Origin of the sequence: Streptomyces sp. RPT161, assembly GCF_027533845.1 — a bacterium.
Classification (GTDB): Bacteria; Actinomycetota; Actinomycetes; order Streptomycetales; family Streptomycetaceae; genus Streptantibioticus_A; species Streptantibioticus_A silvisoli_A.
This window is the reverse complement of sequence record NZ_JAPZVN010000031.1, coordinates 1-57671: the sequence shown is the minus strand read 5'-3', so window position 1 is coordinate 57671 and position 57671 is coordinate 1. Positions and strand designations below refer to the sequence as shown.

The 57671-nt window shown below is 72.3% G+C and carries 49 protein-coding genes; 17 read left to right on the top strand and 32 right to left on the bottom strand.

What is annotated here, in order from left to right; all coding sequences use genetic code 11:
- Positions 1–204: 204 nt before the first annotated feature.
- Positions 205–1323 (top strand): PP2C family protein-serine/threonine phosphatase, encoded by a 1119-nt coding sequence (locus tag O5O46_RS33065; protein WP_269859352.1) that lies wholly within the window; start codon positions 205–207, stop codon positions 1321–1323.
- Here the strand turns inward: O5O46_RS33065 and O5O46_RS33060 are convergent.
- The 3 genes from O5O46_RS33060 to O5O46_RS33050 are packed head-to-tail and all read right to left on the bottom strand — an operon-like array spanning position 1312 to position 3887.
- Positions 1312–1515: a hypothetical protein gene (locus tag O5O46_RS33060; RefSeq protein ID WP_269859351.1), complete on the bottom strand. Its 204-nt coding sequence runs from the start codon at positions 1513–1515 to the stop codon at positions 1312–1314. The two genes, O5O46_RS33065 and O5O46_RS33060, sit on opposite strands and share 12 nt — an antisense overlap.
- 59 nt (positions 1516–1574) lie before the next feature.
- Positions 1575–3200, bottom strand: a complete 1626-nt coding sequence (locus O5O46_RS33055) for an FAD-dependent monooxygenase (protein WP_269859350.1) — start codon at positions 3198–3200, stop codon at positions 1575–1577.
- A 30-nt stretch (positions 3201–3230) separates the two neighbouring features.
- Complete coding sequence (locus tag O5O46_RS33050) at positions 3231–3887, bottom strand: TetR/AcrR family transcriptional regulator (protein WP_269859349.1); 657 nt, start codon at positions 3885–3887, stop codon at positions 3231–3233.
- A 90-nt stretch (positions 3888–3977) separates the two neighbouring features.
- On the opposite strand from O5O46_RS33050, the gene O5O46_RS33045 reads away from it, so the two are divergent.
- The 3 genes from O5O46_RS33045 to O5O46_RS33035 are packed head-to-tail and all read left to right on the top strand — an operon-like array spanning position 3978 to position 7076.
- Positions 3978–5204, top strand: coding sequence for an MFS transporter (locus O5O46_RS33045; RefSeq protein WP_269859348.1), 1227 nt, complete (start codon positions 3978–3980; stop codon positions 5202–5204).
- Positions 5201–6001: a thioesterase family protein gene (locus tag O5O46_RS33040; RefSeq protein ID WP_269859347.1), complete on the top strand. Its 801-nt coding sequence runs from the start codon at positions 5201–5203 to the stop codon at positions 5999–6001. Before O5O46_RS33045 ends, O5O46_RS33040 begins: the two co-directional genes overlap by 4 nt.
- Before the next feature lies 1 nt (position 6002).
- Complete coding sequence (locus tag O5O46_RS33035; protein WP_269859346.1) at positions 6003–7076, top strand: sugar ABC transporter permease; 1074 nt, start codon at positions 6003–6005, stop codon at positions 7074–7076.
- Positions 7077–7091: 15 nt separating this feature from the next.
- Here the strand turns inward: O5O46_RS33035 and O5O46_RS33030 are convergent, their stop codons facing one another.
- From O5O46_RS33030 to O5O46_RS33015, 4 genes are all read right to left on the bottom strand, one after another.
- Positions 7092–8309 (bottom strand): acyl-CoA dehydrogenase family protein, encoded by a 1218-nt coding sequence (locus tag O5O46_RS33030; RefSeq protein WP_269859345.1) that lies wholly within the window; start codon positions 8307–8309, stop codon positions 7092–7094.
- On the bottom strand, positions 8296–9960 hold the full coding sequence (locus O5O46_RS33025) for a class I adenylate-forming enzyme family protein (protein ID WP_269859344.1): 1665 nt from the start codon (positions 9958–9960) through the stop codon (positions 8296–8298). The genes O5O46_RS33030 and O5O46_RS33025 overlap by 14 nt, the downstream gene beginning before the upstream one ends.
- On the bottom strand, positions 9957–11879 hold the full coding sequence (locus O5O46_RS33020) for a CaiB/BaiF CoA-transferase family protein (protein WP_269859343.1): 1923 nt from the start codon (positions 11877–11879) through the stop codon (positions 9957–9959). The genes O5O46_RS33025 and O5O46_RS33020 overlap by 4 nt, the downstream gene beginning before the upstream one ends.
- Before the next feature lie 449 nt (positions 11880–12328).
- Positions 12329–13972 (bottom strand): AMP-binding protein, encoded by a 1644-nt coding sequence (locus O5O46_RS33015; protein ID WP_269859342.1) that lies wholly within the window; start codon positions 13970–13972, stop codon positions 12329–12331.
- Positions 13973–14234: 262 nt separating this feature from the next.
- Between O5O46_RS33015 and O5O46_RS33010 the strand changes: the two genes are divergently transcribed.
- The gene (locus tag O5O46_RS33010; RefSeq protein ID WP_269859341.1) at positions 14235–16178 is read left to right on the top strand and encodes an FAD/NAD(P)-binding protein; all 1944 of its coding nucleotides are present in this window, start codon (positions 14235–14237) and stop codon (positions 16176–16178) included.
- Positions 16179–16183: 5 nt separating this feature from the next.
- On the opposite strand, the gene O5O46_RS33005 is transcribed toward O5O46_RS33010, so the two are convergent.
- Both O5O46_RS33005 and O5O46_RS33000 read right to left on the bottom strand, forming a co-directional pair.
- On the bottom strand, positions 16184–17020 hold the full coding sequence (locus O5O46_RS33005; protein WP_269859357.1) for a metal ABC transporter permease: 837 nt from the start codon (positions 17018–17020) through the stop codon (positions 16184–16186).
- A gap of 14 nt (positions 17021–17034) precedes the next feature.
- Entirely contained in the window at positions 17035–17640 is a 606-nt protein-coding gene (locus tag O5O46_RS33000; protein WP_269859356.1) for an ATP-binding cassette domain-containing protein, read from the bottom strand.
- 186 nt (positions 17641–17826) lie between these two features.
- Between O5O46_RS33000 and O5O46_RS32995 the strand changes: the two genes are divergently transcribed.
- From O5O46_RS32995 to O5O46_RS32980, 4 genes are read left to right on the top strand one after another with little or no spacing between them, the layout of a single operon-like run.
- Positions 17827–18033: a hypothetical protein gene (locus tag O5O46_RS32995; RefSeq protein ID WP_269859340.1), complete on the top strand. Its 207-nt coding sequence runs from the start codon at positions 17827–17829 to the stop codon at positions 18031–18033.
- Positions 18030–20276 carry a heavy metal translocating P-type ATPase gene (locus tag O5O46_RS32990; RefSeq protein ID WP_333482444.1) on the top strand — a complete coding sequence of 749 codons (2247 nt, stop codon included), beginning with the start codon at positions 18030–18032 and terminating at the stop codon, positions 20274–20276. Before O5O46_RS32995 ends, O5O46_RS32990 begins: the two co-directional genes overlap by 4 nt.
- Positions 20273–20788: a copper chaperone PCu(A)C gene (locus O5O46_RS32985; protein WP_269859339.1), complete on the top strand. Its 516-nt coding sequence runs from the start codon at positions 20273–20275 to the stop codon at positions 20786–20788. The genes O5O46_RS32990 and O5O46_RS32985 overlap by 4 nt, the downstream gene beginning before the upstream one ends.
- A gap of 47 nt (positions 20789–20835) precedes the next feature.
- Complete coding sequence (locus O5O46_RS32980; protein ID WP_269859338.1) at positions 20836–22287, top strand: metallophosphoesterase family protein; 1452 nt, start codon at positions 20836–20838, stop codon at positions 22285–22287.
- On the opposite strand, the gene O5O46_RS32975 is transcribed toward O5O46_RS32980, so the two are convergent.
- Positions 22284–23615, bottom strand: coding sequence for an FAD-dependent oxidoreductase (locus O5O46_RS32975; protein WP_269859337.1), 1332 nt, complete (start codon positions 23613–23615; stop codon positions 22284–22286). The two genes, O5O46_RS32980 and O5O46_RS32975, sit on opposite strands and share 4 nt — an antisense overlap.
- Before the next feature lie 154 nt (positions 23616–23769).
- Between O5O46_RS32975 and O5O46_RS32970 the strand changes: the two genes are divergently transcribed.
- A complete protein-coding gene (locus tag O5O46_RS32970; RefSeq protein ID WP_269859336.1) occupies positions 23770–24681 on the top strand; it encodes a squalene/phytoene synthase family protein in 912 nt (303 codons plus the stop codon).
- 4 nt (positions 24682–24685) lie between these two features.
- Here the strand turns inward: O5O46_RS32970 and O5O46_RS32965 are convergent, their stop codons facing one another.
- Genes O5O46_RS32965 through O5O46_RS32955 form a run of 3 tightly spaced genes read right to left on the bottom strand, consistent with a single transcriptional unit; the run spans position 24686 to position 29131 of the window.
- A complete protein-coding gene (locus O5O46_RS32965; protein ID WP_269859335.1) occupies positions 24686–26599 on the bottom strand; it encodes a primary-amine oxidase in 1914 nt (637 codons plus the stop codon).
- Between the two features lie 21 nt (positions 26600–26620).
- Entirely contained in the window at positions 26621–28141 is a 1521-nt protein-coding gene (locus O5O46_RS32960) for an APC family permease (RefSeq protein WP_269859334.1), read from the bottom strand.
- A 36-nt stretch (positions 28142–28177) separates the two neighbouring features.
- On the bottom strand, positions 28178–29131 hold the full coding sequence (locus tag O5O46_RS32955) for a hypothetical protein (protein WP_269859333.1): 954 nt from the start codon (positions 29129–29131) through the stop codon (positions 28178–28180).
- 332 nt (positions 29132–29463) lie between these two features.
- Here O5O46_RS32955 and O5O46_RS32950 point away from each other — a divergent pair, with 332 nt between their 5' ends.
- On the top strand, positions 29464–30729 hold the full coding sequence (locus O5O46_RS32950) for an LmeA family phospholipid-binding protein (RefSeq protein ID WP_269859332.1): 1266 nt from the start codon (positions 29464–29466) through the stop codon (positions 30727–30729).
- Between the two features lie 13 nt (positions 30730–30742).
- Here the strand turns inward: O5O46_RS32950 and O5O46_RS32945 are convergent, their stop codons facing one another.
- From O5O46_RS32945 to O5O46_RS32875, 15 genes are all read right to left on the bottom strand, one after another.
- Positions 30743–31612 (bottom strand): arylamine N-acetyltransferase family protein, encoded by an 870-nt coding sequence (locus O5O46_RS32945; protein WP_269859331.1) that lies wholly within the window; start codon positions 31610–31612, stop codon positions 30743–30745.
- Positions 31613–31642: 30 nt separating this feature from the next.
- Entirely contained in the window at positions 31643–32476 is an 834-nt protein-coding gene (locus O5O46_RS32940; protein ID WP_269859330.1) for a flavin reductase family protein, read from the bottom strand.
- 21 nt (positions 32477–32497) lie between these two features.
- Positions 32498–32908, bottom strand: coding sequence for a VOC family protein (locus tag O5O46_RS32935; protein WP_269859329.1), 411 nt, complete (start codon positions 32906–32908; stop codon positions 32498–32500).
- Positions 32909–32971: 63 nt separating this feature from the next.
- Positions 32972–34195 (bottom strand): MFS transporter, encoded by a 1224-nt coding sequence (locus O5O46_RS32930; RefSeq protein WP_269859328.1) that lies wholly within the window; start codon positions 34193–34195, stop codon positions 32972–32974.
- Positions 34192–34779 (bottom strand): serine O-acetyltransferase, encoded by a 588-nt coding sequence (locus tag O5O46_RS32925; RefSeq protein ID WP_269859327.1) that lies wholly within the window; start codon positions 34777–34779, stop codon positions 34192–34194. Before O5O46_RS32925 ends, O5O46_RS32930 begins: the two co-directional genes overlap by 4 nt.
- On the bottom strand, positions 34776–36071 hold the full coding sequence (locus O5O46_RS32920) for an ATP-grasp domain-containing protein (RefSeq protein WP_269859326.1): 1296 nt from the start codon (positions 36069–36071) through the stop codon (positions 34776–34778). The genes O5O46_RS32925 and O5O46_RS32920 overlap by 4 nt, the downstream gene beginning before the upstream one ends.
- 2 nt (positions 36072–36073) lie before the next feature.
- A complete protein-coding gene (locus O5O46_RS32915) occupies positions 36074–37003 on the bottom strand; it encodes an isopenicillin N synthase family dioxygenase (protein ID WP_269859325.1) in 930 nt (309 codons plus the stop codon).
- Between the two features lie 28 nt (positions 37004–37031).
- Positions 37032–40316 (bottom strand): ATP-grasp domain-containing protein, encoded by a 3285-nt coding sequence (locus O5O46_RS32910; RefSeq protein WP_269859324.1) that lies wholly within the window; start codon positions 40314–40316, stop codon positions 37032–37034.
- Positions 40317–40318: 2 nt separating this feature from the next.
- Complete coding sequence (locus O5O46_RS32905; RefSeq protein WP_269859323.1) at positions 40319–40966, bottom strand: class I SAM-dependent methyltransferase; 648 nt, start codon at positions 40964–40966, stop codon at positions 40319–40321.
- The gene (locus O5O46_RS32900) at positions 40950–42002 is read right to left on the bottom strand and encodes a PLP-dependent lyase/thiolase (RefSeq protein WP_269859322.1); all 1053 of its coding nucleotides are present in this window, start codon (positions 42000–42002) and stop codon (positions 40950–40952) included. Before O5O46_RS32900 ends, O5O46_RS32905 begins: the two co-directional genes overlap by 17 nt.
- Positions 41999–42952, bottom strand: a complete 954-nt coding sequence (locus O5O46_RS32895; protein WP_269859321.1) for a formylglycine-generating enzyme family protein — start codon at positions 42950–42952, stop codon at positions 41999–42001. The genes O5O46_RS32900 and O5O46_RS32895 overlap by 4 nt, the downstream gene beginning before the upstream one ends.
- A 224-nt stretch (positions 42953–43176) precedes the next feature.
- The gene (locus O5O46_RS32890; RefSeq protein ID WP_269859320.1) at positions 43177–43836 is read right to left on the bottom strand and encodes a GTP cyclohydrolase II; all 660 of its coding nucleotides are present in this window, start codon (positions 43834–43836) and stop codon (positions 43177–43179) included.
- On the bottom strand, positions 43833–45689 hold the full coding sequence (locus O5O46_RS32885) for a WD40 repeat domain-containing protein (RefSeq protein WP_269859319.1): 1857 nt from the start codon (positions 45687–45689) through the stop codon (positions 43833–43835). The genes O5O46_RS32890 and O5O46_RS32885 overlap by 4 nt, the downstream gene beginning before the upstream one ends.
- 247 nt (positions 45690–45936) lie before the next feature.
- On the bottom strand, positions 45937–46848 hold the full coding sequence (locus O5O46_RS32880) for a helix-turn-helix domain-containing protein (protein WP_269859318.1): 912 nt from the start codon (positions 46846–46848) through the stop codon (positions 45937–45939).
- Positions 46849–46958: 110 nt separating this feature from the next.
- Entirely contained in the window at positions 46959–47195 is a 237-nt protein-coding gene (locus tag O5O46_RS32875; protein WP_269859317.1) for a DUF397 domain-containing protein, read from the bottom strand.
- A 225-nt stretch (positions 47196–47420) separates the two neighbouring features.
- On the opposite strand from O5O46_RS32875, the gene O5O46_RS32870 reads away from it, so the two are divergent.
- Positions 47421–47942: an ATP-binding protein gene (locus tag O5O46_RS32870; protein ID WP_269859316.1), complete on the top strand. Its 522-nt coding sequence runs from the start codon at positions 47421–47423 to the stop codon at positions 47940–47942.
- A 4-nt stretch (positions 47943–47946) separates the two neighbouring features.
- Here the strand turns inward: O5O46_RS32870 and O5O46_RS32865 are convergent, their stop codons facing one another.
- The 4 genes from O5O46_RS32865 to O5O46_RS32850 all read right to left on the bottom strand — a co-directional run bounded on the left by O5O46_RS32865 (position 47947) and on the right by O5O46_RS32850 (position 51590).
- Positions 47947–48789, bottom strand: coding sequence for an SAM-dependent methyltransferase (locus O5O46_RS32865; protein ID WP_269859315.1), 843 nt, complete (start codon positions 48787–48789; stop codon positions 47947–47949).
- 81 nt (positions 48790–48870) lie between these two features.
- Positions 48871–49665: a DeoR/GlpR family DNA-binding transcription regulator gene (locus tag O5O46_RS32860; RefSeq protein WP_269859314.1), complete on the bottom strand. Its 795-nt coding sequence runs from the start codon at positions 49663–49665 to the stop codon at positions 48871–48873.
- 122 nt (positions 49666–49787) lie between these two features.
- A complete protein-coding gene (locus tag O5O46_RS32855; protein ID WP_269859313.1) occupies positions 49788–50645 on the bottom strand; it encodes a class II fructose-bisphosphate aldolase in 858 nt (285 codons plus the stop codon).
- Between the two features lie 39 nt (positions 50646–50684).
- The gene (locus O5O46_RS32850) at positions 50685–51590 is read right to left on the bottom strand and encodes an SIS domain-containing protein (protein WP_269859312.1); all 906 of its coding nucleotides are present in this window, start codon (positions 51588–51590) and stop codon (positions 50685–50687) included.
- A gap of 223 nt (positions 51591–51813) precedes the next feature.
- Here O5O46_RS32850 and O5O46_RS32845 point away from each other — a divergent pair, with 223 nt between their 5' ends.
- From O5O46_RS32845 to O5O46_RS32825, 5 genes are all read left to right on the top strand, one after another.
- Positions 51814–53253 carry a sugar porter family MFS transporter gene (locus tag O5O46_RS32845; RefSeq protein WP_269859311.1) on the top strand — a complete coding sequence of 480 codons (1440 nt, stop codon included), beginning with the start codon at positions 51814–51816 and terminating at the stop codon, positions 53251–53253.
- 99 nt (positions 53254–53352) lie between these two features.
- Positions 53353–54585, top strand: coding sequence for a glycoside hydrolase family 27 protein (locus O5O46_RS32840; RefSeq protein ID WP_269859310.1), 1233 nt, complete (start codon positions 53353–53355; stop codon positions 54583–54585).
- Positions 54586–54990: 405 nt separating this feature from the next.
- Complete coding sequence (locus O5O46_RS32835; RefSeq protein ID WP_269859309.1) at positions 54991–55665, top strand: response regulator; 675 nt, start codon at positions 54991–54993, stop codon at positions 55663–55665.
- Positions 55662–56825, top strand: a complete 1164-nt coding sequence (locus tag O5O46_RS32830) for a sensor histidine kinase (protein WP_269859308.1) — start codon at positions 55662–55664, stop codon at positions 56823–56825. The genes O5O46_RS32835 and O5O46_RS32830 overlap by 4 nt, the downstream gene beginning before the upstream one ends.
- A 115-nt stretch (positions 56826–56940) precedes the next feature.
- A partial coding sequence (locus O5O46_RS32825; protein ID WP_269859307.1) for an Hsp70 family protein occupies positions 56941–57671 on the top strand: 731 nt, incomplete at its 3' end.

The following is a 57671-nucleotide window of genomic DNA, read 5'->3' as shown; positions in this document are numbered from 1 at the left end:
GGCCCCGTCTGGTGGGCCTTCCAGGGCCGTGGCCGCCGGGGATGTGGTCCCGGGGACGGGCCCGGGCCCTGGCACGGGAGCTCCCGGGGGCGGATTCGGGGGCGCGGGGGCCTTCTTCTCCGGTGGCGCTTTCGGCCAATCCTGGCGGGCGACCGCGCGGGATAATGGTTCTTGACTGCCGGGCGAGTCGGGCAGGAGGGAGCCATGGCCGGGGTCGCGGTTGCCCAGCCGCAGTTGCCGCCGGTGCGCCTGTCGCTGCAGGTGCGGGTCCTGATCGGCCTGGCGTACCTGCTGATCGCGGCCGCGATCGTGGTGGACCTGCTCACCGGCCCCGGGTCGACGTTCTCCCCGATCCTGGCGGCGCTGCCCGTGCTGGCCGCGATCAGTACCCGCAAGGCGGCGGTACCGCTGGTCGCCGGGCTGGTCGGCACGCTGGCCGTGGGCGTGCTCAGCCTGGCCAACAGCGGGGTGCCCACGGTCGTGCACGCCACGGCCGCGGCCACCGTGCTGGCGGTCACCTTCACCAGTACCGCCTCGGTGGCGCTGGTCGCCGCGCGGGAGCGGGAACTGGCCCAGGTGCGCAGTGTGGCGGCCGCCGCCCAGCAGGCGCTGCTGCGGCCGGTCCCCCGGCGCTTCGGGCCGCTGCGGGTCGCGGTGCGGTACGTGGCCGCCGCGGCGGAGGCCCGGATCGGCGGTGACCTGTACGAGGTGCTGCCCACGCCCTACGGCACGCGGTTGCTGCTCGGCGATGTGCGCGGCAAGGGGCTGTCCGCGGTGGAGGCGGCCGTGGACGTGCTGGGGGTGTTCCGGGACGCCTCGCAGACCGAGCCGGACCTCACCACCGTGGCGCGCCGCCTGGACGGGGCGCTCGCCCGGCGGCCGGGCGGCGAGGAGTTCGTGACCGCCGTACTGGTCGGCGTCCCGGACCACGGCCCGGCCACGATCGTCAACTGCGGCCATCCGCCGCCGCTGCTGCGGGACGCGTCCGGCGCCACGGTGGAGGTCCACCCACCCGCGTACGCCCCGCCGCTGGCGCTGCTGTCCCTGGTGGGCGGCGCCTACACCGCCCGGACCGTCGACTTCCGCCCGGGTGAGCTGCTGCTGCTCTACACCGACGGGGTCTCCGAGGCACGCGACGCGGCGGACCGGTTCTACCCACTGCTGGAGCGGGTCGCCGCGATGCGGGCGGACGACCCCGACGCACTGCTGGACGAACTGCTCGCCGATGTGCGGGCGTACGCGGGCGGCTCGCTCAACGACGACGCGGCGGTGCTGGCGTTCCGCCGTGACACGTCGGCCGGGGCGAGGCGGTCACTGCTGTGACGGCGGCGGCCAGAGGTCGCCGCCCTCCCACACCACCTGGTCGGGATCGTCGAGGTCCAGCCCCCACTCCTTGGCCAGCACCTCGAGTTCCTCCCTGGTGTGCACCTGCCGGTAGCTCTCGTTGGGGAACATGACCAGCCGGTACGGGCTGTGCCCGTCCCACGCGTACACCACATACGGATACCGGCTCATGCCCCCAGCCTGACGCCATCGCGCGGCGCCCGCCACGCGAGGACCCGGCGGTGACGCCACTACCGCACCTCGCCGACAAGGCGGCGCAGGTCCTTCCCCAGGACCCCGGCGAAGTCCGCGGGGACCGACGGATAGCGGGCCGCGACATGCCCGTCCGGGCGGATCAGCACCGCGCCGTCCTTGGCGATGCCGTACAGCTGCGTCCAGTCGGTGCCCGGCTCGGCCGAGGCGACCTGGTGGACCCGTACCGGCGGGCGGTCCGGCACGGCGGACGCGGTGTCGCCGACGAGCAGGGTGAACCAGGGGCCGTACAGGTCGGCGACCGGCACCCGGGCGCCGGAGGCGAGTTCCAGTACGGTGTGCGGCGCCCGGTGCCCCGGCCGCCCGCAGGGGACGTACGAGCCGAACGGGTCGTCGTTGGACGGCGGCGGGCTGCCGTCCGGCAGCACCGCGGTGGAGTCGTAGTGGTAGCCGAAGACGAGCCCCTGGTCGTTGCGGCGCTCCAGCATCCGCCCGTACCAGTGGCCCCAACGGCCCATGCCCGCCTGGTCGTCGGGCGGGGCGCCGGACGGGCGGGCGGCCCGCATCGTCTCCCGGTCCTCGGCGATGGTCCACGCCGCGACCGCCCGCCGCTCGACCTCGTAGGACCGCACGAGCGCGGGGCCGCCCCAGCCCAGTACCGCACCGGCGAGCTTCCAGGCCGCGTTGCAGGCGTCCTGCACCCCGAGGTTCAGTCCGATCCCGCTGAACGGGGTGACGACGTGCGCCGCGTCGCCGACCAGCACCAACCGGCCCTCGCCGAACCGTTCGGCGAGCCGGCTCACCCCGGTCCAGCGCTGCCGGTCGACCACGCTCACCGGCGGGCCGCCGGGGCCGAGGACGCGCCGTACCGCGTCCGCGCACCGGTCGGTGTCGTCGGTCGCGGGGCGGTAGGGGCCGTCGAGTATCTGGTTGAACAACCAGCGGCGTGCGCCGTCGCCGGGCATCAGGTAGCCGTGCACCTCTCCGCTGTCCAGGAAGTAGATGGCACTGCGCCGGTCGGCGAGCAGCGGGTCGAGGTCCGCCTCGAAAAGGATGTTGAGGTTATGTGAGGTCTCTTCCGGCTCGCTCATCCGGATCCCCACCGCCTCGCGCGCCACACTGTGCGCACCGTCGGCGGCCACGCAGTAGGCCGCCCGGCAGACGCGCCCGGGCCGGGCGCCGCGCGCCCGGTAGCCGACCTCCACCCGGTCAGCGCGCGGCTCGACGGAGGTCACCTCGGTGCCGGTGAGCAGGGTGACGGCGGGCGTGCCGCGCACGGCGGTCCGCAGGACGGGCTCCAGCCGGTCCTGGGTGCAGATCGCGGGTGCCACCGCGCTGGCCTCGGTCAGCCGGGAGGACCTGGACCGGGCCAACCGCCGGAAGTCCGGGTCGGTCAGCGAGCGGCCGAAGTAGTAGTGGCGGCCGGTGACTTCGACCGGCAGTGCAGCCGCCCGCACCCGCCGCTCAAGACCGAGCGAGCGCAGCGCCTCCATGGTGGGCGCGGTCAGCGCCCTGGCCCTGGGCAGCGGCGAGGGCTCGGTCCGCCGCTCAAGGACCGTGCTGCGCACCCCCCACCGGGCCAGCAGCAGCGCCGTGACCAGGCCGACCGGCCCGCCACCGACGATCACCACCTGTGTGTCCAGGCCCTCGTCCGACACCGTCATGCCCCCAACTCCTCGCGCTGGTCGATTGCGTTACCGGTCGCCGCCCGCGGATCGCCCCTCGCCGACGAGGTGGCCGCGCAGGCTGTCGAACACCCACTGCTCCCACTCGCGCGGGGTCCAGCCGCGTTCGTGTACCAGCAGGTGGTAGAGCTCGGGACCGAGCAGCCCGTAGCAGATGTCCACGGCCCGGTCCCGTGCCATGCCGTCCGGCAGCGCGCCCTTCTTGGCCAGCGCGTCCACGAAGTGCCCCTGGACGACGATCCGTTGGTGCTGGTTGGTCTGCCACAGCTCCGTCGCGTCACCGCTGACCACCGCGGCGTTGCGCAGCACCTCGAGCAGGCCGCCCACCCGCTCGTAGATCTCCCGGGCGCCCCGCGCCTGCAACCGCAACTGCTCCACCGGATCGGGGGCGTCCAGCGCCTCGGCCACCCAGGGGCGTTCCAGGGTGGGCACCGGGTCGTCGTCACCGGCGACATGCCGGTCGATGAGCTCCTTGAGGATCTTCTGCTTGTTGCCGAACGAGAAGTACATCGTCTGTACGGCCACCCCGGCCTCGCGGGCGATGGACTCGATGGTCGTCGCCCCGTAGCCGTTCTCGACGAACAGGCGCATGGCCGCGTCCAGCATCCGCGCCCTGGTCAGCTCGGCCCGTGCGCGCCGTCCGTCGGTCTTCTTCGCCGTCGCCATCACTACCTACTTACTATAGTGTGTATCTAGAGTTCTACTACATTGAAATTCACTCCATTATTGGCATCCAGGCAATGGGGGACGCAAGCGATGGCCACCGAATCGGTTGAAAAGAACACCACCAACGCGGCGGCACCCGCCGCCGACCGTCCCGGCAGCTCACCCAGGACCCTGCTCCCACTGCTCACCAGCGGCATGGCGCTGTCCATGCTGGTGCTGTACGCGATCGGCTCACTGGGGCCGTTCATCATCGACGATCTGCACATATCCAAGTCCCAGTTGGGACTGCTCACCGCCGTCGCGTTCGGCACCGCCACCGTGCTGTCGCTGTACGCGGGCCATCTCACCGATGTCATCGGGGGCCGCCGGGCACTGGTCGCGCTACTGGCGCTGATCGCCGTGGACTTCGGTCTGCTGGCCGCCACCCGTACGTACTGGTTCCTGCTCGGCACGCTGGTGCTGGCCGGAGTGCCGCAGGCCCTCGCCAACCCCTCGACCAACAAGCTGATAGCCACCCATCTGCCCGCCGAGCGCAGGGCGGCCGCGGTGGGCGTCAAGCAGTCCGGTGTACAGCTCGGCGCCTTCGTGGCCGGGCTGCTGCTTCCCACGCTGGCCAGGGCGCTGTCCTGGCGCGGGGCGCTCGCGCTGGTCGCACCGGTCGCCGTGGTGGCTGCGGTGCTGGCCGCTGTGCTGCCCCGGGACGCCGCCACCGGCCAGGCCAGGCGGCTGACGCTGCCCGGGATGCCGAACACCGCGACCCACTGGCTGATGGCCTACTCGCTGTGCATCGGCAGCGGTCTGGCCGCGCTCAACACCTATCTGCCGCTCTACGCCCACCAGCATCTGGGCATGGGTGACCAGGCCGCGGGCGCGCTGATCGCGGCGCTGGGTGTCTCCGGGATCTTCGCGCGCATACTGTGGGCGCGCTTCAGCGACCGACTGGCCAATCTCTCCGCCTCGTTGATCGTGCTGGCGATCGCCGCGGTGTGCTTCGCGGTGCTGGTGCCCAGCGCGTCGAGCGCCCACTGGCTGATCTGGATCGGCGCCATAGGGCTGGGCGGTTCCGCGGTGGCGGCGAACGCGGTCTCCATGGTGGCCGTCGTCAAGGGCCGCGGCTTCGGCAGCACCGGCCACGCCTCCGCGCTGGTGTCCATGGGCTTCTTCGCCGGATTCGTGGTCGGCCCGCTGTCGTTCGGCTTCCTGGTCGACACCAGGGGCGGCTATCCGGTGGGCTGGACGCTGGTCGCCGCGGTGTTCGCCGTCGCGGCGCTGTGCGCGACGGGCGGTCGGCGCTCGGCCGCCAAGGCGGGCGCATGACGTCCGCGGTGACCGCCGGGTCCACCGTGGAGTCGGCCGACGGCGGCCCGCTGTTCGTGCCGCGCGGCGTCGAGTTCGTACCCGCCCCGCACGCCACCGGACCGTGGGACGCCGGACGGCTGCACGGCGCGGCGGTCGCGCTGCTGGTCACTCAGTACGCCCGGCGCGGGATCGACGCCCGGCGCGCCCTGGCCCGGCTCACCGTCGACTTCCTGCGTCCGGTTCCGGCCGAACCGCTGCGGGTGGCGGTCTCCCCGCTCCGCACCGGCCGCAGCTTCGACGTGGTGGACGCCCTGGTCACCGCCGACGGAACAGCGGTGGCACGCGGCAGCCTTGTGTACCTGCGGGCCACCCGGCGGCCGACGCTGCCGGACGGGCCGCCGGACGATCCCCCGCCACCGCCGCACACCGGGGTACGGCTGCGCGATACGGGTGGGACGGTCTCGTTCAACCGGGACGCCGTTGAGCTGCGCCTGGTTGACGACGCCTCGGACACCGCGTGGGTACGCCTGTGCTGCCCGGTGCTCCCGGACGCAGCCGTGCTGCCCGAGCAACTGGCCGTGGCCGCGGCCGAGTTCTGCTACGGAACCGGGTCGACCCTGCCGCCGGACCTGTACAGCTGCGTCAACGTCGATCTGAGCGTACATCTGCACCGTCCGCCGACCGGGCGGTGGATCGCGCTACGGGCCGTCACCCGGACCGGCCCGACCGGCGGCGGCGCCGCGCACGCCGCGCTGCTGGACGGGGCGGGGCGGATCGGGAGCGCGGTGCAGACCCTGCTGGTGTCGGAGGCCTGAAGTGAAGTCATCCGCCGACGAGTTCGACCCGGACGCGTCACTGTCCGCTATGCTCGACCGGGTGCGTGCCACCGCACAGGAGGTGGGCGACCGCTACCCCTTGTACGCCGACCCCGGCAGCGGGGCGTGGACCACCACCCGGCGCGGTTCCTGGACCGCGGGCTACTGGACGGGCCTGCTCTGGCTGGCCGCCCGGCACAGCGGTGACCCGGAGGACCGTGACCGGGCGGTCGCCTGGACCGCCCGGCTGCGCGAGCGGACCGCCGACGACACCGTCACCCGGGCCATGACCTTCTGGTACGGCGCCGTGTCCGGCCATCTGCTGTGCGGCGACGAGACCGCGCTGGCCGTGGCGTTGGACGGCGCGGCGGCGCTCGCCACCGCCTACGACGACCGGCTGGGCCTCATCCCGTTGGGCACCGCGTTCGGGCAGGGCGACCGCGGCCTGTCGACCACCGCCATCGACTCGGTGGCGGCGGTGACCGCGCTGCTCTGCTGGGCGGGCCGTACCGCGGACCGCCCGCGCTGGCTGGAGATCGCCCACGCCAACGCCGTCCGCCACCTGGAGCTGTGCCTCGCCGCGGACGGCGCCGTACGGGCCACCGTGGCCCTCGGCGGGGAGCCGGAGGGGACGCATCCGCCGGGCGGTTGGTCCCGCGGTCAGGCATGGGGCATGCTCGCCTTCGCCACGGCGGCCCGTGAGCTGCGGACCGCCGGGTTCGCCGATGCCGCGCGGCAGGCGGCCCGGTACTGGGCCAACTGCACGGCGGCGTCCGTCCCTTCGTGGAGCTTCACCGAGCAGCACGGCCCCCGGGACACCTCGGCCGGTGCCATCGCCGCCGTCGCACTGCTGGCACTGGACGACGCGGACTCCGCGCGGCAGCTGGTGTCGGCGCTGGTCAAGGGCCATTTGACCGGCGTCCACGGGAGATCGGCGGACCACCGCCCGGCCGGGATGCTGCTCGACGGCTGCTACGACATGGCGAGCGGCACCGCGACCGGCCATGAGCTGATCTGGGGCGACCACTTCCTGGCGTCGGCCCTCGCGCAGTTGGCGGGAGGCGCCGGGGGCTAGGCCCCCGGCACCCGCTCACACCGCGCTGAAGTCGTAACCCCCGCCCTGCTCATAGCGTTTGAGGATGCGCTTCGCGACCATGTGCGTGTGCAGCTCGTCCGCCCCGTCGTAGATCCGGGTCGCCCGGGCCCAGCGGAACATCTCCGCCAGCGGAGTGCTGTCCGACAGACCCTCGGCGCCGTGGATCTGCACCGCCCGGTCGAGCACCTGGTACAGCGCGTTGGAGGCGAGCACCTTGGCGGTCGCCACCTCGATGTACACGTCCTGGCCCGCGTCCAGCATGGCCGCCGCCCTCAGCACCTGCGAACGGGCCGACCGGATGGCGGTGTACGAGTCGAAGACGTGCTGCTGAAGCAGCTGCTTGGTGGCCAACAGGCCGCCGAACGCCTCCCGTTGGTGCAGGCGGTTGCACATCAGGTCGAAGGCCCGCTGCGCCTGGCCCAGCCAGCGCATCGCGCGCAGCGTGCGCCCCAGTGAGAGCCGCTCACCGGAGACCGGGAAGCCCTCGCCCCGGCCGCCGATCATCTGGCGCGTCGTCGCCCGTACCCCGTCGAACGCCACCTCGCAGTGGCCGTCCTCCGCGCCGAGCACGGTGAGCGGCCGTACGACGCTGAACCCCTCGCTGGGCAGCGGCACCAGGAACATGGTGAACGCCTTGGCGTGCGGCACGCCCAACGGCTCGGTCCGGCACATCACGGTGATGAAGTCGGCGTCCCTGGCCCGGCAGAACCACTTGTGCCCGTCGATCACCCAACCGCCGCCGTCCGGACGGGCCCGGGTGATCATCAGGCTGGGGTCCGAGCCGGAGCGCCCGGGCTCGGTCATGCCGAAGCACGGCGTCAACCGGCCCTGCACCAGCGGTTCCAGGAAGCGCTCGCGGACCTCGGCGCCCCCGTACCGCTGGAGCATCAGCGCGTCCAGCAGGCTGTCCGACCCGAGCGCCACGGGACCGTACGCGGAGCGCCCCTCGATCTCGCTGATGCACAGGTACTCGGCGAGCCGCAACCCGTGGCCGCCCAGCTCGCGCGGGTGCGGCAGCGCCCACAGGCCGTTGGCCTTGGCCTTGTCCTGTAGCGCCGTCAGGGTGGCGCGGGCGCCCGGCCCTCCGGCCGCGAGTTCCGGCTCGGCCGGGATGACCTCCTCGTCCAGGAACTCCCGTACCTGGTCGCGGAGTGTGCGCAACTCGCCGGATCCTTCGAACGGTTCGGCCAAGGTGCGGTCAGGGGCGGACATCGGAGGACTCCTTCCGCGCCTCAAGGGTGGCGCGCAGCGCGTGTTTGTCGACCTTGCCGGCCGGGCTGACCGGGAACTCCGGTAGCTCGTGGAGGACTTCGGGGAGCTTGGCCCGCTCAAGGCCCCTCTCCTCGAACAGATAGCGGCGCAGCTCGGCCAGGTCGGGGGCGGCGCTGCCGGGGGTCGCGACGATCCAGACGCAGACCCGCTCGCCCAGCCGCTCGTCGGGGACGCCCAGGCACACCGCGGACCTGACCGCGGGATGGGTGGTGACCAGGCCCTCCACCTCGGCGGGGCTGATGTTCAGCCCGGCCCGGATGATGATCTCCTTCTTGCGGCCGGTGATGCGCAGCCGTCCGGTCGGGTCGATACGGCCGAGGTCGCCGGTGGTGACCCAGCCGCCCTCGCGGCGGTAACGGGCGTCGAGTTCCGGGGCGTTGACGTAGCAGTGCGGGCTCATCGGGCCGCGCGACCAGATCTCGCCCTCGGCGCCGGGCGGCAGGTCGGTGCCGTCGTCGGCGACGATGCGGATGCTGGCCACCCTGGGGTCGGGGCGGCCCGCGGTCGTCTGCACGGTCTCCAGCGTGTCCTCGATCTGGGTGTGGCAGTTGACCCCGTCCGCCGACCCGTACAGGTTGACGAAGGCGCAGCCGAACCGCTCCGTGCAGGCCGCCACCGTCGCCGGGTCCACACCGGCGCCGCCGCAGATCAGGCCGACGAGCGAGGAGGTGTCGACCGGGTCGGCGGCGCCGGGGGCCAGTCGTGGATCGGCGAGCATCATCTGGAACATCGTCGGCACGCCGAGGATGTGCGTGGGGCGGTGGCGGCCGATCAGCGTGACCGCCCGCTCCGCGTCGAAGCGGGCCATCACCAGCAGCGTTCCGCCGAGGTACGACAGGGTGACGGCCGTTCCGGTGGAGCCGAACGACGAGGCGAGCGGCACCAGGAACATGTTGCGCATCGGCCGCTCGCCGCGGTGCAGCGAGCGCAGGAACTCACCGCGCCCGCCGCACAGGGCGTTGTGCGAGTAGGCGACCATCTTGGGCTCGGCCTCCGAGCCCGAGGAGAGCAGAATCCGCCCGATGGTGTCCGGGTCCGGCTCCGCCACCTTGTCCAGGGGTTCCGGCAGGTGGGCCAGGATCGCGTCGAGACATCGCTGGCCGGGCAGCGCGTCACCGTGTACGAACACCTCGCGCAGTGCCGGGAGTTCGGGCCGCAGTTCCTGGACGAGCCGCGCGTAGTCGGTCTCGCCGACCTGGCGGGTGATCACCACGGCGGCGGCCCCGGAGCGGCGCAGCAGTGCCAGGGTGTCCTGCCGCCGCCTGCCGATCGGATAGGGCAGGCAGATCGCGCCGAGCGCGGCCACCGCCAGGTCCAGCGCGCACGCCAGCCGGCCGTTGGGCAGGTTGACCGCGACCACCTCACCGGCCGTGATCCCGGCGTCGGCGAGTGAGCGCGCCAGTCCCAAGGACAGCGGCAGCAGTTCGCCGTAGGTGGTGGTGCCCTCGTCGTCGATGACGGCCGGGAAGTCCGGCTGCCGTTCGGCGTGCTCCCGGAACTGGGTGAACATCGGCCTGCCCGGGTAGCGGCCCTCGGCGGTCCACTGGGCGCGGACCTCGCGCGGCACCAGGTCGTGGAAGTGGATGGTCATGCGCCGAACCTCCAGGGGGAGTTGACGAAGGTGCACGCTTCACGGGTCAGCGCGGGGGCGGTCGCGGGCGCGGTGTCCAGCCCGTCGAGGTCGGTGGCCACCACGGCGGCGGACACCCTGGCGGTGGCGAACCGGGCCACCCACTCGGCGGCCGGACGGTCCGCCAGCCGGTCCGCGATCCGCCGCCGCAGCACGTCCTGCGGCGCGGCCGGGTCCAGGCCGAGTTCCCGGCACAGCCGGCCGACGGCCGTAGTGGAGCCCGCCGATACCGCCAGCCAGCCGTCGGCGGTGCGGTACGGCCCCTCGACCTCGGGCAGTCCCGCGGTGCCGCAGCCGGGGGCGTGGCGCCGCTGCGGGCGCTCCAGCGCCTGGTACTGGAGCACGGTGGAGGCGGACAGCAGCGAGCTGTCCATCCGCCGACCGCGCCCGGTGCGTTCCCTGGCCACCAGCGCGGCCAGCAGCCCTTCGGCCGCCACCAGGCCGCCGAGCACATCGAGCAGGGTCATCAGGGACGGTCGTGGACGGTCGCCGTCCGCCATCAGATCGGCCAGGCCGGAGTGCGCCTGTGCCATGAAGTCGGTGCCCAGTGGCGGCCGTTCACCGAGCGCGTCGCCCCACCCGGAGGCGTAGCCGTACACCAGCCGCGGGTTGAGCGCGGCAAGCTCCGGTGCGTCGAGTTGGAACTCGGCCGCCTTGCCGGGTGCCCAGTTGTGCAGGAACACATCGGCGTCCCGGGCGAGTTCGCGCACGGTGTTCCGCCCGGCCGGGGTCTTCAGGTCGGCGGTCACCGCCTCCTTGGTGCGGTTGAGCGCGAGGAAGCGGGCGGAGCAGTCCTCGACCATCGGCGGCATCCCGCGCAGCGGATCGCCGCCCGGGGGTTCGACACGGACGACCCGGGCACCGAGCAGGCCCAGCATGTGCGCGGCCAGCGGCGCCTGGACCCGGCGCCCGGCCTCGATCACGGTCAGCCCGTCCAGCGGCCTTTCGGGTCCCGGCACGGTGGCGGACGGCCTGGGGCGGGACGCGTCACCGTACGGGCGGAACCGCCAGGGCGGTGGGACCCTTCCGTACCGCAGCGCGTCACGGTCGGTGCGGCGCTCGGCCATGGTGCGGATCCGGCAGACGCTCATCCGGTGGGCCTCGGCGACGGCCAGGATCCGGGCGAACTCCACAGCCGCCACGGCCTGGTGGAGTGACGGCGGCAGTGGGGAGAGCGCCTTGGGATAGCGGAGCATGAACGCCGGCCAGCCGGAGGAGATGTCCTTGGCGGGCGCGCCCAGCGCGGTCCAGAAGTCCCGCCACGGGGCCGCGTCCAGCGCCTCGATCTCGAACCAGACACCGTCCCGGCTACGGAACGGCGGCCCCGGCCTGCCCTCGACAGCCGGGAGGTGTTCGGTCTCCGGGGCGGTTCCGGCGGCCAGGTACTGCGAGATGGTCAGCAGCGCGGCGTGCGCCACGCTGGTGCCCACGGTGCTGATCCGGGCGCCGCGTTCCCGGGCCACCAGCGCGGCGAGTACGCCCTGTACCGCGATGACTCCGGCGCAGGTCGAGGCGTACTCCACGGGTATTCGGCGCGGTGTGCCCCGGTTGCGTCCGTGCACCGCCATCAGTCCGGTGGCCGCCTGAACGGTGGTCTCGTCGGCCAGCGGGGTGCCACCGGGGCACGCCCAGTCGATCCGGCAGTCCAGCAGCGGCTGTTCGGCGGGGCCTGCGGAGCGGTACAGGGTGACCAGGTCGCCCTCCGCCGGGGTGTACGTCCCGGTGTGGGCGGCACCGGGGGTGGCCCCGAGGTCGACCAGGTGGCGCAGCGCCACCCGGCCTGCGGTGCCGTGACCGGTGCCGTGGGCTGTCAGTCCGGCCAGCGGGGCGTCGGGGTGGCCCCCGGCGCCGTCGGCGCATCGGGGGCCTGGCAGGGACATGGCGGTGGGACACCCCGTTCCGGGCGCGGCGGAAATCGGCCCGGTACGGTCTGTGATATTGCGCACAACGAACTCCTGGTAACTGCGGGTCTTTTGGGAATCGGCACACGAAGGCCACCGGCCCGGCGCGTGCGGCAGCCGGTCCGGCGAGTGACAGCGAAAAGGTCGAGCGATTTCGGCGGGCGGCACGCAGGGCGCGGCCCCTATTCGTCAACACCCCCGTAATGTCAAGCGGCGCAGGGCCGTTGGGGCCGCTCGTACCGAGCGGCGGCCCAAAGGCGGGTCAGGCGTGCCACAGCTATTTCCACGCCAGGTACCGCGCCTTTCTTCGAAGACGCAACGGAAAGCCTGGGAAGAACGGCCGGTTCCGGCCATCGACTTGGAGGTTCCGGCGGCCCAAACGGAATTCGATCGTCCCGTGGAACGGGTTGGACGAACGGATCCGGGAATTACTCGGAGCGGCCGTCGAGAATCTCCAGCGTGCCGTCGAACCGCCAGCGGCCCTGCCGTCCGGAACGGCGCACCGCGACGCCGTCGGCCTCCTCGAACCGCGACGGCGGTGCCAGCCCGATGCGGTCGCAGGGCAGTGCCATGCCGTCGGCGCACACCTCGCCGACCAGGCCCGGCCCCAAGGGGCGGCCGTCCTCGTCGGCAACGCGCAGCCGCATGTCGGTGGTTGGCAGCAGCCTGCCGCGCGGGTCCCCCCATTCGCCGTCGCCCGGCTTGACCTCGGCCGCCGCCCAGGGCAGCGGGCCGTCGTCGGGCGCGTACTCCATGAACAGCCGGGTGCCGGGCAGTTGGTCGAAGTGCCGGGCCTGGTCGCCCGGTGGGCAGGGGCCGCCGGTCAGCACCACGCACCGCGGCGGACGCGCCCCGTCCAGCCGCGGCAGCAGTCGGGCGTAGGCCGTGGGTGTCAACAGGGCCTCGGTGAAGCCGTGTCGGGGCCACTGCCCCGCCCCGGTGTCGGCCAGGCACACGGTGCCGCCGGACTGGAGCGCCCACCACATGCCCGCGAGGGCGGCGGGCGCGCACAGTGGACCGTCCACCAGCACCCGCTCGGCGGGCACCCCGGCCCGGCTGATGCGCCCGGTGGTGGCGCTCACCCAGGCGTGGTGGTCGATCAGGTCACCGTGGATCCGCCCGTCCTCCCCCGTCCGCACCATCAAGTAGGCGCAGTCGGTGAAACCGGAGCGCGGCAGTGAGCGGTCGGCCTGGTCCGCGTCGCCGTCCAGCAGGTCCGCCACGCCCAGCGCGCGCATCCCCGGCGGGAGTTGGCTCGGGGCGGGCGGCCGGTCGCACAGCGCCACTCGGGCCCGGGTGAGCCGCACGGCCTCGCGCAGCCCCTGTTCGACGGCGCCGCACGGAAGGGGTACGCACACGGCACCCGCCCGTAACACCGCGACATGGGCGACGACCGTCTCCAGACCGTCACCGGTGCACACGAGCACCGGCTCGCCGTGCTGTACGTCGCCGCGGACCAGCGCGGAGGCGAGCCGGGTGGCCCGCCGGTCGGCCTCGGCGTAGCCGAGGGTGCGCCCGTCGGCCACGGCGATGGGACGGTTCGGCCGCTGCCTGGCCCAGCGCGCGACCAGTTCGTCGAGGGAGATGGCGGGCACGCTCGCCAGCCGCCGCTTCCAGCCCTGTAGCTCCCGGGCGTCGGCCGGGCTGCACAGCGGCAGTTCGCGCACCCGGGGTGGCCCGCCGCCGGCCGGTCGCAGTGACTGGACGGCCGTGATAACCCGGGAGATCTGGCGTTCCGAAAGGTCGGTGCGCAGGGCCAGTCGGTCACCAGGCCCTTCGAGCACGTGCAGGGTGGCGCGGCCGGGCAGTGCGGAACCGGTGCCCGTGGTGCTGATCGTGATCGGCCCCCGGGCGCTCGCGGTGGCGTCGGCGATGCGCCGCGCGATACCGGTCACGGTGTCGTCGGGGCTCGGTGTTACGGACAGGCTCGCCGATCCGGTACGCACCGTGGCGGTGCGGTCCGGTGCCTGGCGGGCGAGCACGGCCAGGGCGACCGCCTGCACGAGGTGGCGGGCGGGTACGCCGCCGCTGAACGCCACCTCCGCGATTCGGTCAACTGCTTCGCAAGCCAACGCAATCCTTGAATATTCCCCCGTTTTGGCATCCATCGCGTATGAAGCCCCTCCCGTTGCTCCGTGGATGGCATCGCAGATGTCCGGTTTAGCTGCTCCCCGTACCATAGGTCACTTTCCATAGTTCTACTCTAGTGTTCGACTCTAGTCAACGCTTTCCCTCCGCATTACCCTGCGCCGGGATCGACCCGGTGCATGGCGTCGTAGTTCGGCAGGGTCTAATGTCGGCCATCGCCGATGCCTCGACCCTGGGAGAAACCGGATGACAACACGGCAGTTCGCGGTCTGCGTTATCGGATCCGGACCGCGTGGACTGTCGGTCTTCGAACGAATCTGTGCCAACGCCGCCGTAAGACAGCCGAGTTCGGAACTCTTCGTGCATCTGGTGGACCCGTACCGGCCGGGGGCCGGAAATACCTGGCGCACCGACCAGTCGGGCGAGCTACTGATGAACACCGTCGCCTCCCAGGTGACCTTGTTCACCGACGAAAGCGTGGAGCTCGAAGGCCCGTTGCGCCCGGGGCCCAGCCTGCACGAATGGGCCAGATTCCTCACCGTGATGGGGACTTTGGAGGAAATGGACGAGCATGTCCTGGTCGAGGCCCGCGAGTTGGGACCCGACTCCTATCCCCCCCGCCGGTTCTACGGGCACTATCTGGAGTGGGTCTTCCGGCGCACCACGGCCACCGCGCCCGGCGGCATCCATGTGGTGACCCATCAGGCCCGCGCCGTGGCACTGGACGACACGCCGGACGGCGGCCAGAGCGTCCGGCTCAGCGACGGCACGGTGCTGAGCGACCTGGACGCGGTGGTGCTCGCCCAGGGGCACACCGCCGCGCGTACCACCGGGGTGGAGGCGGAGCTGGCCGACTTCGCCGAACGGCACGGCGCCGTCTATGTTCCGCCGGCCAGTCCGGCCGACGTCGACCTGTCGGTGGTACGGCCCGGCGAACCGGTGCTGCTGCGCGGGCTGGGGCTCAACTTCTTCGACCACATGGCCCTGTTGACCGTCGGTCGCGGCGGACGCTTCGCCACCGAGGACGGCCGGCTGGTCTACCGGCCGTCGGGGCGCGAGCCTCGGCTGTACGCCGGTTCCCGGCGCGGCGTCCCGCACCACGCCCGCGGCGAGAACCAGAAGGGCGCGCACGGCCGCCACCAGCCGCGGGTGCTCACCCCCGAGGTGGTCGCCGGGTTGCGGGATCGCGGCCGACGCGGCGGCGGTACGGACTTCCGGCGCGAGGTCTGGCCGCTGATCGCCAAGGAGGTGGAGACCGTCTACTACACCGCGCTGGTCGCCCGCAGCGGCGCCGCGCCCGCTCCGTTCCGCCAGCGGTACCTGGCAGCGCCGTGGGGAAGCACCGAGGAGACGCGACTGCTGGCCGAGGCGGGCATCGGCCCGGCCGGGCGCTGGGACTGGCAGCGGATCGCCCGGCCTTACGCCGACCGGGAGTTCACCGGTACCGCGGACTTCCACGACTGGCTGCTCGACCATCTGCGCGCCGATGTCGCGGCGGCCCGGGAGGGCAACATCGACGGCCCGGTGAAGTCGGCCCTCGACGTGCTGCGGGACCTGCGCAACGAGATACGCCTGGTGGTCGACCACGGCGGACTGACCGCGCGCTCCCAGCGCGATGATCTGGAGCGCTGGTACACCCCGCTCAACGCCTTCCTGTCCATCGGGCCGCCCGCTCACCGAACCGAGCAGATGGCGGCACTGATCGAGGCCGGAGTGCTGACCGTACTGGGACCGGCCACCCGAATAGCGACATCGCCGGAGACGGGAACGTACATCGGCGAATCGCCCCTGGTGCCCGGTTCGCGGACCCACGCTCGGGTGCTCATCGAGGCACGGTTGCCGGAACCCGATCTGCGGCGCACCGCCGATCCGCTGCTGGGCCATCTGCTGCGCACCGGACAGTGCCGTCCCTACACCGTCGGCGAGACGTACGAGACCGGCGGCCTGGCGGTCACCGAGCGGCCGTACCACGTGGTGGACGCGGCGGGCAGGGCGCATCCGGGCCGGTTCGCCTTCGGCGTGCCCACCGAGGCGGTGCACTGGGTGACCGCCGCCGGGGTGCGGCCGGGCGTCAACTCGGTGACGCTCACCGACGCCGACGCCATCGCGCGGGCCGTACTCGCCCGCTGCTCCCCGGCACACCGCGCGGTACCGGACCAGCCCGCAGGGACCGGCCGGGAGGCCGGCTGAGCCGGTCAGTGCGGTGCCACGGCATCGAGCGCACGCCATGAGCCGGCCCCCCTCTCCGGCAGCAGATGGGCGACAAGGGCCACCGCGCCCGCCGCCAGGACGAGAACGGGTCCTGGCGGCAGGTCCCATCCCAGTGCGACCAGGAAGCCGGTGGCGTTGACCACCACACCGATGCCGACGGCCCACAACGTGATCGCGCCGAGCGAGCGGCCCAGCCGCCGTGCGGCGAGCGCGGGCAGCAGGGTGAGCGCGTCGACCAGCAGCGCCCCGGTGAGCCGGATGGCGCCCGCCACCGAGACCGCCACCAGGACCAGCAGCAGCACCGTGAGCCGCTGTGCGGGCACGCCGGAGCAGATCGCCAACTCCCGGTCGTGCAGCAGCAGTGCGAGGTCCCGCCGCCGCCACACGAACAGCGCGGGCACCACCACCGCCAGCGTTCCCAGGACCGCCAGATCGGACGGCCGCACCGCCAGGATGGAGCCCCACAGCAGCGCGAACGCCCCGTTGGCGTTCACCCCGGACAGTGCCAGCACCAGCAGCGCCGCCGCGATCGCCAGGCTCATCAGCAGCCCCATCGCACCGGACAGCGCGTCCGGCGTACGGGCCAGCGGTGCCACTCCCGCACCCGCGACCGCGCAGGCCAGCAGCGCGCACAACACCGGGTCGAGACCGGCCAGTTGGCCGATGGCGATGCCCAGCAGTGCCACATGCATCATGGCGAACCGCACCGGCATGATGTCCAGGCCGACGATCACCACGCCCACCACGGGCAGCCCCAGCGCGGCCAGCACCAGCCCGGCTCCGGCTCGCTGCACCGGCAGCAGCCGCACCAGCTGCGCCATCTGGTCGAGCGCGCTCACGAGACCTCCCGCAGCCGCCCCGCGGCCATCTCCAGCACCCGGTCGCAGCGCGCGGCCATGGCCCGGTCATGGGTCACCACCAGCAGGGTCACCGGCAGTCCGGTGAGCACCTCGGCGGCCTCCTCCTGTCCGGCGAAGTCCAGTGCCGCCGTGGGCTCGTCCGCGAGCACCACCCCGGCGCCAGCCGCTACACATCCCACCGCGCGAGCCAGGTGCATGCGCTGCAGTTGGCCGCCGGACAGGCTGCTCAACGGCCGGTCGACCAGAGAGCCCACGCCCAGCCGCCGCGCGGCACGTACCGCCTCCGGTAGGTCACCGCCGCTGCTGAGCAACTCCCCGGCCAGCAGGGGAAAGCGGCCCGGCGCCGGACGCTGCGGGATCCACGCGCAGGCCCTGCGCCGCCACGCCCACTCGGCCGCGCTGCGGCAGCCCCGGCCGCCGACCAGGATCCCGCCGTCCACCTGGCGGTGCAGCCCGAGCACCGCCCGCAGCAACGTGGTCTTGCCGGAACCGTTGGTACCGGTGAGGGCGACCTTCTGGCCCGCGGCCACATCGAGGTCGACACCCCCCACCGCCTCCAGTCGGCCGTGTCTGCACACCACGCCGCGAAGTCGTATGTCCAGGCCGCCATCAGGGGAGTCCGGGTGGCGGGTGGCGACCCGGCCCGGCTGCTCGCTGCTCAGTTCCACGCGACAGTAGTCGGACGGTCCGCCCGTCCGGTTCCAGCGTTCCACCAGGCGTCGCCAGGCGGCGGGAACCAGCCGCGGACCCGGGCCGACTACCGGGACGTGATCGCAACGTACTCGGCAAGAAGGGCGGTACCGGCGCTCCTTGGCTTCGCCGTCGCCCTGGGGGTCGCCTTCGCGGCGTCGTTCCTGGTCGGCAGGTCCGTGGGACCGGTCGCCCCCGACCTGCGGCCGGGACCGCAGCAGTCCTCGGGGGACGGCGGCATGCCCGGTATGCCCGGCATGACCATGGAGGGCACGCACCGGTGACCGACACACGCACCACGGACCTGGCCATCGGCGGTATGACCTGCGCGGCCTGCGTGTCCCGGGTGGAGAAGCGGCTGACCAGGATCGACGGCGTCACCGCGGGCGTCAACCTCGCCACCGGCCGGGCGCGGGTGGTGCATCCCGCCGGTGTCGAGACGGCGGAGTTGATCGCCTGCGTCGAACGCGCGGGCTACACCGCCGACTTGGTGCGCGACCAGCGCCCGGTGGATCCGCAAGCACCCGGCGAGAACGCCGACCGGATCCGGTTGGGGTTGGTGGCCGCGCTGTCCGTACCCGTGATCGCCCTGTCGATGGTGCCGTCGCTGCAGTTCCGCGACTGGCAGTGGCTGTGCTTCATGCTGGCCGCGCCGGTGGCGACCTGGGGCGCCTACCCGTTCCACCACAGGAGTTGGCGCAGTCTGCGGCACGCCACCGCGACCATGGACACCCTGGTGAGCCTGGGCGTACTGGCCTCCTTCGGCTGGTCGGCGTACGCGCTGTTCGTGGGCGGCGCCGGGGCACCGGGCATGCGGATGCCGTTCTCGCTCACCGCGGGCGCCACCGCGGGCGCCACCGCGGGCGCGGACATCTACCTGGAAGCGGCGGTCGGCGTACCGCTGTTCGTGCTGTGCGGACGGTACCTGGAGGGCAGGGTGCGGCGGCGTACCGGATCGGCGCTGCGGGCGCTGGCCGAACTCGGCGCCAGGGACGTGTGGATACGCCGGGACGGCACGGAAGAACGCGTTCCGGTGGATCGGCTGCTGCCGGGACAGGAGTTCGTGGTGCGGCCGGGCGAGAAGGTCGCCACCGACGGCATCGTGGTGGACGGCCGCTCCGCCGTCGACCTGTCGCTGCTCACCGGCGAGAGCGCCCCGCGGGAGACCGGCCCCGGCGACCAGGTCACCGGCGCCGCCCTCAACATCGGCGGAACACTCGTGGTGCGGGCCACCGCGGTCGGCGCCGACACCCAACTCGCCCGGATCACCGCCCTGGTGGCCGACGCGCAGGCGGGCAAGGCCAGGTCGCAGCGGCTGGCGGACGCGGTGGCCGGGGTGTTCGTGCCCTGTGTGCTGACCGTCGCGGTGTGCGTGCTGGGCTTCTGGTTGGGCGCCGGAGCGGCGCCGCAGTCGGCGGTGGCCTCGGCGGTCGCCGTGCTGGTGGTGGCCTGCCCGTGCGCGCTGGGGCTGGCCACGCCCACCGCGCTGATGGCCGCCGCGGGACGCGGCGCCGAACTGGGCGTCCTGGTGCGGGGACCCGAGGTGCTGGAGAGCCTGCGGCGGGTGGACACCGTGGTGCTGGACAAGACCGGCACCCTGACCACCGGCCGGATGCGGCTGGCCGAGACCACCCTCGCCCCGGGCCACGACGACGAGGTGCTGCGGCTGGCCGGAGCGGTGGAGCACCGCTCGGAGCACCCGTTGGGGCGGGCTCTGGCGGCCGCCGCCCGGCAGCGCCACGGCACGCCGCTGCCGGAGGTCACGGACTTCACCGCCACACCCGGCAGCGGAGTGGCGGGAGTTGTGGCGGGACGGCGGGTTCGGGTGCTGCGGCCGGACGGCGGCGCACCGCTGCCGGAACCGTTGCGGGAGGCGCTCGACCGGGCGGCGGAGCAGGGGCACACGGCGGTGCTGGCCGAGTTGGACGGCCTGCCCGCGGCGGTCTTCGCGGTGGGCGACACCGTGCGGCCGGGCAGCTACCGCGCGGTGGACCGGATGCGCCGCATGGGTCTGGCGACCGTGCTGCTCACCGGCGACCAGCCCGGCGCGGCCCACGCGGTGGCCCGGCAGTTGGGCATGGAGCGGGTGCACGCGGCGGCCACTCCGCAGCACAAGGCCGAGGTGGTCTCGGCGCTGCGGGCGTCCGGCCGCACCACGGCCGTGGTCGGCGACGGGATCAACGACGCCGCCGCGCTCGCCGCCGCCGACCTGGGCATCGCCCTGGGCACCGGCACCGACGCGGCGATCGGCGCGGCCGGACTCACCCTGGTGCGCGGCGACATCGAGGCACTGATCGACGCGGTACGGCTGGCCCGGCGCACCCTGGCGACCATTCGCGCCAACCTGGTGTGGGCGTTCGGCTACAACGCCGTACTGATACCGCTTGCCGCGGTCGGGCTGCTCAACCCGATGCTGGCGGCGCTGGCGATGTCGGTCAGCTCGCTGCTGGTCGTCGGCAACAGCCTGCGGCTGCGCACCTGGGAGCCCGCGCCCCGGCGCGTCCCGATCTCCGGGAGTCCGCGATGAAGCCGCTGACCACGGCGCTGGCACCACTCGGCGCGGCCGTCACCACGCTGGCGCTGCTGTGCGGCTGGGTGCTGACGGGCGGCGCGGGCAGGGCGCGGCCGGTCCAGGTGGCCGACGGGGCGATCCTCATCCCCTCGGACGGTGCGGGCGCGCGGACGGCGGCGTTCTTCACCGTACGCAACCCCGGCGATGTCCCTGCCCAACTGACCGGGGCCAGTTGGCAGTTCGACAGCCCCGTCGCGCTGCTGCGGCACCAGCACCTGGGCGCCGCCGGCCGCTCGCTGCCGACCGGCGCGCTTGCGGTGCCCGCACGGGGCGAGTTGGCGATGGCACCGATGGCCGGGGACCTCGTGGTGACCGTTCCGGTGCCGCTGCGCGCCGGCCAACGGGTGCGGTTCGCGCTGCGGTTCCGGGACCGGCCGCCGGTGCGGGCGGTCGCGGTCGCGGTGCCGGTGGGCTGCTGGCACGCGACGGACGGGTGCGGCAATCGGGTCGTATCGGGGGACCCGTAATCCCGGATTCTCCCCAAGTTCAAGGCGGAGGAGCATACTTCCCAGCCATGGACTGCTGTCCCTCCTCTCGCCGGCAGGCCCTGTTGTGGGCCGGCCTGGTCGCGGTACTGCCGTTCGCCGACGTGGCCACGGGGGCGGGCGCCGCCTCCGCCGCCGCGCGGCCCAAGGGGCTGCTGGTGACCGATCTGGAAGTGGTGACGGTCACCGACACCAGTGTGGTGATCACCTGGTTCACCGGCTCGACGACCGACGCGGACCGCTACGGTGCGCCCACCCCCGTGCCCGCCGACACCGAGCTGCTGCTCGGCGAACCCGGCAACCCCGGCTCGCTGCGGACCGTGCTGCACGACACCGCCCCGACGGCGTTCCACTACGCCGAGGTGCACGGGCTGGAGCCGGGGCGTACGTACGCCTTCCAGGGCCGGTCGGCGGGGCAGGTCGCCCAGCAGGCCGCGTTGCAGTTCCCGGGCAGCGGTGGGTCGATGGACGCCCCAGGGGTGTTCACCACGCTGGTGCCGCCGCCCGGTCGCCATCTGTTCACCGTCGCGCTCTGCAACGACCTGCACATGGGCGAGCAGACCGCCGGCATCATCGTCGGCGACTGGCCGCCGTCGTTCCAGCAGGACCCTGGGCTGCCGCCGTATCCGGAAGTGATGCTGGAAGCGCTGCTGGACGACCTGCGCAAGCCGGACCGGGGCGCCGACGCGCTACTGGTCGCCGGTGACCTGACCGCCGAGGCCCGGCCGCGGGACGTGGCCCGGGTACGGCAACTGCTGGACGGCTGGGGCAGGTTGAGCCGGGACTACTTCGTGGCCCGCGGCAACCACGACCGCCCGCACGTGGGGAAGGACTACGCGGGGTGCACTCCGGTGCCGGGCGCGGACGACCACCACGACTGCTGGGGGGACACCTTCCCCTACCGGCGGCAGACGCTGTCCACCCACGAGGTGGGGGGTTTGCGGATCATCGGGCTCGACACCACGACGTTGGACGCGGCGGGCGGCACCCTGGACGACGGCCAACTGGCCGATCTCAGACGGGCGTTGCGGGAGGACCGGGACCGTCCGACGCTGCTGTTCGGCCACCATCCGGTGACCTTCGAGTCGGCGGTCACCACCGCGGCCGGTCCCGGCTTCGACCTGGACCAGGGCAGGGCCCGGGAACTGGAGGCGCTCTACCGGCGCACCCCGGGCGTCTTCTTCCACCACTGCGGGCACACCCACCGCAACAAGCGCACCTTCGCGCAGGACAGCAGCGCAGTCGAGTTCCTGGAGGTCGCCGCCACCAAGGAGTATCCGGGCGGCTACGCACTACTGCGCTGCCACACCGGTGGATACCAGGTCAACTTCTACAAGACCCGGACAGAGTTGGCGAAACGCTGGAGTCAGCGTACCCGCGCCGAGTACTTCGGCCTGTGGCCGCACTACACCCTGGGCACCATCGCCGACCGCAACCACACCGTGCTACGGGACCTGTCGGGTCTGGTCCCGGTGGGCTAACCCGCCCGCCTACGACCGGAAAGCGCCTTGGCCACGCGCAACACGGTGGACGGACGTGTGAGCAACCTGGGGTGCTCACGCATGTTCACCACGTCGACGAACACCTGGTTGACCTCGGGGTCGGTGACGGTCGCGGCCAAGAACCGCTCGCTGTACCAGCTGGCGAAGCGGTAGCCGGGCGGGTACGGGCCGGTCACATGCGGCTGCGCGAGGTCGCCCAGGGTGGAGAGCTGCCAGGCCGCGTCCACCACCACCCGCACTCGGCGGAAGTACCCCCACGCGGGCTCCTGCAGCGACTCTCCCGAGCGCAGGAAGGCCGACAGGCAGGACGCGTGCAGCGTCGCCGACGCCATCCCCTGGCCGTAGACGGGGTTGAACGCGGCGACCGCGTCACCCACCGCGACCAGTCCGGTTGGGAACCGGTCCAGCCGCCGGAAGTCGCGGCGGCGGCTGTCCGCCACGCTGTGCACGACGACCCCGCCGAGCATCTCGCACCGCGCCGCCACCTCCTGGAACGGCTCGGCCCCCAGCTTGCCGCACCGGGTGAGGAACTCCTCCGGGTCCCTGGTCGGCCGCCGGTCAGCGTAGTTGGCCAGTACCACCATCCAGCGGCCGCCCTCCACCTCGGACATGGCCGCGGTGTCCTCCGGCGGCTGTCCGGCGGCCGGAGCGCTGCTCAGGCACTGCGCGGTCGTGACGCCCGGCAGCTCGGTGCCGCGGCCGAACAGCGCCGTGGCGTATCCGAGGTCGATGCGCATCCGCTCCAGTGGCGGCGCCTGCCAGCCCGCCGCCTCCAGCCAGGCACCGAGCCGGCTGGCACGTCCCGTCGCGTCCACCACCAGGTCCCCGGCCAGCTCCTCGCGGCCGTCGCGGTCCGCGCCGAGCGGCAGGTAGTACGCACCGCTGACCCGGTTGCCGGTGAACCGCAACCCGTCGACCCGGCCGCGCACCACCGTGACGTTCTCCCGCGCCAGGACCCGGCGCCGCACCCGGGACTCGATGAACGGGCGGGTGGCACCGAGCAGTTGGCGTCCGGAGACGGAAACCTTGCGCGCTCCGTCGAGGTACTGCCACATGCGATCCCAGTCGGACAGCACGGCTCCGTCGTCGACGAGTTCGCCGATCAGCCCCGGGAACCACCGCTGGAGCTGGGTGCCGCCCATGTCCAGCAGGACGTGCAGATGTGCCAGCTGCGGCACGCCCGGTCGGGCGCCGTCCGTGTCGAGGTCGTCCGCGTCGACGATCACCACGCGCTCCGCGTGGTCGCTCAGCACCCTGGCCGCCATCAGCCCGGCGATGCTGCCACCCAGTACCAGTGCCGTACGCATCCACACCCCCTGTCACCGGTTCCCCGCCGCAGCCTACGGCGGTACGGCTCCGTCACGTCCCCGGCACCCGCACCGGCCGCACACATTCGGCCATTCCGCTTACCGATAGGCTTCCGGTGCCAGTCAGTCCCCAAGGAGGAACGGTCAACGGCCAATGAGCTCATGGAAGACGGCACTTGACGCGGCTGACATCAGGGACGCCGGGCTGCGCGACGACTACACCGGGCAGCGGAAGATCGTGGCGCGATACCGGCGCAGTTCCTATCTGGCCGCCAGGCTGCTGCTGCCCGCTGCGTTGTTCCCGCATGTGATCGCCGCCACGGCCTTCATGCACCACGGCGACACCGTCATGGACAGCGGTCCGGAGGCGGAACGGGCCGACAGCTACGCGGAGTGGGAGAAGCGGGTACGCGAGGCGCTGGACACCGGTGGGAGCGATCTGCCGGTGCTCAGGGCGCTGCTGCACTCCATCGGCGCCCATCCGCGGCTGCGCGACCATGTCGAGGAGTACCTCAGCACGGCCCGCACCGACCTGGAGTTCTCCGGCTTCCCGACCGAGGCGGACTACCAGCGCTACGTCGACGACTACTCGCTTCCCTCGTTCATGCTGATCGCCTGCCTGCTGGCACCGCAGGACGGCCTTGAGGCGTATCGCGCGGCCTGCCGTACGTACATCGACGGCAGCCAGCGCCTGGACTTCGTCAACGACCTGGCCGAGGACCTGCGCGGCGGACGGCTGGCCGTTCCGGTGGAGGTCATGGACCAGTACGGCGTGACCCGCGCCGACCTGGAGGAGGCCCACGACACCCCGGGCACCCGCGAGCTGCTTCAGCATCTGCTGGACCAGGCCGACGGCCAACTAGCCGCCGCCCGCGCCCTGGTGGACCTCGTGCCGCCCGCCAACCGCCCGTTGGTCCGGGCGCTGATCGAGCTGGAACGGCTCACCGCGACCGCGGCCGCCACCAAGGAGATCGCCCTGCTGCGCGGTCCGGCAAGCCCCTCGTCGCCGGCGGCGCTGGGCGTGCTGGCCCGCGAGTACCTGCGGGCCAGGCGACTGCGGCCATAAGGCGCTAACTGGGAAGATCCAGCGCCGGGTTGCGGTCGAAGAACCCCGTCGGCCTCAGCATGAACCCGGACACGTCAACGGGCATCACCGGCCACTCCTCCAGCCGCGGCAGATGTGTGGGCCCGAAGGTGTGCCAGAGGGTGAGTTCGGTGTTCTCCAACGGCTCACCGGCGGCGGTCCATTCCGGTAGTCCCGCCCCGCCGGGATGCTGGTTGGGGTAGTCCCCGGCGGGGTAGTGCCGGTCGGGCCGGTACCGGGTGACCCACAGGTGCTTGGTGCCGTAGGCCATTCGGCGCCGCGCCGCCGACCCGGGCCGCGCCAGCAGCACGGGACCCGGCTGCGGCACGAGTGTGTACGCCACCGGTTCGCCCATCCGGTTGCGCACACCGGGATTGGTGATACGCCACCGCCGGCCCACCGCCGCGTCGGCGATCCGGCCGCCCTCCGCGCTGTCAGCGATCACGGTGCCGCGCACGGTGAAGGCGTTGCCGTTGGGGTTGCCGGGACCAGTGGGAACCGGTACGACGTCGACCTCCTCCACCGTGTTCCGCGCGCCGTCGACCGCGGCGTCCAACCGCACACAGAACAGATGCTGGTGGTACGGCGCCAGCAGCCCCGGCGCCACCTCCGTACCGTGCGGCGATCCGGTGCCGGGCCGGATCGCCGACGTCTGCACGATGCCGGTGGACTTGGCCTCGAACCCGATGGTGCCGTCCTGGTGGAAGTACCAGTAGAAGCCGTAGTCGTAGTTGCCGACGGTCGCGATGTAGGAGACGACGAGCCGCCGCGCGCGGCGGCTGTGCGCCGCGTCGTCGTTGAAGATGTCCGTGTGCTTCCACAGCAGCCCGGCGTCCTCCTCGTGCACACAGACGGCGTTGGGCAGCGTGTACGCGGCGCCCTCGTCGTCGGCGAGCACCGCGTCGAGGTAGCGGATCTCGCCCAGGCAGTCGCAACCGAGCTTCAGCGCGTTGGCGTTGCGGCCCAGTGAGTACTCTCCGGCGTCCAGGAACGCCACCCAGTTGCGGGACGCCTCCGCCTCGCCGTAGGCCACCGCCATCTCGGCCAGCGAGGCGCGGTGCAGTACGGAGCGTTCGCGGTCCCCGTCCCGAAAGGTGATCTGGTGCAGTACCAGGCCCTCACGCGCGTTGAAGTCGATACGGAAACTCCACTTCTGCCAGCTGAGTTGGCGGCCGCAGATCTCGAACGAGGGCCCCTGCGGCTGGCGGATCTCCAACGGGCGCAGACCGGTGCGCGGCGGCCCGTTGAACTCGGCCTCGTACCGGCCGCATTCGGCCGGGACGGGCACCGCGCCGGTGTCGATCAACCGCACCACGCGCCGCTCGATCACATCCACGTCGGCGAACAACCCGCCCACCGGATGCGCCCACGGGCTGTCTGTGGCGTCGCAGCGCAGCCAGGTCAGGGAACGCAGCAGTCTGCGGCCGCCGTCGCCGTGGTCGGTGGCGCTGCCCGCGCACAGTGGTGCGCAGATGGCGAGTCCGGTGTCGGTGATGCCGCGCTCGGCCATGGCCTTGCGCCAGCCCGGGTCGCCCTTGACCACCGAATCGACGACCTCGTACTCCTCGAAGGTGACCGGCGGCTGGCCTTCGGTGGCCGGGTCCAGCTCCCGGTGGGAGAGCAGCAGCCCGGCGGTGACGTCCACCACCGCCTCGGCGGCGGCGCCGGTACGGGAGTCGAGCAGGGTGACGCGCAGTCGGCGCGTCACGTGGTCGCCGTCGCGGTGTGCGGTGGCGGTGTGCCGGTCGGGCTCGTCGAGCAGCACGAGCGGGAAGCGGGTGAACTCCCCCGCCTTACCGGAGTGTTGGAGGACGCGCCGGGCGGAGTCGATCTCGTCGGCGGTCAGCGGGTCGAGGGGGTGGGCGTCGGCTGCCGCGCGCTGCGGGTGGCAACACGTCATGACGGTCCCTTCGTCAGGTGGTCATGGCCGCGACGCGGCGGCCCTCTCCAGTTGGAAGGCCTCGTTGCCCAGGCCGATGCGGGTGTGTACGGCGGGCCGCGCCGCCTTCAGCACCAGCCCGTAAACCAGGCCGCCGACCGCGGAAAGCCCGATGATGCCGGGCAGCATCCAGCTCAGCGCGGAGCCGGGGTCTGCGCCCAGCAGCACGCCGAAGTCCTTGACCGTCAGCACCGCGATCACCAGCAGCGCGGCGCCGGCCAGTCCCGAGGCGGCCAGCCGCCCGGCCTGGGCGCGGGCCGCGCCGTGCCGTACGAAGAAGGCGATGACGGCGGCGCAGGCCGTGGCCATCAGCAGGATGATGCCGAGCGCTCCGACGTTGCCCATCCAGGTGAACAGATGGAGCACCGGCGCGGTCGGGTCGTCGTGCGGCCTGTTGTCGGTCGCCGCGAAGACCAGCACCACCACCAGCGAGACAGCGCTCTGCAGGAGCGAACCGTAGGCGGGTGCGCCGCTGCCCCTGGAGGTGCGGCCGACCGCCGCGGGCAGCAGCCCCTCACGCCCCATGGCGAAGGCGTACCGCGCGACCACGTTGTGGAAGCTGAGCATGGCGGCGAACATCCCGGTCACGTAGAAGACGTGCATGACGTCGGTGAAACCGGCCCCGAGCCGGTTCTGCGCGAGCCAGAACAGCAGGTTGGGACCCTGTTTCTGGGCCGTACCGACGATCTGCGACGGCCCCGCGGCCACGCTGAGCGCCCAGGAGCCGACGACGAAGAACAGCGCGACGAAGCCGACCGCGAGGAACATCGCCCTGGCGACCAGCACATGCGGACGGTTGGTCTCCTCGGCGTAGACCGGTGCCTGCTCGAAGCCGACGAAGGCGGCGACGCAGAAGCACAGCGCGGTACCGATGCCCGCCCCGCCGAGCGTGCCGGGGTTGAAGGAGTGCAGGGACAGCCCGTCCCTGCCCGGTTGTGCCAGTCCGGCGGCGTCGAAGGCGAGCACCGTGGCGCACTCGACCAGCAGCAGCACGCCGAGCACCTTGGCGTTGAGGTCGATCTTCAGCCAGCCGAGCGCGCCGACCACCACCACGGCCACCAGCGCGGGGATCCACCAGGCGACGCCGATGTCGAAGTGCTTGGCCAACTGCCCGGACAGTTCGAAGCCGAAGATGCCGAAGATGCCGACCTGCATGGCGCTGTAGGCGACCAGTGCCACCACGGACGCGGCGGCTCCCGCGGTGCCGCCGAGACCGCGGGCGATGTACGCGTAGAACGCACCGGCGTTGTGCACATGCCTGCTCATCTCCGCGTATCCGACGCTGAACAGCATCAGGACGACGGCGAGGATCACGAACAGCAGTGGTTGCCCCACGACGCCCATCTCGCCGAACGTGGTGGGCATGACCCCGGCCACCACCATCATCGGCGCGCTGGCCGCGACCACCGACAGCAGCAGCCCGGGCAGGCCCAGACGGCCCGCGCGCAGCCGTCGCTCCTGGCCGAGATAGGTGCTGATCTCGCTCGTGCTGCCCGTCAACATGCGGTGCGTTTCCTTCCCTTGGGGGGTTGGGCGCGGTTACGAGGAGCCGAGCGCGGCGCGGCGCACGGCACGGAACGCCTTCTTCGGGTCGCGGTCCGGATAGGACCAGGGCACGTGCGTCGCATGCGGGCCGATGCGGGTGAACAGCGCGGCGGCCTCGGCGACGCGGCCTTCGTAGAACTTGGCGTGCGCCAGGTAGTTGAGGTCGACCTTGCGGCGTGGATGGTGGTGGTCGTCGTCCCACTCCAGCCACCAGTCGAAGGCTGCCTTCATGGCCTGCCGGGCGCGGCGGGTGGTCCAGTGCCCGGAGTGGGCGGGGTCGCGCGGCTCGACGCCGGTGCCGGCCAGTACCCGGTAGCGCTCGGCGTGGGCGACCACCGGTAGTACGGCCAGCGGTGAGTCGGCGGGCGCCTGCTCGGCGGCCCAGGAGGCGAAGTCGTACACCTCGTGCAGCGGGTCGTCACTGTCGCCGGGCGCGCGCTCGGCCAGGCAGGCGGCCATCAGGTGGTGGGCGTGGTGGTGCTCACGGTGCCGGGTGCGGACCTGGTCGAAGGCGCGTACCCGTTCGTCGTCGGTCCCGGTGCGGCGGGCCAGGATGAGCAGGCCGAGCCAGGGCGAGGGGTCCTCGGGGGCCATGCGGGCGGCGGCGGCGCAGGCCTCGTGCGCGTCCCGGGCGGCGCCCTTGCCGTGTACCGCGCGGAAGACCGCGGCGCAGGCGAGCAGGGCGGCGGCGTCCGCGCTGTCCGGTTCGGCGAGCTGCCAGTCCCGGGCCCAGGCGGCGCTCGTCGGGCCTTCGGCGAGCACGACGAGGCGGTGCCCACGCCGGTCCCAGTCGTCGCCGGTGGCGGCGAGCAGGGCGCGGGCGTGTTCCCATCGACCGCGGGCGAGTGCGTCCCGGACGGTGGCCAGCTCGCTGTCGTCCAGTGCCGGATCGAAGCTGATGTCGTCCCTGCGTCGGGAGCGTCCCAGGGGAGGCGGAGGCGGCGTCATAGACGTACTTCCTCCACGGCGCACTTCCCCTCCGGGCGACTGGTCAGATCGCCCGTGTACCGGCACAGGGCAGTCACAGAACAACCACAGAATCGTGTGATCACGCACAGCAAAGCGGCAGGCGTCGCCCCGCGTCAAGAGCGGACCGGAACCGAACTCTCCCCAACTCCCCCTTCATTCAACCGAGTTAGCGCCTGTGACCTGCCGTCGACCGGCATCGCGCTGTCCGGAGGGAACCGGGATTCCGTTAAGAGACTTGCGGTCCGTACGGGTGTTCGTGATGAGATCGTTCGATGGCACCCCACACCACGAACAGGACGACCGTGGGCCATGTGTCCGGGGATTCCCGCCCCCACATCAGGGAATCCGAGTGGCGCAACCCGTACGAGGAGTTGGCGGATCCGCGCGGCGCCGAGCCGTTGCCGCCCCACCACAACCCGTACGAGGAACTGGGTTTGCTGGACCTCCGCGAGGAGGACCGGCACGACCCGCTCGGTCTTGGTCTGCGACCGGAGTACGACGACGATCAGGAGCCGGTTCACCGCGGCGCCCACCGGCGGCACCGGCCGCGGCGCGGGCTCAGAGTTCCCACCACCGCCAAGGCCCTGGTGGCCGTGGTCACCTGCGGGGCCTTCCTCACTCTGGCGGACCGCTGGGCGGCGCTGTACGCCGAGAAGCAGGCGGCGCACCGGCTCAAGGAGGCCATGCACCTTCAGGCCGACCCCGAGGTCGACATCCATGGCTTCCCGTTCCTGACCCAGGTGGTGCACGGACGGCTGGACCAGGTGGACATCACGGTGCCGCATGTGTCAGCCGGGCCGGTCTCCGTCGCCAGGGTGGACGGGGCGGTGCGGGACATCCGGGTCCTGGGCGATGTGCCGTCCTCGATCCGCGGCGCGGTGATCGGGCGGATGCAGGGCAGTGTGCTGCTGGCGTTCGACGACCTCGACCGTGAACTGGGGTCGTCGCAGGTGAGGTTCAGTGCGCAGGACGATCATTCGGTGCTCGCCGAGGGGCAGTTGCCGATCGCGGGCTACCGGGTGCGGGCGCGGGCGGTGGCCCATCTGCGCCTCGACGGCAACCGCTCGGTCAACACGGCCGTGGACGACATGCTGATCGACGTTCCGGGGGTGGCGAGTTACACCCCGGGTGACCACGGCGGACTGCGGCTGGCCCGGCCGATGGCCGAGCGGATCCGCACCGACGCCGCGAAGGCCAAGGCGCTGCTGTCGGTCGGCTCGATCGCGGAACGCCTGGGGCTCACCCCGCGGATGGCCCAGGAGGCGACGCGCAGCGACGCGGTACTGCGACGGATCACCGACGATCCGCGCTTCGTGGAACGGCTGATGCAGGTCAACGTCCTCGACCTGGTGGAGCAGAACCCCTGGATACTGGGGAAGCTCGGTGTCGATCCCTCCCTGGTGCAGGGGCTGCGGGACATCCAGGTGCCCAAGCTCGCCGAGCGGTTGTCGCTGTCGTTCAGACTGCCGCAGCTGCCCGGTGGCATACGGCTGCGGGACGTGTCGGTGCGGCACGACGGGATCGAGGTCCATGCCTACGGCACCAATGTTCCGGTGGGCGAGGGCACCAAGCTGTGAGTGGTAGGGGTGGTCATCGCCGTAACCCGTCGATGGCGGCGACCACCCGTGCCATGTCCTCCTCGGGAAGGGTGATCCGGAAGACGTCGGCCAGGGTCTGCGGAACCTCGTCCGCCTTCAGCTGCCAGGTGTCGACCGTGCCGTCCGGGTGGGTGGCGGTCAGCTCGGTGGCGGCCAGGGCGTAGAGGGCCCCGGGTCCCATCTGCTGCACCAGCAGCCGGTTGGCGAACGGGGAGGACGGGTGGGTGGACATGTAGTGGTTGGCGACGGTGTAGTCAACGGCGTAGCGCGGGTCAAGGGTGAAACCGTGCATGTCGAACCAGCCGTCGGCGCCCAGAGAGCGCAGCATCCACTCCTCGGCACCGGGCACCGGCGTCTGCCGTTCCAGCCGGAACCGCCAGCCGTCGGGGGTGATCTCGGTGCCGTCGGCGAGTTCCACCGGCTCCAACGGATCACGGCCGAAGCCGACGTCGCAGATCCAGGTGCGCCCGGTGTCCGGGGTCTCGTCGGTGCCCACCCGCAGCAGCGCGTGGGTGGCCGGACGCAGCAGGTCGGTGCCCACACGGACCCGGGCGGCCAGTCCCCAGACGCTGAAGCCGAGCCGTTCCAGGGCGGCGGCGAACAGCTTGCTGTGCTCGTAGCAGTAGCCGCCGCGGGGACGCCGCACCATCTTGTCCTGGAGGCTTTCGACATCCAGCGGGATGGCGCGGCCCAGCACCATCTCCAGGTTCTCGAAGGGGATGTTGGTGACGTGCGCGCGGTGCAGGGCGCGCAGTGTCGACAGGGTCGGGGAGGTGTCCCCGTGGTAGTCGACACGGTCCAGGTAGGCGTCCAGGTCGAGCTGTTCGCCGTGCCAGCTGCGGGCGTCAGTGAGTGCTGTCATGAGACTTGAGCTTCCAGGGTCGGCTGGCGGTCAGCCATGGCCGCGCGCCGAGGTCGTCAAGTCCGGGTGTTCGACGTCAGGTTGGTGCGGTGCGATCCGGGCGTAACCCGGCTCAGCGCCCTGCCGTTCCACTTTGATCCGTGCGGCGGAACGCGGCGGCAGGCCGGGGGGCAGCGGTACGTCGAGCAGGAGGTCGCCGAACTCACCGGACGGATGCTCGCCCAGTCCCACCGTCGCGCCGCCCGGTAGCAGCAGGCTCAGCCGCCAGACATCCGGCCCGTCGGCGGCCGGACCGGTGGCCGCGATCCGCACCGCGCCGTTCGGCAGCGGGGCCGCGGCGGCCACCACGGCGGAACGCCGCACCGGGCCGCCGAGGGTGTGCATCGGGCCGTGTTTCACCAGGGGTCTGCGCTCGGCGTCGGGAAGGTGGCAGGCCACCACCTCGCCCACGAACATGGTGTGCACGGGAAACGGCACCGTCTCGCGCAGCACGCACTCCAGGGCCACCACCCCTCCGGTGACCCATGGGGTGGTGATCACCCGGGGTGTGCCGAACTCGACGAGTTCACTGGTGGTCTTGTCGACCTGGGCGACGGAGAAGCTGCCGACGAAGTCCGCGAGTTCCGCCTGCCGCTCCGAGCAGAGGGTGAGGCCGAACTCCCCGGTGTCCGGCAGTAGTTCCCGGGTGACGGCTTTCGGACTGAGGACGACCGCCGCGTACAACGGTTCCTTGTTGACGAAATACGACCATTCCGCCGACATCACGTTGACGCTGTTTCCATGGCGGACGGAAATGATCCCGACCGCGCTGGTCAACTTCTTCCACAGTCTGCTGGGCAGTTCGGTCGGGACCGTGAGGGACATTCCGCTACCTTCGGGTGGGAGTCAACCGCGGGTGTTCCAGGTCCGTTCGGTGAGCACCACGCGGTATCCGTCGGGATCCGCGATGGTGACGCCGAAGCGGTCCCAGTAGGGGTTGTGCGAGGGCACCACGGTGCCGCCGTGCCGTACCGCCCGGCGCACCGCCTCCGGTGGTACCGGTTGGCCCAGGTAGATGACGAGCAGGTCCTCCGGGGTCGGGGTGGGCCGCACCACGTCGTGGGCGCTGGCGGTGAGTTCGAGGTGCCAGTTGCCGTCGGCGGGGCCGGTCATCAGCAGATCGCGTTCACCGGCCGCCGGGTCCCCGGCGATCCGGGCCAGCCGGGCCAGGCCGAGGCCGTGCACGTAGAAGTCCTCGCTGGCGTCCAGGTCGAGCACCGGACGGGCGATGCGGAGGGTGAGGTGCGGTTCGATCACGGCGGGGGTTCCCCTTCGTCGGTGGTCCCCGGCGGCGCCAACCGGCGGCCGGGTGGCGGGAGTTTACGCGCTGACGGCGCTCTGCTCGGCGGTGCGTTCGGCGCCGCGGAGCCGCGGTGCGGTGGGCAGCGCCAGGCACGCCAGGCCCAGCAGGGCGAACAGCAGCGCCCACGCGAACCAGCCGGGCCTGCCCAGCCCGAGGCCGAGGCTGACCAGCGTCGGGCCGACCACCGTCGCGGCGGCGAAGCCCAGGTTGAACGTCGCCAGATAGACCGGCCGCCGCTCCTGCGGGGTGTGCGCCAGCGCCAGGCTCAGTCCCCCCGAGGTGATGTACAGCTCGGCGCCCGTCATCAGCAGCACGGTGAGCACCACGGCGGCCAGCGGCAGCGCGCCGCGCCCGAACCCGGTGAGCGGCGCGGCGAGCGCCCCGGCGGCCGCGAGCAGTCCGCCCGCCAGCATCATCGCGCGGGCTCTGCGCGGGTCCTGCGATCCCCGGCTGACCCGTACCTGCAAGAGCACCACGAGGACGGTGTTGAGGATCTGCACCAGTCCCACGCTCCAGGACGGGGCGTGGGTGCGCTGGGTGATCCACAGCGGCAGCCCGACGCCCAGCAGGATCGCCGACAGGGTCAACGCCCCGTAGCTGGCGGTGATCAGCAGGAACACCCGGTCCCGGCCCACCCCGGCCCCGCGCCGCGCCGCCGGCCGCTTGACCTCACCGGAGTCGGAGAAACCGCGCGAGATCACGGCGCACCCCACGAAGACGGCCGCCGCTGCCAGCATCACCCCCCGGTACGCCCACTGCTGCCCGATGGCGACCGCGGCACCTGACGGCAGCGCGCCGGCGGCCATACCGGCGTTGCGCAGCGCCCGCAGCCGGGCCAGCCCCGCGACGGCGCCCGCCGAGTCGGTGCCCGTGATCAGCACCGACTGCACCAGCGGGCCGATGCCGCGGTTCAGCAGCCCGCCGAACCCGGCGGCGAGCGCCGCCGTGGGCAGGTTCACCGCACAGGCCAACGCCACATACGAGGCCGCCCGGGCCAGGAACAGCCACCACAACGCCCGTCGCAGGCCGTGCCGTTGGGCGAACCGGGCGATGGGCAGGGCGCCGAGCAGCGAGGTGATGCCGGTGATGCCGAGCACCAGGCCGATCTGGTCGTTCGGCATGCGCACGGCCTGGTTGAGGTAGACGGCCGAGAACGCCAGGTACATGCCGAGCCCGGTGGAGTCCGCGAGGCCCACGGCGTAGATCCGGCGGCGTGCGGAGGTCGTGCGGTCACGGCTCATCTGGGGCCTCCGGGGCGGTCGTTGGTGACGAGTTCATGGGCCCTGATCGGGCAGTCGTCGGCCACGGTGATCGGTCCCAGCAGCGAGGCGCCGACGCCGATGGTGACCCGGTCGCCCACCACGGGGTGCCGCCGGGCACCGGGTCCGCCGTCCTGCCACCAGCCGCGGGAGCCGAGCGTCACCTGGTGATAGATCGTCACATCGTTGCCCACGACGGCCGTTTCCCCGATCACCACACCGAATCCGTGGTCGATGAAGACCCGGCGGCCGATCCGGGCACCGGCGTGGATCTCCATCCCGGAGACCACCCGGGCCACCCAGGTGAGCAGCCCGGGACCGAACCGCCGCCCCCGCACGTGCAGCCGGTGGGCGAGCCGGTACAGCACCAGCCCCTGCCAGGGCGGGTGCAGCGCGGCGTCCAGCAGCGTCGCCCGGGAGGGGTCGCGGTCGACGACCGTGCGCAGGTCCTCCGCGACGGTACGCAGGAGGCCGGTGAGTCCCTCGTCGTGCCTGGGCAGTTGGGGCGGGGGGCCGGTGGCGGAGCGGGCGCGTCTGGTACCGCGTGGGAGGGTCGACTGGTTCACCGCAACGCTCCCTGCCGCTCGTCGACCGGTTCCAGCCGGATGTCCAGGTACCGCTCGACGGCCTCCGCGGTGTGCCGTGCCTCGTCGGTACTGTCGGCCACCACCGTGAAGGCGGCCAGGTGCTGGGTGGTGTCGCGCCGTGCCTGCTGCCCCGGGCGGAACCGCAGCCCCAGCCGGACGAGTCGCGGGAACGCCGCCCGCACCTCCTCCACGGTGCGCTGGGAGACCACCCGCCACTCCCCCGCCGGAATGGGCACGAAGCGGAACCAGGCGACGGAGGTGGTCCGCGGCCTGGGCGCCGGCCGCAACCCCAGGGCGGTACGGGCGATCTCCCGGGCGAAGTCGTAACCGGCCGCCTCCCGCAGTAGGTTGGGCAGCGGCCCCCCGGCCCTTGCGTTGACCTCGATCACCCGGGGGCCGTCGGGCAGCACGGCGATCTCTGTGTGCACCGCGCCGTGGGTGAGCCCGATGGCCTTGATCGCCTGGTCCGCGCAGTCGACCACCCGCCGGGCGGTCGGCTCGTCCAAACGGCTCGGTAGCACCAGCCCTTCCTCGACGTAGCCGTGCCGCAGCCGAAGCCGGTCGCTGACCGCGAGGTGTTGCGCCGCGCCGTGGAACAGCAGCGACTCCACGCTCACATAGTCCGCGTACGGCGAGGGGGCGGTGCCCTCCAGCGGCATGGGCTCCTCCAGCAGGAAGGCGTCGTCCCGCTGGATGAAGGGAGTGTCGGCGCCGAGCCCGCGGCGGAACGCGTCCGCCAACTCCCCGGCGGTGGACACCAGGTGGACACCCTGGCTGCCCGCGCCCAGGGACGGCTTGAAGACCGCGGGCAGCCCGACCGCGGACACGGCGGCGGCCAGGTCGCCGTCGCCGCGGATCACCGCGGAGCGCGGCGACGGCACCGCGTGTGCGGCGAACGCCGCCCGCTGCCGGGCCTTGGACTGGGCGACAGCGACGGCTCGCGGGCTGTTGCCGGGCAGGCCGAGTCGGTCGGCGATCTCGGCCTGGGGGCGCAGCAGGAGTTCCGAGTAGGTGACCACACCGTGCAGCGGTACCCGCCCGTGCAGCGCCACAGCCGCGTCCACCACGCCGTCGAGGCCGTCGGCGACCAGGAAGGCGCCGCCGCCGGGGGCCCGTTCCCATGCCTCGCGGGCGGCGTCGGGCGGACTCCATGCGGCGACGAACACCAGGGAGACGCGCGGTGTGGCGCGCCGGGCGGCGGCGAGCGCGTCGGCCGCGGACAGCCCGCCGACGCCCGCGATCAGCAACAGGTGCAACGGCTGCTCGGACATGGTCAGTTCACCTGCCGGGTGTCGAGCCGGTTGATCCGGTACATGGTGCGCTGGAACAGATCGTCGGCGGTGAGCGTGGGGAACCGCGCCGCCTCCCGCTCGCCGCGGGTCAGCGGGGTCAGCACGGTCCATGGCGCGGGATGGCAGAACTGGACGATGGACAGCCGTCCGCCGTGCTGCCCGGGCGCGGCCACCACCCGGTGCACGGCGGCCCGGGCCAGACCGCCGGTGAGCCGTTCCAGCACCATGCCGACGTTCATCACGGCGTGCCCGGCGGGCGCGTCCACGCTGAGCCATTCGCCGCCCTCCACCTGTACCTGCAACCCGGTGGCGGTGGCCCTGGGCAGCGCGGTGATCAGGTCGAAGTCCTGGTGTTCCACGGCCCATACGTGCCGCTGCGACGGGGCCTGGTCCATCGGCGGATACCAGGTGGCGCGGTTGACCACCGGGCCGTCCTCCAGCATCTCGGCGAAGTACCCGGGGTGTGCGCCGAGCGCGTCGCCGATGGCGGCGGCGACCTCGTGCTGGAAGCGCAGCATCCGGGTGTGCAGTTCGGTGAGTACGGCGCCGATGCCGGGGACCAGTTGGTCCGGCATCAGCGGTTCCGGATAGCGCGCCGGGTAGCGCACGGCCAGCGGGTGACCGGCGGGCAGCCGTACCCCCCAGTGGAAGAGTTCCTTCCAGTCGGCCGTCTCGCCCTTCTCCGCGGTCTCCACCAGCGGTGGTGTGTATCCGGACTGACCGTTGCTGCCGGGCACCCGGCAACCGCGCTTGTCCCGCGCGGGCAGTGCGAAGAACGCCTCAAGCAGTTGGTAGGCGTCGTCCAGCAGGGTTTCGGGGACGGTGTTGCGGACGAAGAAGAATCCGTCGCGCAGCGCGGTGCGCAGCCGCTGGTGCCCGCACCGGGCGGTGAGGTCGATTTCCTGGAGCATGCTTCCTTCCCTTTCCTCGGGCCCGGGTTCACCCCTGAGCGGGCTGCCTCAGCCGGATGCGGATGTCCCGTTCGGCCGCGGTCACCAGACGGCGGACCTCCGCGGCGGAGTCGTCGGCGAACACATGGGTGCTGATCCCGGTGCCGGAGAAGTCGGACGCGGGCGCGTAACCGCCGACGCGGACGTTGACGGTGCGGTGCAGCGCGCGGTCGGCGACCGCCGAGTCGTCGTACTCCTCCAGCCAGCCGCCGCCGGAGTAGTGCACCGTCCAACCGGCGTGCGCGGCAACGGGGTCGACCGCCAGTCGCCGGGGGTCCTCGCCCGCGTCGATCAGCACCTTGGCGTGCCGCAGGTCGATACCGCGGGTGGCCCGGAAGGCCCGGATCACCCCGGCGCCGCCCGGCCGGGCGGCCACCTCGCAGAACGTGAGCCGGTCGCCCTCGTCGAAGGCTTCCAGGTGCAGCACTCCGGCCCGCACCCGCCAGGCGGACACCACCTGGTCCAGCAACTCCCGGGCCTGGCCGCGGATCCGGGGATCGTCGCAGGTCTGCCCGGACAGCGGCTGGCCCCTGGTGTACGCCAGGGTGTCGCGGGCGTAGCGGGAGACGTCCCAGGCGACGAAGGAGCCGTACACCACGGCGTCGATGTGGCACATCGGGCCGGACACCAGTGCCTCGGCGAGATATCGGCCGGGGGCGAACCGGGTGCGCAGCCAGCGGTCGAGTTCGGCCCGGTCACGGCAGAACACCACGCCCTGCGATCCGGACAGGTCCCTGGGCTTGACCACCACCGCGCCGTGCCGTGCCAACAGCTCCCGCGCGTCGGCGGGTTCGTGGAGCACCCGTCCGTCGGCGTGCCGGATACCGGCGCTGCGGGCGATCCGCTTCATATCCGCCTTGTCCCGGAACGACCGGGCGTAGCCGACGGTGTCGCCGGGGAGGCCGAGGCTGCCGCGCAGGTTGGCCGCCCACTCCAGCAGCCGCTCGGACCCGCAGGCGATGCGGTGCACCGGATGGATGGCGTGCAGGGTGCGTACGGTGCGGTCGACCGCGTCGGTGTCCCAGACGTCGAGGCGTTGCAGATGGTCGACGGGCGCGGCGCAGCCGCCCGCCTGGGGGTGGCCGCTGAGCACGCTCACCCGGAAGCGCTCCGGGTCGAGCACCGGATCACCGTTGTCCTGGGTCCATGCCGCGCCTCCCGTGCGGTCGATCAGCACGACGTGCTCGCGCTCCAACGTGACGTGCCGGAAGACGAGTTGGGCTTCGATGCGAGCGCTGGCCGCCCGGCAGTCCGCCGCGTCCTCGCCTCGCACCACGTACGCCAGCCGCACCGGTCGGCCGCCGCCCTGACGCACGGTGCCGGGGGGCAGCGGGACGCGGACGTAGCTGACCCGCGGGTCGTCGTACAGCTCTGCCTCGGCGGTGGCCTGTACGACACGGAACGCCCCCTGTGGTCCGGCGAGTTCGCGCAGCAGTGCCGTGCCGGGGCGCGGCGGCATCCACCGGACGGGGTCGCCGAGAGCGGCGGCGGTCGCGGTGGCGATCACGTCGCGTGGGTGGAGTGCGTCCAGTAGCGCCCGGGACGTCTCGTCCAGCCCGGGCAGTACGGCCACGGGCCCGCCGTCGTCGGGGAATTCGCAGCGCACCAACCCTTCGGGGATATCGGCTCGCTGGATGGCGTCGGTCGCCTGGTCCAGCAGTTCGGCGGTCGGCCGGGGGCAGGGGTAGCGGAGGGTGCGGTGGCCCTCGGAGTCGAAGCCCAAGTCCTCGATGACACCCAGGTGGTGGATGTGGCCTCGGGCCACCAGCGCGACAGCGGTGCGTCCCTCGCCGGAAGTCGGCCGCCGCGCGGCGGACGGGGCGAAGGAGACGACGGCGTCCACCGGTTCGGCCAGCGCCCGGTCCGGTGCGTCGTACCAGGTTCCGGTGTAGCGCTCGGCCCAGCGGGACCTGACCGCCTGGGCCGCCGCCGGGTCGCCGCACCACAGGACGCTGACCCGGCCGGTGGCGGCGCCGATCGCGGCCAGGACCCGGTCGGGGGCCACGCCGTCAGGGGCGAGCAGCGCCAGCACATGGCGGCCGGTGTCGGCTTCGGGCACCCCGGTGATCGGCTCGTCCAGTGTGACGCGGATCCGCCGCGCGGTGCGCTCGGCGAGTTCGGCGGCCTCGGCCACCGTGGGCGCCTCGGCGAGCACATGGCCGATGCGGTCGTAGTTGTGCCGCATCGGCCGCACCACATCACCGGGCCGCACGCTCACCTTGCAGTCCCTGACGCCGGCGGGCAGTTGGTCGGGCAGCGTCACCGAGCGCACCCGTCCGCCGTGCTCGCACCACACATGGCGCAGCGCCACCGCCGCCACCGGCTCGGTCGCCTCGGCCACCGGACGCCCGGCGGCGAGCGCCGCCAGGTCCAGGCTCAACGAGCGGCCCAGCGCCAACTCCATCTGGCGGGTGACCACATGACCGGCGATCCGTCCGTTGACCTCGATCAGTTCCGGGCCGGTGGGGGTGATCAGCATCTCGATGTGCAACGGGCTGTCGCGCACCCCGAGGGCGGACACCACGTCAAGTGCGAACCTGCGGGCGGCGCCACGCCCCTCGAACGACGCCGGGAAGTGCCCGCCCAGTTCGGCCGTGGTACCCGGGCGGGTCGGCAGCCGCTCGGCGAACCCCAGCAGGATCGGCCGCCCGTCCCGCACCAGCAGCTCCGCGCTGACATGGCGGCCGACCGCGTACTCCTCCACCAGCGCCCGGGCTCCGCCCGGCGCCTGAAGGGCCGCCGCCAGGGCGCGTTCGGCCTCCTGGGGAGTCCATGCCACCGTCACGCCGATCGACGCATAGCCCGACAGCGGTTTGACGACGACCGGGTAGCCGATCGCGGCCGCCGCGTCGAGCCCGTCCGCGATCCCCTCGGCCCGACGCCAGCGCAGCGTGCCAAGACCGGCCCGGGTGAGCCGGTCGCGGACCGCCGCCTTGTCCCGCAGCAGGGCCACCGTCTCCACCGCTTCGCCCGGCAGGCCCAGGTCGCGGGCGAGCTGGGCGGCGGCCGGTACGCAGCGTTCGGTGACGCAGAAGACCCCGTCCGGCGGGGTCGGGCCGAGGCGGTCACGTATCTGGTCGGCCAGGTCCGCGACGCCCTCCGTCTCGGGCACCTCGATCACCCGGGCGGCGCGCCGGTGCCGTTCGAAGCCGGGAGAACCGGCGTACGCGGCGAGGCTCTTGACCACCAGGGAGACCTCGACGCCCGCGTCGACCAGGTCGTCGAGGTAGTCGAAGCCGCGGGAGAGCGCGACCTCAAGCATCACGATGTGCACGGTCAGCTCCTGACGAAGGCGAGGGCCAGGTACTTCAGCCAGTGGCCCTGGTAGTTGAACTGCCGGTCGATGACGGCCCGTTGGGTCGCCGTGAGTCCTGACCGGGCGAACAGCTCGGTGACCGCGGACTCGGTCAGCCACCAGTTGAGCCGTCCGTCCGCCAGCGGCTTGGCCACCACCTCCGCCGTCGGGCTGAGGAAGCAGCTGACCACCCACACCCCGCCCGGCCGCAGCAGGGCGCGGCCGTGCTCCACCCAGCCCGGCCACTCCTCGCGGCGCTGGTGGTGCAGGCAGCCGTTGTCCACCAGCAGGTCCACCGGGCCTTCGGCGAAGGACAGGAAGTCACCCTGCCGGAAGCGCGCGGTGCCGTACACGGGCCGCCGCGCGTCCCAGACGTCCAGCAGGTCGAGGCCGACCACGTCGGCGTCCAGCCGTTCGGCGAGCTGTACGGTCTGGTGCCCCCGACCGCAGCCGACGTCCAGCACCCGCCGGGTGCCGTGTACGGGCAGTGGGGCGTTCGCGGTCGCGAAGTCGGTCACCTTGTCGTTGGTGGGTGCCCCGGTCCAGGAGTCCTTGCCCGCCTGGTACCAGTGCTCGAAGGAGTCCCGTACGATCCGCCGGTATCCGGGGTAGTCAGTCTCCTGCCGCATGTGCCCACTCCTCGATCGTTCCTCGTCCGGCCACCACCGCGACCGCCTCCCGCCCGGCCGGGCCGTGGTCCAGTTCCCGTGACGCCTGGAGCCAGGCGCCCGCACCGCTGCTGGAGACCGCGAGCCCGTGCGCCGACCTCAAGTGCCGCATCGCGCGCAGCGCTTCGGGGTACGCGACGGTGCGGAAGGTGAACCGCTCCTGGTACGGGGCGAGCAGTGGTTGCAGCAGTCCGTGTCCCAGTCCCCCGGTGCCGTTCATCCGCGGTGTGCCGTCCGGCGGTGCCGGATCGCCGTACGGCGCCTCGGCCGGGAACACCGCCAACGCGCCGCAGTCCGGCCAGCGTTCACGCAGCGCGAGGGCCACGCCCAGCGCGGTGCCGCCGGAGCCGACGCAGGCGGCGAGTACCGCTGGCGTGACGCCCTCGGCGGCCAGCCGCTCGGCGATCTCGGCACCGGTGTGCTCGCGGTGCATGGCCGCGGCCTGCGCCGCGCAGTGCTGGAGCAGCAGATACCGCTCCTCGGCCGCGGCCACCCGCACCGCCTCGTCCAGCGCGCCCAGGAAGCCGGTGCCCGGCCGCCCGGCGGACACCTGTGCGCCGTGTCCGCGCAGCGTCCGCCGCAGGCGCTCCGGCGAGCCGTGCGGCACCACCAGACGCAGGTCGATGCCGAGCAGCGCGCAGAACTCGGCGAGCGCCAGGGCGAGGCTGCCGCCGGAGTACTCCACGATCCGCACCCGGGCCGAACCGGCCTGGGCGACCGCGGCGCACAGCAGCGCGTACGCCGTCCTGGCCTTGACCGTGCCGGCGGTGTTGGCCGACTCCAGCTTCAACCACACCCTGCCACGGCCCAGTTCGCTGGGTACGGCGGTCATCGGCGTCGCGCCCACGGCCGGGCGCAGCGCCGCCAGCTCCGGCACCAGCCGGTGCGCCGCGCGCTCCACCTCCGCGAAGGGCGCCTCGATGTCGGCCCGCCGCGGCGCCCGTTCGGCCAGGGCCCGGGCAGCGTCGGCCAACGGGCGGGCCGCTCCGGCGGTCATGCCGGGCGCTCGCTGGTCGCCAGCCGGAAGCCCACCGGATACAGCGGCCCGGGAAAGGCGCCGTGCCGCCGCCTGGTCCTGGCCAGATCGCCGAACCGGCTGAAGCTGCCGCCCCGGGCGATCCGGTAGTCGCCCACAGCCTGCACCAGATGGTCACCCACGAACGGCCCACCGGGGTAGGGCGCGTAGCGGTCGGCGACGAACTCCTCGACGTTGCCCGCCATGTCGTCGACGCCGAACGGCGAGCGGCCGGACGGGAAGGCGCCCACCGGTGTGGTGGTGTGCACCCCGGTCTCCCGGGTGTTGGCGCGGGCCGGGTCGAACTCGCCGCCCCACGGGAACTCCCGGCCGTCGCTGCCCTTGGCGGCGTACTCCCACTCGGCCTCGGTGGGCAGCCGCCACGGGTGCCCGGTGCGCCGGGTCAGCCAGGCCGCGTAGGCGTCGGCCTCCGGGGGGGAGATCCCGGCCACCGGGTGGTTGGCGCGGTCCCACGGGTAGGCGCCCAGGTGCCAGGTGCTGGGCCGGTGTTCCCGGCCGGTGTCGGCCAGGAAGTCGCGGTACTCGGCGTTGGTGACCGGATAGCGGCAGATCCAGTAGTCGTCCAGGCGCACGCTGTGCGCCGGGGTCTCCTTCTCGATCCACGACGCCACCACACCCACATGTGCCCAGGCGGCCGTGATGCGGGCGACCTCGGCCGGGTCCAGGCCCAACTCGGCGGTTCCGCCGGGCACATGGCAGGTGGCCGGGACCGGAGTGAGCCGGGGGTCCCCGAGCACCGCGAGCACGGTTCCGGCGGCGAGCCGGTCGGCGAGCGGCACCTGGGCGTCCTCCACCACCCGGGCCAGGTCGGCCGGGTCCAGGCGCGACGACACGGCGGCGGGCGGCACCCTGCCCGGTTCGGCCAGCGCGGCATGCTCCACGAAGTGCGGGGAGGCCGCGACCTCGGCCAAGGAGGGGCCGGTAGCTCCGACGGGTCCCGGTGGCTTCGCCCCCGCCGGGCCGCGCCGTTCGGGGTGCTGACGATCGCGGGGGGCATGCTCCGCCGGTGCGGGTCCCGGCCCGGCCTTGAGGCCTGGGGGCCTGCCCCCGGGAAGGTCAGCCGCGGCGGCGGGCGACGGCGCGGTCCCGCGGTCTTCGGACCCGCCGCGACCGTCGCGCTCCGGAACGAGACGACCTAGTTCCACGGAACCTCTCCTCGCTGTCCGCTCAGCGTGTGGCCGCCGAGCCGGGCCTTGGCCTCCAGATAGCCGGCGTTCTCCGCGGTGAGGTGAACGCCGGTGGGCACGACCGCCGCGACGTCGATGCCGAGGGCGCGCAACTGGGCGGTCTTGTCCGGGTTGTTGGTCAGCAGCCGGATCCGGTCCAGGCCGAGGGCGCGCAGCATGGCGGCGGCGGCCGAGTAGTCCCGCTCGTCGGCGCCGCGGCCGATCCTGCGGTTCGCCTCGAAGGTGTCGATCTGCCGGTCCTGGAGCAGATAGGTGTCCAGCTTGTTGTACAGACCGATGCCGCGCCCCTCCTGGCGCAGGTAGAGCACGGCCCCGCCCTCCTCGGCGATCAGCCTCAGCGCCTCGTCCAGTTGGGGGCCGCAGTCACAGCGGGCCGAGCCGAACACGTCCCCGGTGAGGCATTCGCTGTGCAGCCGGACCAGGGGTGCCCTGTCGGCCGCGGTACGGGGTGCGGGCAGTACGCAGGCGACGTGCTCGGCGCCGTCCGGCAGCCCGTGGAAGGTGACCAGTTCGGCGCGGCGGCCGGTTGCGCGGTCCAGGGTGACGCCCACTCTGGCGCGCACGGTGGCCGGGGCGGAGAGCGTGGTGTCGGGGACGGTGGTGCTCATGCGATCACCATCTCGCCGTCCAGGCGGGCGGACTCGTGCGAGGCCAGCAGTTCCTGCAACCGCAGCGAGCGCACCACCCGTGTCCGGCCGGGGCCGCCGCGTTCCACGACCACCACCCGGCCGTCCCAGCCCGCGGCGGCCATCCGGTCGTCGTCCAGCCGCAGCATGCAGGACAGGCCCTGCCCGAACTCGGCGACCACCCGGCCCGAGGCGAGGGTGCCCGCGTTGTCCCGCCAGTCGACCTCCCAGGCGTACAGCCCGAAGTCGTAGCTGCCCGCCAGGACCACCGGCGACTGCGCAGTGCCCAGCAGGCCGACGCACTTGACCGACTCGTCCGGACCCAGCAGCGTCTGCGTCTGCCGTACGGTTCCGTCGGACGGGTCCAGCCTGCCGACCTTGACGGTGTGGTCGCGGGAGGCGCTGGCGGCCACCGACCCGCCGAGCCCGGCGACGGCGTTGACCAGGTTGCCGTGCTCCCACAGCACCCTTCGGTCGCGGAACGAGCCGATCGCGACGGTACGGTCGGTGGCCGCGGACAGGAATCCGCCGTCGGGCAGCGCGGCCAGCGACTTCACCGAACCGCCGTGCGCCTCCCATCGGTCGACCACCGCCAGGGTGTCCGGATCCACGGCGATGAACTCGCCGTTGTAGGTCCCGGCGACCAGCAGTTCACCGTCGAGGCAGAGCGACGGCAGCGGCGCGCCCAGCTGCCCGCTGACCCTGCGGGCGCCGTCGAACGCCACCAGGTGGCCGGAGTACGTTCCGGCGTAGAGCACACCGTCCCGCACGGCCAGGGAGAGGATCGGGCCGTCCGCCACCTGGAGCACCTCGAAGGCGTCGTCGTCCAGGCCGATCGCCACGACGGCGCCCGAGTCGCAGCCCACCAGCAGCTGGTCGCCGCGCACCGCGAGGGCGTTGGGACCGTGGGTGGGCCGGGCGGGCGCCGCGATCTCGGTGCCGCTGGCCAGGTCGAGGATGTGCGGGCCGCCCCAGAAGCTGCCCGCCGCCACCAGGCCCCGTGCGGCCGACACCGAGCGCGGCCAGACGCGGGCGTCGTCCACCCGGTGCAGTCGCTGTCCGCCCCGGTCGAAGAAGTGCAGCGACCCGTCGTACGCCCCCACCACGAAGCAGGAGTCGTCGTCCGCCCAGTCCACGGTTCGGGCGGCCGAGCTTGAGACCTCGACCGTGCGCACCAGCTCCAGCTCGGCGGTGAGCAGGTCGACGGCGCCGTCGTCCCGTGCCACCGCGAGCACCTCACCGGAACGCGACCAGGCGCAGCCCTCGATGGACGAGGCATAGCGGCGGACGAACCTGGCCCCCGGCGCACCGGGCCCGGCCAGCTCGGTGACCGCCACCATGCCGTCCTCGCCCACCGTGGCGACGGTGCCGCGCACACTGACCGAGACCATCATGCAGTGCGCCTCGTGCGAGCCCACCTCGGTCAGGAAGGCACCGGTGAGCGCGTCCCACATGGTCGCCCGGCCGTCCTCGGAGACACAGATCAGCCGCTCGCCGTCCGGTAGCCAGGCAATGGAGTTGATGTCATCGGTGTGCCGGGCGAGCACGTTCACCAGATCGGTGGAACCGTCGTCCGACACCCGCCATACCGCGACCGTCTTGTCCGCCGACGCCGTGGCCAGCAGCGAGGCGACCGCCGGGTTCCAGGCCGCGGCGTTCACCAGTCTTCGGTGCCGAAGCCGGGCCAGTGTCAGGGGGTTTGACGGATCGCTGGTGTCCCATACCAGCGTGGTGCCGTCATAGGAACAGGTCGCCAGACGAAGACCGTCGCCACGCAGGGCGACGTGGGTGAGGGGAGCGGCATGCCCTGTCGAGCTGGCGGGCAGTTCGATCATGCGCATGGTGATGGCTTTCTAGGCGAAGACCACAGGACGGAAGGGGAGATGAGCTGTGCAGCGATCTCACCGAATCGTGTGGCAGCGCCGGTACGGCGAACAAAGGGCGCCGAACTACTTCGTCATATGCCAGAGAGGGCAAGGCCGTTCGGCCGTGCCCTCATCGCACCGGTTCCAGTCAGCGGCGGGTCGCCCGCCGCCACGGCGGGTTTCCCCGCGGGCAGGCGCGAAGCCCCGCCTTGCTTGCTCAGCGGAGCTGCTGCAGCAGTTCCTTGATGAACTTGACGGACTCCCTGGGCGGTTCTGCCTCCGCGCACAGGCGGTCCATCACACTCAGGTAGTTGTCGACCTCGTCCAGCTTGTCGAGATAGAGCGCGCTGGTGAGCTGCTCCAGGTAGACGATGTCGGGCAGGTCCGGTTCCTGGAAGCGCAGGATGGTGATCGGGCCGCCCGCCGCGGCGATTCCGCCCAGGTGGAACGGGGCGACCTGCAAGGTGATGTTCGGCAGCTCGGCAGCCTTGAGCAGATGCTCCAGCTGGGTCCGCATCGCCTCGGCGCCACCCAGCGGACGGCGCAGCGCGGCCTCGTCCACGACGGCCCACAGCCGGGGCGCGTTGGGCGCGGTCAGCAGGCGCTGGCGGGCCATGCGCAGTTCGACCCGGCGGTCGATCTCACGCAGCGAGGCGTTCGGGTAGCCGAGCCGGGTGACGGAGCGTGCGTACTGCTCGGTCTGGAGCAGGCCGGGGATGAACTGGACCTCGTAGGTCCGGATGATCGAGGCGGCCTCTTCCAGGCCGATGTGCGTCTCGAACCAACTGGGCAGCACATCGCCGTACTGGTTCCACCAGCCGGGAGTGCTCGCCTGGCGGGCCAGGGTGAGGTAGTCGGCGCGTTCCTGCTCGTCCAACACGCCGTAGAGGGTGAGCAGGTCGGAGACGTCGCGCTCCTTGAAGCTCACCCGGCCGAGTTCCAGACGGCTGATCTTGGCGTGCGAGCCGCGGATCGCGTCGCCCGCCGCCTCCCGGGTGATCCCGCACTGCTCGCGGAGCCTGCGCAGTTGGGTGCCCAGCACGATGCGCAGGACGGTGGGTCCGCCCCTCGGGTGTTCGAGGTAGCGCCTTATTGACGCTTCTTCGCTCGGCCGCATCATGGCGGACATTCCAACTCTCCTGTGCGACTGGGTACTTCCCCCAGTCTGGCATCCGCGCCGCCCTCCGGTACAGCCGTGGGCGACACGGATGCGCTCCGTGTTGATCGTCGCGGTCCGGCTCAGCCGACCAGGGAGTCGAAGTCGCCGTCCTTCGCCCCGCCGATGAAGGCGATCATCTCCTCACGGGTGTAGATCAGCGCGGGCCCTTCGGGGTGGCGGGAGTTGCGGACCGCGTACTGGCCGTCGGGCAGCGCGGCGAGTTCCACGCAGTTGCCACTGGGGTTGCTCCGACGGCTCTTTCGCCAGACCGCCCCCTCGATCCGAGTGGCCTGCACACCGTTGTCGATCTGCTGCATCCCCGTCGCTCCTTTGCCGCCGCACACGGTGACCACCGGGTGAGCCGCGCATAACTGACGCTGCATCAACTTCCCGTGCACGTGCATCCGTTCTTGCAGATGTACTTACCGGTGTCCTTACGACTGTAATTGCAGATGTGCTTGCAGCGCCACCGCGCATCGGGGGATAGTGGACCCGGGAGGCCCGTCCGCAACGACTGCCCGAGAGGTTCCACGGAGATCGTGATGACCACACATCCGGCCGATTCAGCAGGCAACGCCGCACCCGACGGTTCCGGCAGGCACTGGCTGGCAATGGCCGCGAGGGGGGCCTTCCCGCTGGATGACAACGGCCAGGGGCCGAGTGGGTTCGCCGCCTGCGGTTTGGCCGGCGACCTCGAAGCGGCGGGCCAGGCACGCCAGTTCACCCGCTCCACGTTGACCGGCTGGGGCATGCCCGCCCTGGTGGACAACGCCGCGATCATCGTGTCCGAACTGCTGAGCAACGCCATGCGGTACGGACTGACGACGTCGGCCCAACTGCCCGTGCAGCCGCACCCGGTCTGGCTCGGACTGCTACGCCGGGGCACCACCGTGCTGTGCGCGGTGTGCGATCCCGGTACCGGCGTGCCGGTGCTCAAGGAGCCCGACTACCTCGCGGAGTCCGGGCGCGGGCTGCACGTCATCGACGCGCTCAGCGAGGCATGGGGCTGGACGCCGCCGGACCGCGGCGGAAAGGTGGTGTGGGCGGCGGTCTCGGCGGGATGAACGGTCAGATCTTGCGAGCCACTCCCCCGTACAGCGGGATGTCGGTGGGCGACAGCGATCCGGCCTCGATGTCCCCGGCGTCCGGGCGCCAGCGCTGCACCACCTCGATGCCGGGTTCCACCAGCTCCAACCCCGTGAAGAATTCGGCCACTTCGGCCTTGCTGCGGGCGCTCACCGTGGAGCCGGTGCGCTGGAAGTCCTCCGCGATCTCCTCCAGCGCCCGCCGCTCGAAGTCATCGGTCACATGGGTGAGCGCCAGGAAGCTGCCGCTGGGCAGCGCGTCGAGCAGCCGGGCCACGATCCGGTACGGGTCGCACTCCTTCGGTAACCAGTGGAGCACCGCGACCAGGGTGAGCGCGACGGGCCGGCCCAGATCGAGGGTGCGGGACAACTCGGGGTTGGCCAGTATGTCCTCCGGTCGGCACAGGTCACCGTGCAGATACGCGGTGCGGCCGTCGGGATGGCTGGTGTGCAGGGCGCGGGAGTGGGTGAGCACGATGGGGTCGTTGTCGGCGTAGACGATCCGCGACCGCGGGTCGACGGCCTGCACCACCTCGTGCAGGTTGGGCGAGGTGGGAATGCCGGTGCCGATGTCCAGGAACTGCCGAACCCCCGCCTCTTCGGCGAGATAGCGGGCCGCGCGGTGCATGAAGGCGCGGTTCTGCCGGGCGATCAGTGCGGAGTTGGGCAGTGCGAGCAGCGTCCGCTGGGCGGCCTCGCGATCCGCCGCGTAGTTGGTCTTGCCGCCGAGCAGGAAGTCGTACACCCGGGCGGCGTGCGGTCGGTCGGTGTGCAGTTCCACGGGCGCGCCCGCCCCTGACCGCATCCACTCCGGACCACGCCCCATCGCCCGCACGCCCCTTCCGCACCCCAAGATCATGTCAACGCCCTTGCCAGGCTAGCCTGTTGGGGCGGATTCCCGCGCCCTTCAGCCGGGCTCCGGGGCGGTGATCACCCGTAGGCCGCGGTCGGTGAACTCGCGACGGGTCTGCTCGTCGGCGCCGTCGTCGGTGATGAGGGTGTCGAACAGGTCGCAGGTGCCGATGGAGGCGAAGGCGCGCACACCGAGCTTGGACGAGTCGCAGACCACCACCGGACGGGTGGCGCGCTCGGCCATCAACCGGTTCACCCGGGCCTCGCGCTCGTCGGGCACGGTGGCACCGACCCGTGGGTCCAGGCCGTTCACCCCGATGAACGCGAGGTCCATGGTGACCTCGCGCAGTACCAGGTCACTGTAGGGGCCGACCAGTTCGTAGGAGCGGGGCTGGGCGACACCGCCGGTCAGCACGATCTTGATCTGCGGACGTACGGCGAGTTCGTTGGCGATGTTCAGGGCGTTGGTGACGACCGTCAGATGCGGATCGGGACCGGCCTCCGCCAGGTCCGGGCGGCTCGCCAGGGTGCGGGCGATCTCGGTGGTGGTGGTGCCGCCGCTGAGGCCCACCACGCTGCCGCGCGGCACCATGGCGCTCGCGGCCTGGGCGATCCGTCGTTTCTCCGCGGCGCGTTGGCTGCCCTTGTAGCGTATGGGCAGGTCGTAGGCGACGGAACTGAGCACCGCGCCACCGCGGGTGCGGGTCAGCAACTGCTGTTCCGCGAGGGTGTCCATGTCCCGGCGTACGGTGGCGGCGGACACACCCAGCTCCGCGGCGGCCTCCTCGACCCCCATCTGCCCTCGCTGGCCGAGCAGTTCGAGCAGGGCGGTCAGTCGTTCGTGCCGCAAGTTCGCCTCCCGCGGGGTTCGGGGTGATTGCTTTCTGGGGGCAGGCCCTCAGACCCCTTGCATTCTCGGGCAGGCCCCCGGGCCCCTTCCGCGCGGGTTCGCGGTGGTGCGGGTGGTCGGGGTCAGCTGGGGATGGGCTCGGGCGCGGGGGTGGTGATGACGCGCAGCAGGTCGGCCGCCGCCTCCGTGACCGCCTCGCGGGCCGGTCCCACGTACTTGCGGGAGTCGACCAGGGCCGGGTCTCCGGCCAGCCGTCGCCGTACCTCGGCGGTGAAGGCGGCGACCAGGTGGGTGGAGACGTTGATCTTCGTCATCCCGGCCGCGACGGCCCTGCGGATCTCCTCGTCCGGCACGCCCGACGAGCCGTGCAGCACCAGCGGCACCGGCAGCCGGTCGCGCAGCCTGGCGATCAGCTCCTTGTCGAGTTCCACGGTGCGCTCGCGCATGGCGTGCGAGGATCCGACGGCCACCGCCAGCGCGTCGACTCCGGTGGCGCGCACGAACGACAGCGCCTCGTCCGGATCGGTCCTGGCGCCCGGTGCGTGCACTCCGTCCTTGCCGCCCACCTCCCCCAACTCGGCTTCCACATAGACCTTCCGGTCATGGCACCAGGCGGTCAGCTCACCGGTCGTCGCCACGTTGCGGTCGTACGGCAGTGCCGAGGCGTCCACCATGACCGAGCCGATGCCCGCCGCGACGCCCTCGCGCAGCAGCGCCGGATCGGTGATGTGGTCCAGGTGCACGGCGATGGGGGCGCTGCTCGCCTCGGCCAGGGCCAGCGTGGCCCGGGCGAGCGGCAGCAGGCTGCCGTGGTAGCGGACGCAGTTCTCGCTGATCTGGAGGATCAGCGGCGCTCCGGCGCGCTCCGCCGCGGCGACCAGCGCCTCGGCCGTCTCCAGGTGCAGTACGTTGAAGGCGGCGGCGCCGCTGCCCGCGGCGACGGCGTCCCGCATCACGGACGCGGTGGTTGTCAGCGGCACGGCACGGTCCTCTCCGAGTTGTCCGTCAGGTTCTCGCGATCACGCGTTCAGGATGACGGACCGGGTCAGTGCGCGCGGCCTGTCGGGATCGAGGCCACGGGACCTGGCCCGCTCCAGCGCCACCCGCTGCACCAGCGCCAGTTCGGCCAGCGCGTCCCGGTCGTGGTGCACGAACAGCGCGCCGGTACGTCCCACGTCCGCCGCCAACTCGCCGCTTTCGGGGCCGAGCACCCAGGTGACCCGGCCCGGTGCGGCGATGGCGATCGGGCCGTGCCGGTACTCCAGCAGGGGGTACGCCTCGGTCCAGCTCTGCGACGCCTCGCGCATCTTGAGCGCGGCCTCGTTCGCCAGACCGTACGTCCAGCCGTGGCCCAGGAAGGTGAACTGCTCGGCCTTCACCCATGCCGGGTCGATCGGCTGGCGCAGCGCGTCCGCCACATCGCGTACCGCGCCGTCCACGTCCTCGCCGAGGTGGCGGCGGAGCAGCAGCAGCGCGGAGGTGGCGAAGCGGGTCTGCACCACCGACTTCTCGTCGGCGAACGGCAGCCCCACGACGGTGTCGCACACCTCGGTGATGGGGGTGTGCTGGTCGCCGACGACGGCGACGGTGCGGGTACGTCCCTTCAACAGGCCCATCAGCCGCAGTAGTTCGGTGGTGGTGCCGGAGCGGGTGATGGCCAGCACGGTGTCGTAGCCGCGGCCGACGAACGCCTGGCCCGCGGCGAACGCCTCCGAGGCGGCGAAGGCGTCGGTGACGCCGTGCCCGGCGCGCTCGCGCAGCGCCGCGTAGGACTGCGCCATGAACCACGACGTACCGCAGCCGACGACGGCGACCCGCTCACCGGGGGCGGGCAGCGGGACGTCGGCGGCGGCGATCTCGGCGGCCTGCCGCCATGCGTCCGGCTGGCTGTCGATTTCCTGCGCCATGTACTCGATCGCGGCCATCGATCCTTCTCTCCGGCTCTGAGTGATTTCTGGTGCGCGAAGTACACGCACTTCGATCAGCATCGCGCAAGAGTGGCCGTCTGTCCACGTTCCCCCGGCCCAGGGTCCGAACGCGGCGAGCCTGTTGACAGATGCTCAGTAGGGCCTGGATATTTGCAAAATCGATCAGCACAACCCCCAAAACCAATCAACGGTGGTTGCCGCTATGCCTCACCCGCCCCAGGTGTCCCCCACTGCCGCGCCGCGCTCCGGCGCCTACCGCACCGGTCGGCTGATCGCGCTGACCGGCGCCCTGGTGGGGGTGATCTACGGCTATGACACGGGCAGCATCTCGGGTGCCCTGGTCTTCCTGAGCAGGGACTTCCACCTCAGCTCCACCGAACAGGGCCTGGTCAACAGCGTTCTGGTGGTGGGCTCGATCCTGGGGGCGATCGCGGGCGGCCGGATCGCCGACGCGTTGGGCCGCCGTAGGACGATGGTGCTGGTGGCCGCCGCCTACGCGGTGTTCGTCGCGCTGTCCGCGTTCGCGCCCAACGTGGCCGTGCTGGACGCGATGCGCTTCCTGCTCGGTGTGGCGATCGGCGTGTGCATCGTCGCGGCGCCGCTGTACATCGCCGAGTCCACTCCGGCCCGTATCCGGGGCGCCGCGACCGCCACCTACCAGGTGGCCTGCGTCGCGGGCATCACCATCACCTACTTCGTCAACTGGGGCCTGGCGGGTGGCGGTCACTGGCGGTGGATGCTCGGTCTGTCCGCCGTCCCCGCGGCGCTCATCGCCGTTCCGCTGCTGCTCCTGCCGGACACCCCGCGCTGGTACGTGCTCAGGGGCCGGGACGCGGAGGCGGTGCGGGTGCTGCGGCTGGTCGACCCCGATGTCGACGCGGAGTCGGAGACCCGGGCCATCGCGGCGGAGATCCGCCAGGAGCGCGGCGGCCACGACGGCCTGGCCGCCATGTTCCGGCCGCCGTACGCCCGGGCCACGGTGTTCGTGCTGGCGCTGGGCTTCTTCTGCCAGATCACCGGCATCAACGCGGTCACGTACTACAGTCCCGAGATCTTCCAGAAGATGGGCTTCACCGGCAGCGGCCAGAACTTCCTGCTGCCGTCCATCGTGGAACTCGCCTCGCTGGTGGCCACCGTGCTGGCGCTGTTCATCGTGGACCGGTTCGGGCGGCGGGTGGTGCTGTTCTGCGGGATCGGCACCATGCTGGGCGCTCTGGTGGTGCTCACCGCCGTCTTCGGGCTCACCTCGCTGCACGGGGCGGCGACCTGGGTGGGCTTCACCGCGCTGCTGCTGTTCACGGCCGCGTTCAACTTCGGCTTCGGCTCGCTGATCTGGGTCTACGCGAGCGAGGCGTTCCCGTCCCAGCTGCGCTCCATGGGCGCCTCGGCGATGCTCACCGCGGACCTGGTGGCCAACTTCCTGATCGCGCAGTTCTTCCCGTCGCTCATCGACCGGGTGGGCGCCACCTGGACGTTCGCGGGCTTCGCGGTACTGGCGCTGCTGGCCGTCGTGTTCGTGGCCCGGATGGCGCCGGAGACCAAGGGGCGGCGACTGGAGGAGATCCAGTCGTACTGGCGCAACGGCGGCCGGTGGCCCTCGGTCGACCGGTCAGCCAACGCTCCGGCGGCGGTTGGCGCCGCGCGCCGGGGCGAGGGCTAGCAGCCTCTTCCCGGGGGTTCTCCCCCGGCTCCCGTTTTCCGAGGCCTTCGCCCCTTCCGGGGCTTCGGTCCCCGGCCCTTCCCTCAACCGGAGGTTGTCATGTTCGCGAAAATAGCGGTAGCCGCCGCGCTCGCGCTCGTCACACCCGCGGCACTGCCCAGCACCCCCGCCGCGCACTCCAGCGGCCACCAGGGCCTGGCCGCCACACCACCCATGGGCTGGAACGACTGGTCGTACTACCAGTGCGGCATCAACGAGAAGCTCATCCTGGACCAGGGCAGGGCCCTGGTCCGCAGCGGGCTGGCCGCCAAGGGGTACAACACCGTCACCACGGACGACTGCTGGATGACCAAGGACCGCGACGCCTCCGGCAACCTCGTCTCCGATCCGCAGAAGTTCCCGGACGGCATGGCGTACGTCGGACGCCAACTGCACGCAATGGGGCTGAAGTTCGGCATCTACGAGGACGCGGGCACCCAGACCTGCGGCGGCTACGCGGGCAGTTGGCAGCACTACGACGCCGACGCCAGACTGTTCGCCAAGTGGGGCGTCGACTACCTCAAGCTCGACGGCTGCAACGTGCCCTCCGTTCCCGGGCAGTCCGACGAGGAGACCTACCGTCAGGCGTACGCCGGAATGAGCCGGGCGCTGCGCGACAGCGGCCGCAGGATCGTCTTCTCCGAGTCCGCCCCCGCGTACTTCCAGGGCACCTCCGACTGGTACACGGTGCTCGGCTGGGTGGCCAGGTACGGCAACCTGTGGCGCGAGGGCACCGACATCGCCCTCGGACAGGAGAGCGGCGCGGCCAAGTGGAAGAGCCTGCTGGGCAATTACGACTACAACGCGCCGCTGGGGAAGTACGCGGGCCCCGGGCACTGGAACGACCCGGACTTCCTGCTGGTCGGCGACCGCGGCCTGACCGCCGACGAGTCGCAGACGCAGATGACGCTGTGGGCGGAGATGGCCGCACCGCTGATCAGCAGCACCGACCTGACCAGGCTCTCTGCCCAGGCGCTGGCGATCCTCGGCAACCGCGACATCATCGCGGTCGACCAGGACCGCCTGGGCGTACAGGCCACCAGGGTGGTGCACACCGACACCCATGACGTGCTCACCAGGCCGCTGGCGAACGGCGACCGCGCCGTGGTCTTCCTCAACCGCGGCGACACCCCGCTCGCCATCAGTGCCCCGGCCAGCGCCCTCGGCTTCGGCAACGCCCAACGCCTGTACGGCAAGGACCTGGTGACCAAGCGCAGCAGCCGGTACGGCGGTTCGGTCACCGTCCAGGTCAGGCCGCACGCCACGGTGATGCTCCGGCTGCACGCGTCCTGAGCGCGCCTGTGTCCCTGGGCGCGGCCGCGCCCAGGGACACAGGCGGCCACCGGTACTGCCGCCGCCGGATCCGCGTTCACGCGTGGGGGGATCGGCGGGTCCCGACGACGGGGGCCGGCTGCCTGCCACCACCGACCGGGCCACCCGTCGGCTGGCGTTCCACCCTCCCAGCGCCCGCCCGCGGCGAACACCCACCGCTCGACGGGGAGCGCACCTCCTACCGGAGGTACCCGATCAGACCTGGGAACGAGGGCCTGACGGCCATGTCACCCGGCGACTTATGACGGACGGTACACGGGCCGCTACGAATTGACTCTTCTGAGGCGATTCGGGCTGCGGTACGGTCACGCAGAGCATTTCTCATGGTTGTCGCACAGGTTTGGTGAGCAGGGCGGGAAACGCCGCATGACTGAAGTGGAAGCCCCTTCCCCGGTACGGGTGCTGATCGTCGACGACGAGGCGCTGATCAGATCCGGGCTGGCCATGATCCTCGGCAGCGCGCCGGACATCACGGTGGTGGCCAGCTGCGAGGGGGCCCAGGCACTCGCCGCGGTGCGCGACGAACGACCCGACGTGGTGCTGCTGGACATCCGGATGCCGGACGTGGACGGGCTCACCGTGCTGCGGCGGCTCACCGAGTTGCCCGACCCGCCGTACGTGGCGATGCTCACCACCTTCGACACCGACGAGTACCTCGGCGAGGCGCTGCGGCTCGGCGCGTCGGGGTTCCTGCTCAAGGACACCGACCCGGAGATCCTGGTGCGCTCGGTGCGCGCGGTGGCCACCGGTGCGGGCTGCCTGTCCCCCTCGGTGGTGCGAAGGCTGCGCCACCCCGCCAGGGCCGGGGCTTCGTACCAGGCCAGTGAGGCGGTCAGCGCGCTGTCACCGCGCGAGCGGCAGGTACTGGCGTATGTCGGGCAGGGGCTGTCCAACGCGGAGATCGGCGCCCGGATGCACATAGCGGTGGCCACCGTGAAGGACTACGTCCGGGCCGTGCTGACCAAGTTGGGGGTGGCGAACCGGATCCAGGCCGCCGTGCTGGCGGACCGGGTGGGGCTGGTCGAGGAGCAGGAACCGTGAGGCGCCGGGCAGGCGAGGCACAGACGATGCCGTTCCTGCGGTTCCTGTGGCGTACCCACTGCCGCTGGCAGCCGCGCGCCATCGACCTCGGCCTGGTGGCGCTGGCCGGTCTGGACGCCGCACTGAACTATCCCCCGCCGCGCGACTGGCACTTCTACGCGTCACTGGGCGCCGCCGCCATCCTGCTGCTCCGGCGGCGCTGGCCGCGCACCGTGCTGCTGGCCACCCTGCCCGGACTGTACGCGGGCAACGCGCTGATCGCCGCGATGGTCGCCGCCTACACCGTGGCCAGGACCGAGCGGCCAGTACGGCACAAGGCGCTGACCGCGCTGGTGGTGGCCGCGGGGGCGTTCATCCCCTGGCCGATCACCGGATTCTCCAAGGAGACGGTGAGCGACCTGGTGCAGCAGCTGATCTACGCGGTGATGCTGGGCGCCGGTCCGGTGATGCTGGGCCTGCTCGCCCAGACCAGGAAGGACCTGTCGGACCGGATCGCGGAGCTGGCGACGCTACGTGACCACGAACGGGCGCTGCACGCACAGACGGTGATAGCCAGGGAGCGGGCGCGGATCGCCCGGGAGATGCACGACGTGGTCTCGCACCAGGCGGGCCTGATCGCCGTGCAGGCGGGCGCGCTGGAGGTCACCGCGCGCGATCCGGACGTGAAGGAGGTCGCCGGAACGCTGCGCGGACTCGCGGTGGCCACGTTGGAGGAACTGCGCAGCATGATCCTGGTGCTGCGGGCGGCCGGTGCCGGACCGACGGAGCTCGCGCCACAGCCCACCCTCGCCGATCTGCCCGCGCTGGTGGACGCCTCCGAGGTGGACGCCCAGCTGCGGATCGACGGCGCGGACGGCATGCTGCTGCCCGAGCCGGTGGAACGGGCCGCCTACCGCACGGTGCAGGAGGCGCTGACCAACGTCCGCAAGCACGCCCCCGGGGCGGCCACCACCGTGTCGGTGCGGGTCGCGCCGGAGTCGCTGCGGGTGTGCGTGCGCAACGGCCCGGCCAGCGCTCACGCGCCGCGGCCCGATCTGCCGGGCGGCGGCCACGGCATCGTGGGTCTGCGGGAGCGGGCCACGCTGCTCGGCGGCACGCTGACGGCCGGGCCGGAACCGGACGGCGGCTTCGCGGTGCGGTTGAGCCTGCCGCTGGGCTGAGCGCCGGGCCCGACACCGCGCCCAGCCCGGCGGGCCGTCATCCACTGGTGATCGCCCCGGAGGCGGTGCACTCTGGAATCGACGGCCGGTCGCGGGCGCGAAGAGGAGAGCTGCCATGGCACGCTCAGTCGGTATTGACCTCGGTACGACGAACTCCGTGGTGTCCGTCCTGGAGGGTGGTGAGCCCACGGTCATCACCAACACGGAGGGGGCCCGCACCACCCCGTCGGTGGTGGCCTTCGCCAAGAGCGGCGAGGTGCTCGTCGGCGAGATCGCCAAGCGCCAGGCCATCACCAACGTGGAACGCACCGCCCGCTCGGTCAAGCGCCACGTGGGCGACCCGAACTGGCGCTTCCCGGAGACCGGGGACATCGACGGCAAGCGCTACACCGCCCAGGAGATCTCCGCCCGGGTGCTGCAGAAGCTCAAGCGCGACGCGGAGGCGTACCTGGGCGAGGACGTCACGGACGCCGTGATCACCGTACCCGCCTACTTCAACGACGCGCAGCGCACCGCCACCAAGGAGGCGGGCGAGATCGCCGGGCTGCGGGTGCTGCGGATCATCAACGAGCCGACCTCCGCCGCCCTCGCCTACGGCCTGGACAAGGAGAACGACCAGACCATCCTCGTCTTCGACCTGGGCGGCGGCACCTTCGACGTGTCGCTGCTGGAGATCGGCGAGGGCGTGGTCGAGGTGAAGGCCACCCACGGCGACACCCATCTGGGCGGTGACGACTGGGACGAGCGGATCGTGGAGCACTTGGTCAAGCAGTTCAAGAACGCCCACGGGGTGGACCTGTCCAAGGACAAGATGGCAGTGCAGCGGCTGCGCGAGGCCGCCGAGCG

Coding starts and splice junctions, on each gene's coding strand:
- O5O46_RS33065 (WP_269859352.1), top strand. CDS start 205: ATGGCCGGGGTCGCGGTTGCCCAGCCGCAGTTGCCGCCGGTGCGCCTG.
- O5O46_RS33060 (WP_269859351.1), bottom strand. CDS start 1,515: ATGAGCCGGTATCCGTATGTGGTGTACGCGTGGGACGGGCACAGCCCG.
- O5O46_RS33055 (WP_269859350.1), bottom strand. CDS start 3,200: ATGACGGTGTCGGACGAGGGCCTGGACACACAGGTGGTGATCGTCGGT.
- O5O46_RS33050 (WP_269859349.1), bottom strand. CDS start 3,887: ATGGCGACGGCGAAGAAGACCGACGGACGGCGCGCACGGGCCGAGCTG.
- O5O46_RS33045 (WP_269859348.1), top strand. CDS start 3,978: ATGGCCACCGAATCGGTTGAAAAGAACACCACCAACGCGGCGGCACCC.
- O5O46_RS33040 (WP_269859347.1), top strand. CDS start 5,201: ATGACGTCCGCGGTGACCGCCGGGTCCACCGTGGAGTCGGCCGACGGC.
- O5O46_RS33030 (WP_269859345.1), bottom strand. CDS start 8,309: ATGTCCGCCCCTGACCGCACCTTGGCCGAACCGTTCGAAGGATCCGGC.
- O5O46_RS33025 (WP_269859344.1), bottom strand. CDS start 9,960: ATGACCATCCACTTCCACGACCTGGTGCCGCGCGAGGTCCGCGCCCAG.
- O5O46_RS33020 (WP_269859343.1), bottom strand. CDS start 11,879: ATGTCCCTGCCAGGCCCCCGATGCGCCGACGGCGCCGGGGGCCACCCC.
- O5O46_RS33010 (WP_269859341.1), top strand. CDS start 14,235: ATGACAACACGGCAGTTCGCGGTCTGCGTTATCGGATCCGGACCGCGT.
- O5O46_RS33005 (WP_269859357.1), bottom strand. CDS start 17,020: ATGGCGCAGCTGGTGCGGCTGCTGCCGGTGCAGCGAGCCGGAGCCGGG.
- O5O46_RS32985 (WP_269859339.1), top strand. CDS start 20,273: ATGAAGCCGCTGACCACGGCGCTGGCACCACTCGGCGCGGCCGTCACC.
- O5O46_RS32980 (WP_269859338.1), top strand. CDS start 20,836: ATGGACTGCTGTCCCTCCTCTCGCCGGCAGGCCCTGTTGTGGGCCGGC.
- O5O46_RS32975 (WP_269859337.1), bottom strand. CDS start 23,615: ATGCGTACGGCACTGGTACTGGGTGGCAGCATCGCCGGGCTGATGGCG.
- O5O46_RS32970 (WP_269859336.1), top strand. CDS start 23,770: ATGAGCTCATGGAAGACGGCACTTGACGCGGCTGACATCAGGGACGCC.
- O5O46_RS32965 (WP_269859335.1), bottom strand. CDS start 26,599: ATGACGTGTTGCCACCCGCAGCGCGCGGCAGCCGACGCCCACCCCCTC.
- O5O46_RS32960 (WP_269859334.1), bottom strand. CDS start 28,141: ATGTTGACGGGCAGCACGAGCGAGATCAGCACCTATCTCGGCCAGGAG.
- O5O46_RS32955 (WP_269859333.1), bottom strand. CDS start 29,131: ATGACGCCGCCTCCGCCTCCCCTGGGACGCTCCCGACGCAGGGACGAC.
- O5O46_RS32945 (WP_269859331.1), bottom strand. CDS start 31,612: ATGACAGCACTCACTGACGCCCGCAGCTGGCACGGCGAACAGCTCGAC.
- O5O46_RS32940 (WP_269859330.1), bottom strand. CDS start 32,476: ATGTCCCTCACGGTCCCGACCGAACTGCCCAGCAGACTGTGGAAGAAG.
- O5O46_RS32930 (WP_269859328.1), bottom strand. CDS start 34,195: ATGAGCCGTGACCGCACGACCTCCGCACGCCGCCGGATCTACGCCGTG.
- O5O46_RS32920 (WP_269859326.1), bottom strand. CDS start 36,071: ATGTCCGAGCAGCCGTTGCACCTGTTGCTGATCGCGGGCGTCGGCGGG.
- O5O46_RS32915 (WP_269859325.1), bottom strand. CDS start 37,003: ATGCTCCAGGAAATCGACCTCACCGCCCGGTGCGGGCACCAGCGGCTG.
- O5O46_RS32905 (WP_269859323.1), bottom strand. CDS start 40,966: ATGCGGCAGGAGACTGACTACCCCGGATACCGGCGGATCGTACGGGAC.
- O5O46_RS32900 (WP_269859322.1), bottom strand. CDS start 42,002: ATGACCGCCGGAGCGGCCCGCCCGTTGGCCGACGCTGCCCGGGCCCTG.
- O5O46_RS32890 (WP_269859320.1), bottom strand. CDS start 43,836: ATGAGCACCACCGTCCCCGACACCACGCTCTCCGCCCCGGCCACCGTG.
- O5O46_RS32885 (WP_269859319.1), bottom strand. CDS start 45,689: ATGATCGAACTGCCCGCCAGCTCGACAGGGCATGCCGCTCCCCTCACC.
- O5O46_RS32880 (WP_269859318.1), bottom strand. CDS start 46,848: ATGTCCGCCATGATGCGGCCGAGCGAAGAAGCGTCAATAAGGCGCTAC.
- O5O46_RS32875 (WP_269859317.1), bottom strand. CDS start 47,195: ATGCAGCAGATCGACAACGGTGTGCAGGCCACTCGGATCGAGGGGGCG.
- O5O46_RS32870 (WP_269859316.1), top strand. CDS start 47,421: ATGACCACACATCCGGCCGATTCAGCAGGCAACGCCGCACCCGACGGT.
- O5O46_RS32865 (WP_269859315.1), bottom strand. CDS start 48,789: ATGGGGCGTGGTCCGGAGTGGATGCGGTCAGGGGCGGGCGCGCCCGTG.
- O5O46_RS32850 (WP_269859312.1), bottom strand. CDS start 51,590: ATGGCCGCGATCGAGTACATGGCGCAGGAAATCGACAGCCAGCCGGAC.
- O5O46_RS32840 (WP_269859310.1), top strand. CDS start 53,353: ATGTTCGCGAAAATAGCGGTAGCCGCCGCGCTCGCGCTCGTCACACCC.
- O5O46_RS32835 (WP_269859309.1), top strand. CDS start 54,991: ATGACTGAAGTGGAAGCCCCTTCCCCGGTACGGGTGCTGATCGTCGAC.